Here is a 57,671-nt window from a genome sequence, read left to right on the forward strand (position 1 = left end):
TAGCATGTGAGAACTACAGGATTACTAACTCGTATTAATATGTATATTATTACTGCCGCATAACGATTGCAAAATTACACAAAAAAAATATATCTAACAAAAGTGGGAGGATTTTTTAACTTTTTTTACCATAGACATTTTATTAGGGAAGCGTAGGTTCAACTGGTAAGTACAAATAAGTAGAAATGTTTGAACAACAACGTTTTAGGAAGTTGAAAAAAATCAAGTTTCTCTCTCGGTATAACGTTTATTTTGGCCAATATCTTCTTTAGTTTGGCATTTGAGTATTTCCCATTCGTGTTCTATTTAGCTCCTTATTATGAGTATGTAGCAAGTTGCTTATCAAATTCAGCCTCTTTGAGGGTCAAATATGGTTTTGCAAATGGTGACTGACAAGACATAAACAAGGTCAGCAGGATTTTTTACATAAATGGACATGAATGTATATAACCTAAAATAAGAATAAATTTTAATAAGGGCTGCCCAAAAAGAAAAAAAATGCAGTTGCCATCCTACAGATACTTGCAGAAAGGATAAAATTTACTTTTAGACCTTTTGGGATAGCCCTTATTAATACTTCAGATAAAATTCCTAAGGTTATATTTTCAATCCTTTGGACCGGGTTTCCTCCTTGGCATACAGCCCCGGATGCCCAGTTATGGTGTGATTGGCGATAATACTTTCCGATGGATTGCGTATTTGCGGTGATGTATCTTCGGGATATTGCCTGATACCGTTTCGCACACCTTTCGCTTCCGGTTTGACCTGTTGCCCTTCATGCTCCTTTTCGGTGATTTCGGGTGTAGGCGGCGCAAGTTCCAGCTGTATCTTGCGGTCAAGGGCGGCAAGTTCGGACTTCAACTGTTTCAGTTCTTCCTCCTTCTTCCACACCTTGCCTGCTATCTCCTGCAACTGCGGTATCTCACGTTCCAAGACCTCATTCTTCGCTTTATACTGGTCGATGATGGAGGGGATTCTCTCAATCGCGTTGAGGAAGTTGCGGGCGGCGGCCAACGGGTCAGCCAGCGCCAGATGCCCGTTGTTGTAGGTGTACTTGTAGTTCCCCTCGACCACGAAGCGGTTGTCGGTAAACTCCAATCCCTCTTTGAGTATCCTTTCGCTGACCACCTTTATCGGGAAACCGTAAAACTCTCCAACCTGCGTGTACAACCCTCCGGTCGTGGCATTCTTGGCTATCTCCTGCAAACGCTTTCCGATGACTTTCTCATCGGCGGAATCCACTCCGTCCACCTTTATTATATTAAGGTGATTGCCCTCCTTGTCGGTCTGCACCACAGAGAGGAAGCGGTTCCAGTCCTCCGTCATGGCATCTATGAAAGCTGTGTTGTTGCCCAGCTCGCGGGTCTTCGATTCCAGCTTGAACTCCGAATCACGCTTGCCCTTGTTGAACGACTTGCGTTCCCCTTCGAGCGAGGCGATACGTTTTTCCAGTTTCGCCTTGTCCAGCAGGTCGGTGTTGCCGGATAGCAACGCCATATATTCCGAGAAGTTCATGCCCGATTTCTCGTCCATTGCCCCCTCGTCGATGGTACGCGCTTCCATAGCACCGCTTTTAAGCTGGCTGATGAAAGTCTGCTTGCAGTGCAGGAGGTTGAACTTGTAACTGTCCAGTGATTTTTCCACCGCGTAGATTATTACGTCCACGTTGTTCCCGGCGAAATGCTTGGCTATCTCGTTGCCTGCTCTAACTCCCCGTCCGTCACGCTGTTGCAGGTCGGACGGTCGCCACGGCGTATCAAGATGATGAATTGCCACACACCGTTTCTGTGCGTTCACACCCGTTCCGAGCATGGAGGTGGAGCCGAACAGCACACGCACCGTCCCGGCGTTCATGGCGTCTATCACCGCCTTCCGCGCCTTGTCGGTCTTGCACTCCTGAATGAAGCGCACCTCGCTTGGCGGTATGCCGTAGTCCTCCGTCAGTTTGCGCTTGATTTCCGAATAGACGTTCCACCCATCGCCCGGCTGGTAAGTCCCCAAGTCAGAGAAAACGAACTGCGTGCCTTTCTGCGCGTCGTATTTTTGATAATACTCCGCGATTATTTTGGCACAGTGGCTCGCCTTGTTGTCGGGGTGGTCTTCGTAATGCGGGTCTATCATGCGCATGTCGAGTGCCATCTTCCGGGCATAGTCCGTGGCGATGAGCATCTTCGCCTTTTCTTCCGTTTCCGAAAGCGGCAGCCTGCCCAACAAGGTGGCATCGCCCGTCTTGGCGAACTGCATCAGTTTCTGTATGAAGTCCTCCTGTTCTGGCGTGGGCGGTATATGGTGCAGTATCTCGTTCTTGGCAGGACGGTCAACGCCCACATCCTCCGCCGTGCGGTAGTCCGTGATTTCATTATAGAAGGCGGCAAGCTCCGGCACTTTGATGAAGTAGCGGAAACGCTCCTTCTGGACCACATTGTTCGTCACGTTAAATTCAAAATCCGTCGTCTTCTTGGCAAATATCGCCGCCCAAGCGTCGAAACACCTTATGTCCTGCCGTTCCAGCTCCTTCGGGCGCAGGTACTTGAACAGCAGGTACAATTCAGTCAGTGAGTTGCTGATAGTCGTGCCGGAGAGGAAGGTCGCACCCAAGTCTTTTCCTGTGCGCTCCTGTATGGTGCGTATGGCAAAGAGCATGTTAAGTGCCTTCTGGCTTCCCTCGCTGTTTCCCAATCCCGCCACACGGTCGTGGCGCGTGTTGAAAGTCAGATTCTTGAACTGGTGGCTCTCATCTATGAAGATGTGGTCGATGCCCATCTGCTTGAAATCCACCACGTCGTCCGTGCGTGACTTTATGGCGTGTTCCACCTTCTCCAGCTTCGCTTCAAGGTTGTGCTTGCGCTTCTCCAATCCTTTCAGCATCGCCCGCGACACGTTCTTTCCCTGCTGCCGTAGCACTTCGAGGTTTTCCTCCACCGTGTCAAGCTCTGCTTGCAGGATGCGCTGCTGCAATTCCGGCGACTGCGGTATCTTGCCGAACTGGTCGTGCGACATGATGACGCAATCGTAGTCGTTGTTCTTTATATTATTGAAGAAGCGCACACGGTTGGCGGTCGAAAAGTCCTTCTCCGAAGCGTACAGAATACGTGCGTTGGGATATGCCGCCTGATAGGTGGCTGCAATCTCCGCAACGTTGGCTTTCAGCCCGATAATCATCGGCTTGTGTGCCAAATTCAGACGCTTCATCTCATGCGCGGCGATGCACATTATCAGCGTCTTACCGGTTCCCACCTCGTGGTCGCAAATTCCGCCGCCGTTCTGTTTCAACATCCAGACGCAATCCATCTGTGAGGGATAGACGCTCTTGATACCCCGGCTTGCCAGCCCTTTCAGGTTGAGGTCGGGAAAGGTCTGATGGGAGCCGTCGTAGCGCGGGCGCACGAAACAGTTGAACTTGCGGTTATACATCGTCGTCAGCCGCTCCTTGAACTGTGGCGACTGCTCTTCGAGCCATTCGGAGAAGCCGTTTCGTATCTCGTCAATCTTGGCGTTGGCGAGCTGTATTCCCTCGCTGTCGCGCACCTTGATGTCGTTGCCATGCTCGTCCCTGCCGATGGACTTCATCATGTCGGGACAGGTGTTGTGCAGGGCGTGTTTCAGAAGGTGCATGCCGTCATAGTTACGGTAATACCCCTTCACCAGAAACTCGTCCGTGATTTTCATGGTGCGGTAGCCGCACGCCACCGAAAACTCGTCCATGCTTGCAGAGTAGGCGATTTTCACCTCCGTGTCGAACAGCCGGCTCATGTAGGCGGCATAGACACCCGTCGGAATCCAGCGTTCCCCGAAATTGAAATCAAGGTCTTCAAAAGCGATGCGCGGCGGTTCGGCATCTTTCAGAGCCTCCAACGCCTGCTTCACCTCCGGCATACGTTCACTTTCGGGGTTTTCGCCCATCCAAGCCTCTATGCGTTCCGCTTTCTCTATCACGTTTCCGGCAATAAAGCGGTCCTTAATCTCGTAACCGGTTACGAGCGGATTGTAATAGATGCGCCCTTGCAGGGCTGTGAGCAAATCCTCCGCCGTACTGTCGGTTATCTCCCGCATATAGTCGAGATCGACAGTGCCGAACTTGTTGAGCGACGCGGACAGTGCTTCTTCGGGTGAGCCGACGTTGGCATGGCTCTCCACGGAGAAGGAAACGGGACGCTCGAAGATGTCCGCCTTGACAAACTTCCCGTTCTCCGCCCGTTCCAGCGAAAGGATGTCACGCCCGCCCGCGTCCATCATCACTAACTTCACGTTCTGCTTGGCGTTGAGGTTGCCGTAGCGCATGACAAACTCATCGTAACAGGTGTTTAGATGCTCTCGCCACGGGACATTTGCTTCATGCAGGTTCGATTCATAGCGGTACAGCCGCTCGTAGGCGTCACGGAGTAAAACATACTGTAACGCCTTCTCCTTCTGGTAGCCTTTCAGGTCGAGCGGCTGGAATGTCGCCCCGTATGGCGTGATGTCCTTCAGGTAGCCGATGTTATGACGCCCCCTGTCAGCCACCAGCGACCCTTCGCGCAGGTGCATCTCCGGCGTGCGGTGGTAGGCACGCGGCGAAAGGTCCACGACTTCTTCCTTCGGCTTCTCCGCTTCGATGTCGGGGAAAAGGGAGGTCGCCACCGCTTCCGGTGGGGTATCTGTAACGGCAGGTGCGGTGACTGCTTCCGGCTGTGTTTCCTCCTGCCGTGGTTGCTCACGGGGAGTGTCCGGCACGGCTTTCACTTCCATCTTTTCCGCCGCCGCTTGTTTCTCGTTATGCTGCCTTGCCAGTTCCCGAAGTTCCTTCCTGCGTTCCGGCGTCAAATCCATCATCATCTCGTAGAAGCCGTTGATGGGAGGATTGGTATCCCAGTCCAACGTGGCATAGATGTCGTCTGGGTCGGCAGGCTTGGCGGTGTTCTCCGTTTTAGCCTCCTTGTTCTCTGTTACAGTCTTAGGGGTGGTAGCCGTCGGCACAGCCGTAACATTTTGTGTGACATGCACCTGTGGCTTGGGTAGAACGCGCCTTGCCGAGCTTTCCTTTTTCGCCTCCTTTTTCTTTTTGGCGGTTTTTGGTTGTTGGCTGACTTCTTCCGTCATCCCCCAGAGATCGAGCAAGGATAGCTGCACACCGTCAGAATATTTCGGACGTGGCTCTATCTCCGGCTTTTCCTCTGTGGGTTGCGGTTTCTCCGTCGGAGTTTCCACCGCCTGCATCGAAGATGTTGTTTCCATCTTTATGGCAGTACGCTCCACCTCCTTTTGAACGGTAACTTTTTCTTCCGTTCCCGACTGCCGGATTGAACCCGAATACAGACGCATGGCGAGCCTGTAATGGAAATCCTCGTCGAGCATACGGTGCAAATCCCCGGCGATGCCTGCTGCCTTGCCCTCGTGCAGATAGACCATAGCGGGCTTCCCGTATGGGTCGGTGTCAAGTTTCGCCGTCGTATGCACGATGCGTTCCGGGTGGTGGATGAAATAGGCGTTGTCGGTCAGGTCGGTTTTCGTGTCCGTCTGTATTACGGTCATCAGCCGCTCGTCCTGCGACATTTCCTTCTTGCTGAGGTTCTTTTGCAGGACAATCAGGTCACTGCCCACTTCTGTCCCCGCGTTGTCCGTGAACAGGTTGTTGGGCAGGCGTATCGCGGATACCAGATCAGCCTTACTGAACAGCTCGTTACGCACGGAGGTCTTGGTGCTGTTCAATACCCCTTGCGAGGTGATGAACGCCACGATACCGCCGTCACGCACGGCATCCAGTCCTTTGAGAAAGAAATAGTTGTGGATGGCTTTCTGGGCGGAGCGTCTGCCGAATGAGTCGCTCCGCTGAAACTCAGGGTCGAACACGGCTATGTCTCCGAACGGAATGTTGGACACCGCCAAGTCGAAATAATTGTTGAACGGTCTTTCGATTTTCTCAAAACCGCAGGTGCGCGTTTTCTTGCCGGGATAGAGATGCCTCAGGATTGTACCCGTGAGCAGATCCTTCTCGAAAGCCATCACATCCGCATTGGGGTTGTGCCGCAGCATGGAATCCACGAACACGCCAACCCCCGCCGACGGTTCGAGCATACGGGCGGGGCGGACGCTGTAATCTGCCAGCACGTCCGCGATGGTGTCGGTTATCTCTTTGGGGGTGTAGAAAGCGGTCAGCACGGACGCTTTCAGCGAATCCACAAACCGCTTGTACTCTGTTTCGTCCTTGCTGTTCTCACGGATAAGCCTGTGCAACTCCACTGTCGGGGCGAACAGTTCGAGGTCGGATTTCGCCCACCGGACGGCATCCGTCAGTTCCTTTGCAGGGTTGAGGATACATTTCAGACCGCCGAAACCGCAGTACCTTTGAAGTATGGCACGCTCTTCGGTTGTCGCTGTCCTGTTTTCCCTGTCAAGGATGAATGCCGTCCGTATCGCCTCGATGTTGTCCCGCAGTTTCTGTTTGCGGTTAAACGCCATATTCCCCGATGTAAAGGACGGTTGCCCCCGTCAGCTCCGTGTAGAGCAGGTCGTAATCGGAAGACAGGGCGAAGTTGTCGTCCGAAAGGTCATAGACGGAGAACACGTTGCCGACAAGCGGCATAAGTTTCAGAATAAAGGCTTCTTGTTTCTCTTCCGGCACTTCGTCGAAAAACTCGCTCTCCACGACTTCACGGAGAATGGCGTACCGGGAATAGCGCAGCCCGCGCAGCAGCGTGTCCATCGCCTGCTCTTGCGCGCCATCGGCGGGATAGCCTTCGAGCCGCGCCTTTTCATACGTTTCGGCGGCACGGTCGGCCCGTTCCCGTATGAAAGCGGTGTCAGTCGCCTGTTCAAACTTGTTCGTGCGGAGGTAGTCCAGCAGGTACAGACCGTAATAGGAAAAGTCGGTCTGACCCTCGTTTTTCTTCTTGTTGTTCATTACTTTGGAGTTTAGTGGATTGATATTTAACGGGATAATTGATTGGAAAAAGGAAGAAAAAGGCACTCGGTATCCCTCCGAGTGCCACCACTAAATCCAAAGTATGAGTGTAATCCGGTATCGAAGAACAATTCATTACTCTGAACAAGTGGCAAAGTTAGTGCAAATCGAAGACAATACGAAAAAAACTTGTTTGTTTCTATTGTTGAGATGCAGCCTAACTTATCAAAAGTTAGTGATTATTTCCTTTTTTTCGGATAGGAAGACTTGCATTTCTTTTCCGGGAACACGAACGTCGTGTTATATTCCCCGTCAAAGGCGACTATGGCATCGAAGTTCTTGCCCTGCTTGCTCTTGAAGCCTTTGAGCGGCTTGGTGTGCCCGTCGGTGAGCAGGTCTTTGATTTCGTCGTCGGACAGGGTGCGTCCCGCTTTCTGCCGGAACACGGGCAGTCCGCACTCCGTGTTGTCGCAACGTACCACCTTGCCGTAGAACCGCATCCTGCCCGTGCCGCACTTGGGACACGCGCAGCCGGAATCACGGCTGCCGAAGAGCTTGTCGCACGAGAGCAGTTCGGAGGTGATTTCCCGTGTGTACGCCTCTATCTCCTTGCGGAAAGTGTCGGCGGGCAGTTCCCCGCGCTCGATACGTGCCAGTTCCTTTTCCCATTCGCCCGTCATGGCTACATCGGCGATGCGCATCGTCTTCACCACGGAATTGAGGGCGAGTCCCTTTTCGGTGGGAACAAGCGACTTCTTGCAGCGTTCCATGTAACCGCGCTTGAAAAGCGTTTCGATGATGGACGCTCGTGTGGCGGGAGTGCCGATGCCGCAGTCCTTCATCGCCTGCCGCAGCGCGTCGTCCTCAATTTCCTTGCCCGCTGTTTCCATTGCCGAGAGCAGGGTGGCTTCGGTATGCAGCGGCTTGGGTTTGGTCTTTCCTTCGGTGATGGAGGTGGCTTTCAGCGTGAGCGTGTCGCCATCCTGCCAGCCGGGGATGGTAGTTTCCTCCTTTTCCTCGCCATAGACGGCACGCCATCCGGCTTGCTTCACGACACTGCCTTTCACGGTGAACTCCACTCCGGCACATTCTGCCGTGACAGCAGTCACGTCCTTGACGCATTTTTCGGAGAATGCCTCTATCATTCGTCCGGCAATCATCTGATAAATGGTGCTGTCCTCTTTGGAGAGGAAGAGCGGTTTCTCTCCCGTGACGAGCAGGGCATGGTGGTCTGTTACCTTGCCGTCATCCACGCTACGGCGTGTCGGGATGGCTTTTGCCCGCACCTTGTCTTTCCATTCGGGCTGCGTGCCGATAAAGGCGAGTAGCTTGGGGATTTCAGCGAACACGTCTTCGGGGATGTAGCGGCTTCCCGTTCTCGGATAGGTTATCAACTTCTTCTCGTAGAGCTTCTGCGCGATTTCAAGCGTCTGTTCCGCCGTGAAGCCGTGCTTGGCGTTGGCTTCTTTTTGGAGCGTGGTCAGGTCGTACAGCAAGGGAGTTTCCTCCGTCTTCTCCTTACGCTCTGCTTTCGTTACCGTTGCGCTGCCTGCCGCCTTTACCTTATTATATAGCTCCGTTGCCGGTTCTTTCGACTTCCATTTCTCGGAGGATGAGAGTTTCACGACCTCGCCGTCGCAACCGTCTGTTGCGATATGGAGCTGCCAGAATGCTTCGGACGTAAAACGGCGGTTCTCCCAATAGCGTTCACACACCATCGCCAGCGTGGGTGTCTGCACACGCCCCACCGAATACGTGCCATGTCCGGCGGCTATGGATAACGCCTGAGTGCCGTTGATGCCCACGAGCCAGTCGGATTCGCTCCGCGCTTTGGCGGCGAGGTATAGGTTGTCGTACCTGCTGCCGTCTTCGAGGTTGCGCAGTCCCTCACGGATAGCCTTGTCGGTGAGCGAGCTGATCCACAGACGCACGAAAGGAGTGGTGCAACCCGTATAGTGGTAGAGGTAGCGGAAGATAAGCTCTCCCTCGCGTCCGGCATCGGTCGCCACGATGATTTGTTCGCTTGTGTCGAACAGTCTTTTGATGACTTTTATCTGCGACACCACGCCGCTGTCGGGCTTGTAACCTTTCTCCGTCCTGACCTGACGGGGGACGAGCGTGAATGTGTCGGGAATAATCGGGAGGTTGTCACGGACAAATCCGCGCACGCCGTAGCCGTCGGGCATGGCAAGCTGAACGAGGTGTCCGAATGCCCATGTCACGGCATAGCCGCCTCCTTCGAAATATCCTTCCTCTCTCTTTGTCGCGCCCACGATGCGGGCGATTTCACGTGCCACGGAGGGCTTTTCTGCAATGATTGTCTTCATGTTTTCTTGCTTTTTTGTTGATACTTTGGATTTTATTTTGGATTCAGTGGCGGACACGGGATTACATTTTCATGCCTTTGTTGTTCTTCTTTTTCGGCTTCTCCTGCTGCTGTTGCTGGCGGTCGTCCTTTGGGGCGGTCTGACCTTTCTGCAAAGGCTCTTTCAGGTTCTTTGTCGCCTCGTTGGTTTTGCCCTCGTTGTTCACCGCCACCTGTGTGCGGCTCTCGTTGGACGGGGCGACCTGCTGGGCGTTGTCGGGGTTCGTTTCGTAGCGGTACGGGCGGCCCTTCTCCGGGTTGAACTTGATATACATCGTGGCATGGAAGCCCTGCTTGTCGGTCACGTTCTCCAGTTTCACGGCTTTACCCGCCACGTAGTCGGCTTTCTGCTTGTCGGTGAAGTTCACGCCGCTCCATTTGCTGATGGGGCGGATGCTGCCGTCCTCGTTCATCCACGTGTTGCGGCGTTGCTCCTTCTTGGTCTGTGCGGCATTTTCCCCGCCTTGCGCCTGACTTTTCGAGGTGTCACCTTTGGCTTCCTGCGTCTGTGCGGTACGGGGCGACCTTCCGGTTCCCGGCACGAACTCCACGCCGCGCTGCTCCACGTTCACTTGAAGGGTGGTGACGAACTTCCTGCCGTCGTTGCGCTCGATGAGCTTGTCGCGCACGGGCAGTCCGGCGCGGAGCATGTCCTGCTCCTGTTTGGTGATTTCCGTCTTGCCGATGCGCTCCGGGATGCGCACCTTGTTTGCCGGAATGTCCGTGATTTCATTCGTCTTGCGGTCGATGCTGATGTAGGAGGGGATGATTTCGCCCGTTTCCCTGTCCACAATGTCCACGACCCTGCCGAGGTTGCCCGTTTCGCGCAGGTTCTTCCGGTCATCGTCGGAGAATTTGTGTTCCTTGTACTCATCTAACTTCTGCTCCTTGCGGATGAAGTGCGGCACGAGGCTGACATTTCCCTCGCCGTCCTTCTTGAAGGAGAGGCGGGCGTCCAGCTCGAATGATTCGCCGCCGAAGGTGGGCTTGACCTTTACCAAGTCGGACTTGCCGTAGTGGAGCATCTTCGTAAGGTCTCCGGACTTTTCAAGGTCGTCACGCTTCACGCCCCATCTGTCCTCCAGCTCCTGCCAGTTGATTTTGCTCTCGTTGATGGGTTGGTAGCCCTGTCTGCCCTGCGTCTGTTGCGGGCTTTCCTGCTGTTCTTTCTGTTGTTCCATGTTTTCCTGTTTTTGAGGTTCTTGTTTCTCTGTCTTTTGTGCCGCCATCTCTTCCTGCACCTGCTGTTGATAAGGGAAGGTGTCGATTTTGTGCGGTGCAAGGATTTGTTTGTTCTGGTACGGATGCTGAAGCAGGTCTTTCATCACGCCAAGCATGGAATCCACTTGGTCTGCCGCGATGCGGTAGAAACCGAAGCGGCTGGGTTCCTTGCACTGCCGGAAGAAGTTCTTGAAGAAGTTGTCCAGCACGTCGCCGTGTCGGTCGAATTGCAGGAAACTCTGCGCGTTCTCAGCTTTCGCAGGGGTACGCTTGGGTGTGTCGTCTGCATTCAGCCCGGCTACCACGCTGATCTCGCCCGTCTTCTCGTCACGGACTACCAGCACGTCCTTTTCGTCTTTTTTCTTTGCCATTTGAAAAATGTTTTAATGGGTTATTTATGAAAGAAATTATGGATACGAGCCTTGTAGAAGGCTATATCTTCTTTTTTGAAGTCCTTGATATGGTTGGAAAGGAATGTCAGCACATCCTCCTCGCTGTAATAGGTTTTCTTGCCCAGTGTCTTGTAGGGCAATGCGCCGACACTGCGGTAGCGTTGCAGTGTGCGCTTGCTTATCTGGAGCAGCATGCACAAATCCTGATTGTCGAAAAGGCGGATGCTTTCCGTGATAGTAGGCTGTTTCCCCTCAGCCTTCATCGCCAGCAGCAGTTCGTCCTGACGGTCGAGCCGTTCCATCAGCTTCTGCATCCAGCCCTCGAAGTTGTTTCGTGTGAGCAGTTCCATGACCTATGTCCTCCTTCCTTTTGGTTTGCCGCCAGTGCGCAGCGTGTGGTTGCGTTTCAATTCCTGCGGTGTCGCCGCGTCCTCGTTGACGGCACACGCTTCAAGCAGGCGGTCTATTTCCGACTGCCGGTAGCGGCATTTACCGCGAAGCACGACATAACCGATGCGTTGCTCGCTGCGCATACGCTGGAGGGTGCGGGTACTCACGTTAAGCAGGTGCGCCGCCTCGCGTGTGGTGAGCAACCTGTCGGGCGATGCCGCTTTCTTGTCGCCGGAGGCGGCACGGACGTGTGCCGCAATCTCCGCTATCTGTTCCGTCAATGACCGGAAGGCAGAACTTTCCATCGTTATCACTTTCATATTCAGTCCTTTATTTTTGTTTATTTTCATGAACATAGGCTGCGCCTCGGCATACCGTTCAAGCAAGTTTGACGCTCTACACTCGGCTTGCTCTATGTTTCTGCGACAAAATTCGGCAATAAACAAAAGGGGCTTTAACAACTCACTACGTGACTCACGTAAGATTTTTACGGAAGATGGCTCCGTAACCCGGTCAAACGGTGCAACAGGCAGCCTTTCAGCGGAAAACGGTACGTGTTAAGGGCTGCATCGTTACCTTTGCGGGCAAACCGATAATTGCATGAATATGGAAATAGTATCTATCGAGAAAAAGACTTTCGAGATGATGGTGGCGGCATTCGGCGCACTCTCGGAGAAGGTCGCCGCCCTAAGGCGCAAAAGCGACACGGGGCGCATGGAAAGATGGCTCACGGGCGAGGAGGTCTGCGGGCAGTTGAGAATAAGCCCGCGCACGTTGCAGACGCTGCGCGACAGGCGGCTTATCGGCTACTCGCAGATAAACCGCAGGTTCTATTACAAGCCGGAGGAGGTTAAGAGGTTGATACCGCTTATCGGCACGCTCTATTCGCACGGCAGATGATTTGATTTATTCACCCACTGAATCCGAAGTTATGATGAACGAGACCAACGATGTTTTTACGATGGAAGACGAGCCGATAGCCTCTGTGATGCAGGATATGCGCAAAGGCTCGAAATGGCTGTCTGTATTTCTGGAAAGTTACCGCCCTCCGCTGGACGGGGAACGTTACCTGACTGACGGTGAGGTGGCGGAACTGCTCCGTGTCAGCCGACGCACCTTGCAGGAATACCGCAACAACCGCGTGTTGTCCTTCATACTTTTGGGAGGGAAGGTGCTTTACCCGGAAACGGGGCTGCGCGAGGTGCTGGAAGCGAACTACCGCAAGCCGCTGGAGTGAGGCGGCCAACATGAAAAAGGAAACGGGCGACATTTTGTGGTGCTGCCCGTTTACTTTTTATATACTTGGGTGTTTTAATGACCTTAAAACCAGTTTTTTGATTGATCCAACCAATTTCTATCGTTAGAAATTCATATAGTTAATAAAAAGTTGTAACTTTGCATTTAACGCAATCTAAAAATTAATTGTAATGGCAATTTTAAACAACATTAAAAATGTACTATCAGAAAAAGGAGTTATGAGCAAATGGTTGGCAAAACAATTACAGAAAGATCCTGCAACAGTATCTAAATGGTGTAATAATCATTCTCAACCTGATTTGTACACATTTGTTCGTATTGCAAATTTGCTTGATGTTGATGTTCATGAACTTATTTGTCATACAAAAAAATAGTATCTAAAGGAATATAGATGTTTCACCATTTTTAAGCATGTAAATAAAGTGTATGAGCAATAAAATTTGGAATTTTGATATATTAGTTGATGATTGTTTTGTTAATTTTAATACAAAAAAGCAAGAAATAAATCCAGATCATAATGACAGGTTATTATCAGTTGCTAATGGCTTTGAAGATGGCAGTTGGAGATATCGTCAATTCAAAGAATTTGTTTTCAGTAATATTGCAGAAACAGCTTTGTCTGCACAAGAACGAGAGAAATTAATAGATAATGATTACGGTAGGCTTATTGAGGCTGCCAAACATTTACGACTTGTTGACAAAGAGCAGAATGGAAAGGGAAGTGAAATAGCGGAAATTATTCTATATGGCATAATGAAGAACCATTATAAAGCCTTATCTGCAATACCTAAAATTTTTTATAAACAGAATGATAATGATAATGCAAAGGGCTCTGATTCTGTACACATTGTAATTGACCCAAATGGAGGCTTTCAACTTTGGTTAGGAGAAGCTAAATTTTATAATTCTCTTGAGGATGCGCGATTATACGAACCAATAAATTCTGTTGAACAAATGTTGCGCAAACCTATTATGAAAAAGGAATGCGGAATAATGACCAATCTCAATGAACTTGATAAACAAATTGAAAACCAAACATTACTTAAAAAGATAAAAGAATGTTTCGATGAGAATACTTCCATTGACGAAATAAAACCCAAACTACATATACCTATTCTTTTATTACATGAATGCCAGATAACAGCAAGTACTACTGAAATGAGTGATGAGTATAAAAATAGTATTATTTCTTTTCATAGAGATCGTGCTCATTCGTTTTTTAAGAAGCAGATCAACAAGCTTAGTTCTGTTCATAAGTATTCGGAAATAAACTTTCATTTGATTCTTTTTCCTGTTCCTGATAAAACAAAAATAGTAAACTGGTTTATTTCACAAGCAAAAAATCTCAAAAATGATGCAGACGAATGATATATATAATACATGTTTAGATATAAGTAATGTTCTAAATGCTGGTGATATAAGTAATGCAAGATCCAAAGTAATTACATTACTTCATGAGATTAATGGTACTAACAATAATTCATATATGGAATTAGTCAACCATCTTATTCGTGAAGTGGGGCTTTTACCGTATATTGATACATATACTGCATCTTGGGAAGATCGGTTTGTATGTGAAGTTTTTAAAGTTAATATTGGAGAAAGAAAACCTTGTGTCTTACATACTGCTCAATCACAGGTATTAAAGAAGTTATTAGAAGGGAAAAGCGTTGCGGTGAGTGCTCCTACAAGTTTTGGTAAAAGTTTTGTTATTGATGCATTTATTGCGATTAAACAACCAATTAATGTTGTAATATTAGTACCTACGGTTGCTCTTGCAGATGAAACAAGAAGACGAATTTGCCGAAAATTCTCTCATCAATATAAAATAATTACAACAACAGATGTAGAACTTGCGGAGAAAAACATATTGGTATTTCCGCAAGAAAGAGCTTTTGCCTATATAGATAAACTTCCTTCAATTGATATTCTAATCGTTGATGAGTTTTATAAGGCAAGTACAAATTTTGATCTTGAAAGAAGCTCCACTTTACTCAGTTCAATGGTAGAACTCGGAAAGAAAGCTAAACAAAGATATTATCTTGCCCCAAATATCCATGAAATAGAAGAAAATGTATTCACTGAAGGGATGACATTTCTGCGTATGGATTTTAAGACCGTTGTAACGCATGCATGGCGGTTATATAAAAGCAGACCAAAGAATGAAGATAAACAGAGTTTTAAGACACGTAAACTTATTGAATTAATAAATACAGGTATAGGTAAAGCTTTGATATATACCGGCACATATAAGGGAATTGAAGAAGTAACAACAATTCTTAACAGAAATTTATATAATAAAGACTCTGAACTGCTTGCTAATTTTTCTGATTGGCTGGAATGCAATTATGGAGAAAAGTATATTCTTAAAGATTTAGTCAAACATGGTATTGGTATTCATAATGGTCAGCTACATCGTTCTCTTAGTCAAATTCAAATAAAACTATTTGAAGAACAGAATGGGTTAGATTATTTGGTATCGACCTCGTCTATAATTGAAGGAGTAAATACTCAAGCGTGAATTCAACAAGCAAGTGCAAATTTACTTAATTAGTTCGTAAAAGCACTCATATGGTGTTCTAAATTCTAATTTCTTTCTTGGTCTCATGTTAATTTTCTTTGAATACTTTGTTATTTGTTGATGACTGACATGTTCAAACGTTTCTTTTTTTGGCACGTATTGTCTAATCAGTCCGTTAGCATTTTCTATAGCCCCTTTCTGCCATGAAGCGTATGGGTCAGCAAAATAGACGGTGACACCAAGGCTTTTGCTTATCATTTCATGGCAAGCGAATTCTGTGCCGTTGTCCGTTGTAATAGACTTGACATACTCTTTGAATGGAGATAGCAAATGTATTACAGTGCGTGCTAACTCCTTGGCATTCTTTCCCTTTTTAAGTTTTCTCATAAATAGCATATTTGTACTGCGTTCTATCAGTGTCACAATAGCACCATGATTTCCTCTTCCAACAATTGTATCCATCTCGAAGTCCCCAAAGCGTTTTCCGTCAACTTCAGTAGGTCTCTCGCTGATACTTGTTCTATTGGGTATGGATATACGTCTGCTACCAACAGGCTTGGCACGATGCTTTAGCTTGTGACGACAGTGTTTATATAGTGTTCCACCTTTTGCCTTGTCCTTACGTATCGTACGATATATGGTTTCATGGCTAATACGTTTACCTTCCTTAGCCAACACGCCAGATATTTGTTCAGGAGACCATTGTTCTGTAATAAGAAGACGTATCGCTTCATCCATAACATCCTTTTTGATTGAATGATTGCCTGGCTTTTTTCGCTTTGTGAGAGCTGCATTTGCTTGGGCAGTTTCCCAATTATACTGTCCTTTGGTCCCACTATTACGTTTTATTTCACGAGATACTGTACTTGGACATACTTTTATCGCTTTCGCAATATCTTTTAATTTAATTCCATTTTGGAGTAGCACAGAAATTGTGTACCTTTGCTCCGAGGTTAATTGTTTGTACATAACAATGCAAAATTAATTAATCTTTGGGAGACAGAGGTCTCCCTTTTTTATTTTTTAAGCATTGCTTGTTGATTTTCCACTCATGGGGGCTGCTCGCCCCCAAACCCCTCGGTGTTTTCTGGTATAGATTATTAAGCTAAACCTACACCTGAAATTGCAGTTCTATGTTGAACTTGTGAAGCAGAGAGTGTCGTTTTATGGTCAAATAAGAACGGGGCTCATAAGATTGATTATTTTACCTTTCGCAACATCATTGGACGCGCAGGCAGAATGTTTCGTTATTTTGTAGGTCGTGTCTATATGCTTGAAGAGCCACCAAGTCAAGAAAATACTAAATTGAGATTAGAGTTTCCTGATGATGTAGTAAAAAAACTTGATGGAAATGACCCCGGTATAAAATTGAATAATGAACAATATGTAAAAATTCAACGATATCAAGATGAAATGATAGAACTTCTTGGAACGGATATTTGGCATAGAATTGAAAGAATACCACAAATCAGAAGTTGTAAACCATCAATGTTAAAGATAATTGCGGAAAAATTGAAAACTGATTCCAATTGGCCAACAAATTGCGATGCTTTACAAAACAATAATACATGGGAATGGAGGGATGCTTTAGGAGATATCATAGAAATTTTGGAATATCATCGAAAAGGACATTTACGGTATTATGCATGTGCATGTAGTAATGGATGGAAAATGACTATAAAAGAGCTATATAACACAGTAAAAGATTATGGTATTACATATGAGGATATATTTACATTTGAAAGATATGTATCCTTTAATCTCTCATCTATTATTGCGGTAATTAATATTATACGTCAAGAACTTTATCCTAATTCCTCAAATATCGCCAATTTTGTATATAAAGCATCAAATGCCTTTTTACCTAAAATTGTATTTCAACTTGAAGAATACGGATTACCGAGGATGATTAGTAAAAAGATACAAAATGCAGGTCTTATAAATCTTGAAGACGATTCTAAAGAGATTACAATCGTTATACAGGAATTTAACACGATAGGAATTGAATACCTTGAACAAAAAATACCTAATCTCCATTCATTTGACAAATATATATTAAAACATTTTATGAACGGAATTCGTTGCATAACGACAAATCAAAAGAATTAAATAATAGCCATATTATTACCTCTATATTTTTTGAGATATGATATGGCTATTTAGATAAGGATCCATATAGAAATTCTTTCGTATAATTTTCATTTGATATCTTCAACAGTACGCAGTTTTTCCGTTCTGTATAAACATCACGTATGTTTGCCGCTTCTCTTGTGAGAGAACCTTTCCTACCAGCCACATGCGGAACAGGTAGGTGTTGTAGGTGTTCAGCCGAAAAGCAATCAGAATAATGATTTCAGGCGCGTACACGTCCGCGTACAGCCCGTTTTCAAGCTGCATGTAGCGGCACACCTTGTAGTCGTTCAGCACGTCAGACTTGCGGACGGCTTTGATGACGGCGTTCACTGCCGGGACGGTCGTATGGAACAGTCCGGCTATTTCGGTGGCGGTCATCCACACATCGTTACCGGTTACGCTGACCGCCTTGTCCTCTATGATGATTATGTCACGTTTCATGGCTCCTCTTTTTTAGATGGTGCAACCTGCAAATTCCTCGACGTTGTTTAACCTTGCGGCAAGGTTTTCCATATCCTGATTGAGTTTTTCTTTGGTTATCTTCGCGTAAATCTGCGTCGTCTTTATGCTCTTGTGTCCAAGCATGGAGCTGACCGTTTCGATGGGTACGCCGTTGGAAAGGAAAACTGTCGTGGCTGCCGTGTGGCGGCTTTGATGCCACGTGATATGCTTGGTGATGCCGCAACGCTTGGCGACGGCACGGATACCGGCAAGGCACGTGTTATAATGCGGAACGGGGAATATCCTGCCGTTCTCGCATAGCCCACGGTATTTGCCGATTATGCGGTTGGCGATGTCAAGCAGGCGGATGTTGGACACCACGCCCGTTTTCTTGCGGTTGATGTTTATCCACTCGTGTTCGTCGAAATAGGTACGGATATTCTCTTCCGTGAGGTTGCGCATATCCGCGAACGACAATCCGGTGAACGCACAGAACAGGTAGAGGTCGCGGTACAGTTCCTGTTTGGCGTTTTTCAGTTTCCCCTCCATCAGCAGGCGTATTTCGTCTTTGGTCAGGAAACTGCGTGTCGTTTCCTCCTTCTTGATTTCATACTCGCGGAACGGGTCGCGTGTCAGCCACTCGTTGTTGATGGCTATGAACACCATTGTCCGTAGCGGGCAGACGTACAGCCACACGGTATTGGTGCAGCAGTGCTTGTCCGTGCGCAGGAACATCTCGAAGTCGGAGATGAAAGCGGGAGTAAGCTCTTTTAGGGCGATGTCCTTCACATGGTAGCGGATGTCGAGGAACTCTTGCAGGTGCTTGTAAACGACACGGTACTTTTCCAGTGTACCTTTTGCTTTCATGCCTGCTTCCACCTGTTTCTCATAGTTCTCGTTGTGCCGACGGAACACCTGCATCAGCGTGTGGTAGCGGTGTTCCAGTCCGAGAAAGGCGTTCTTTACCTTCTCCGCCGTGACGAAGTTGTCACGCTCCATGATTTCCTGATAGTGTCTGTTGATGCGCACCCGCATCTTGTCAAGCATACGGTTCGTTTCGAGTGCCGCCGCGCTTCTGCCCGTGACACGTCCCCCTTTGGTGTCCCACAGCTTCGGATCGACACTCAACTTGCAACTGAACTGCGTCTGGCTGCCGTCCACCGTGATGCGTCCCATGACGGGAACCGTCCCGTCCTTTTTCACTACCTGACGCTTGAGGTAGTAGATTACTGAAAATGTACTCTTCATCGTTCTTAATTTTTGGATTTCAAAATTAGTTGGTGAAGAGTCCGGTGTCGGTACGCAAAACGGGGAGGAACGGCGCAATCTTTTTTCCGTAACCGTATTTGTTACGTGAGTTGTGGGTAACTCACTATAACATAGTGTCTTGTTTCGCCATTCGTACCCGTTTGTCGCATTTTCGGACATGGTTACGAACAAGTAACGTTGCGGCGTCAAGATTTGGCTTCGGCAAGGATTGTAATGGCTTCACGAATTATCGCCACTTTAACTAAAACCCTTGTAACTCAATTCTATCACTATATCTTTCCGCATTTCACTTTTTTGTAGTAACTTTGCACCAAAAGAAACAACTATCCACGAGTGATGGTCAGACGCTGACCAGTTGTGATTTGCTCGAAAAATCGTATCTTTGCAATATAAGAAACAACTTCTTCGAGCGTGCAACTTTGCGCTATCAAGTTGTGATTTGCTCGAAAAATCGTATCTTTGCAATATAAGAAACAACACACGCTACAAACATTCAACAAACAAGGCGTTGTGATTTGCTCGAAAAATCGTATCTTTGCAATATAAGAAACAACATAATATGCTTTTATACCTTCAATATTCCGTTGTGATTTGCTCGAAAAATCGTATCTTTGCAATATAAGAAACAACCAGAACTTACGTTCGCACCCATCTTATATGTTGTGATTTGCTCGAAAAATCGTATCTTTGCAATATAAGAAACAACCAACGTGCTATAAAGGATTGCAAACGTTGAGTTGTGATTTGCTCGAAAAATCGTATCTTTGCAATATAAGAAACAACCGCCCAATACCAAAATAGAAGTGGAACGTAGTTGTGATTTGCTCGAAAAATCGTATCTTTGCAATATAAGAAACAACGACACCGCATCGCAGTTCTATCTGAGCGCAGTTGTGATTTGCTCGAAAAATCGTATCTTTGCAATATAAGAAACAACATAGACGCAGACGGCAACGGCACATGGCTCGTTGTGATTTGCTCGAAAAATCGTATCTTTGCAATATAAGAAACAACCATACGTCAGGCAGGTAAACGGACATAAAGGTTGTGATTTGCTCGAAAAATCGTATCTTTGCAATATAAGAAACAACAAACTACTTTTTATTTGAAGATGAGAGGGGGTTGTGATTTGCTCGAAAAATCGTATCTTTGCAATATAAGAAACAACTCTCTTTCGGTGTTAAGTCTTTTGCTTTCAGTTGTGATTTGCTCGAAAAATCGTATCTTTGCAATATAAGAAACAACACAATTACATTCTGTCAGTTTTTGTAATAGTTGTGATTTGCTCGAAAAATCGTATCTTTGCAATATAAGAAACAACCCTAATTATGAAACTATAATTAATATTCTTGTTGTGATTTGCTCGAAAAATCGTATCTTTGCAATATAAGAAACAACAGTAAAAGCAAGAGGTCAGGTAACTATTGGTTGTGATTTGCTCGAAAAATCGTATCTTTGCAATATAAGAAACAACTGGACGATTTCGACACCGACGAAGACTGCCGTTGTGATTTGCTCGAAAAATCGTATCTTTGCAATATAAGAAACAACCCACGGCGACGCTTAGCGACGACACGCTCGGTTGTGATTTGCTCGAAAAATCGTATCTTTGCAATATAAGAAACAACAATTTTTCTTCGGCAAATTCCGTTAGGTCAGTTGTGATTTGCTCGAAAAATCGTATCTTTGCAATATAAGAAACAACTGGCCTTTTGGATATGGGGCTTATAAATAGTTGTGATTTGCTCGAAAAATCGTATCTTTGCAATATAAGAAACAACAAATTTAGTATCAATTCCATCTCCATCTTGGTTGTGATTTGCTCGAAAAATCGTATCTTTGCAATATAAGAAACAACCAAGAATTAGAAACTAATCATTCATATTAGTTGTGATTTGCTCGAAAAATCGTATCTTTGCAATATAAGAAACAACATGTGTATCTTTGCAGCCAACGAATTGCGCGTTGTGATTTGCTCGAAAAATCGTATCTTTGCAATATAAGAAACAACCGCATTGCACGCAAATATCTTTCTATGGGTGTTGTGATTTGCTCGAAAAATCGTATCTTTGCAATATAAGAAACAACTAGATATATCTTCCGCCTTACGTTCTGTTGGTTGTGATTTGCTCGAAAAATCGTATCTTTGCAATATAAGAAACAACGAACAAGACCTACACCCTATCCATGTATTGTTGTGATTTGCTCGAAAAATCGTATCTTTGCAATATAAGAAACAACCTCGAACTTCTGATTAAGATTCAGAATTTTGTTGTGATTTGCTCGAAAAATCGTATCTTTGCAATATAAGAAACAACTTGATTAGAATAAAACACTATATATCAAGCAATTGCAAATATTTCTTGCAAAGAAAAAATGCAAAGAAAAGAAAAGTACTACCTCAAAAGGGTGGTACTTTTTATTTTGTAATGACAGAAAAAAGCGCAGCAACTCAAAAAGTTACTGCGCTTATATTTGCTGATTATAAAGTTACATCAGAACGGATATTACATTCCTAATGCCTTCTTTGCACTGTCATTATTAGGGTTCACTGTCAGAACTTTTTGGAAATATTCTTTAGCAAGTTCAGCATTACCCTTCTTTGAATGATAATAACCTAAGCCATAGTAAACTTGTTCAAGATAGAGTTTAGCATCACCATCAAGGGTTGGTTTAGCTTCTTCAAATGCTGCAACCTTCTTATAGATTTCTGCTACCTTATCAGGATCATTCTTCATTTGTGCAACACTAGCCTGGTTGAGCCAAATCCAATCTGAGATTGATGGGAATTTGGTTATCATAGTGTCATAAATAGCCATTGCCTTATCGAGAGCAGCATTTCTATCAGCTGTTTCGGTAAGCTTTCCGGCCTTATCTATATAAGTTTGTGCAAGCTTTGACCAGTCATTTGAATTTGCTTTCTTGCTACGTGCAAGATAATCCATTTGGATTTCCAAAGATTTATCTTCGTTGCCCTGCGCTGCATAAACATCTGCAATACTTTTCAAAGGCTCAAGGTTGTCCTTGTCCATTTCGATAGCTTTGTTAAGGTTTTGCAAAGCCTCGTCATACTGTTGATTGCCACACAAAGCCTTACCATACATAGCGTAGTCGTTAGCAACTTTCTTTCCACTACCAGCAAACATATTCTTTGCATACTGAAGTGCTTCGCCATACAATCCCTTCTCTGTAGCTGCCATCAATCCAACACGAGAAATATATTCGCTACCAGGGAACTTGTTAAGGCCCGCCTTAACAACTTCTAATACCTTATCATATTTCTGGAGAATATATGCAGTATAGCTATATTTGTAGAAGTTGTCTTCAGAGAGATTAGCAAAGTTTGATTTGCTATACCAACTCAACGCCTCCTCATACTTACCATCATTAAGCATAATTTCAGCTGCTGTTGCTTCAACAGGATAATTAGGCTCAACCTTACGCAATTCTTCAAGTTTTTCAACAGCAACAATTGAATTTACTTGACGATAAACTTTTGCAAAACGTTCGTAAGCTGCTACGTTATGAGGGTCAAGATTAATAGCAGTTTGATACTGTTGAGCAGCAGCACCTGCATTACCTACGCTATCTTCCAAAGCAGCGATGTCACCAAGAAGGAGGTAGCCAAAAGTACCATTCATCTTCTTATTATTAATAATGAGGTCAGCAATTCTCTTAGCTTCACCATAGTTTCTTTGTGCAAGGTAAACATTACCAAGTGCAGCCACAGCTTGCTCATCCTTCTTGTAAAGCTTCATATATTCTTTAATCAAGTCTTTACCAGCCTTAGAATCATTTGGTGCAGCTTCTAAAGCAGAAATGATAGGGTTAAGAGCAGCCTTATAGCCATCATTTTGAGCCATTGCAGGAGTTGACAAACTTAGTATCAAAGCTCCAGCTAATAAATATTTCTTTGTCTTCATAATCGTTATTTATTTAGTTAAACTTATGTGGATTACTTTCTTAGACGTATGATAATACTCTTTGTTTAAAAAGTTGTACTCTACAAGACACATATTTCAAAGATTTTAATCTGTCTTTACTTTAACTTCTCGAATATTTATCTCGCCACGATAAGGTAGCAATCCAGTTTTAAGTATAATCTTTTGTCCAATAGGACCAGCTATAAAATTAGCAAAAGCCCAAGGTAACGCTTTGTGTGGGTCGGCTACGACAGCATAAATCGTTCTAACAAATGGATAGCGCCCATCAAGGAAGTATGCTTGATAAGGTTGCCAGCTGTTATAATCTTCAGCCTTACTTGTTTTTGATATAGCCATTACACGTATATCGTTTCTAAATGTGGTGTTTGTAGAGTCTCTTCGATCATTCAACCAATTTGAACCTATCACACCTATTGCGTTAGGAGTTTTCTTAACGTACTCTATTACAGCCTTACTATTTTTAGCTGCAACTACGTTTTCGCTCTTAATATTCTTTCCTTCCAAAATAGAATCAACAACAAAATGAAGTGTCGCTGATGCTTTGTTGTCGAAAACAACTTCTATTGCCCCCTTAGTAGACTGAGGATAGAGTTGATTCCAATTTTTAACTTCGCCTTTAAGAAGTCGTTTTACATCGCTTACAGTGATGCAAGAGTCTGTATTTTGTTTGTTTATGATAAAAGCTATACCATCATAACCCACAGGGAATACTGACGGAATAGGTCCTTTACCTTGTAATATTGCATCTTCACCCTTGGTAAGTCCGTGCGAGGTAAAGAAAAGATTGACTTTGAGGTCAAGCAACATCTTCATACCTGTGTTATCGTCAGTATAAATAGGTAAGAGATGAGTTTGAGGATAACGATATTGATAAACTTGCAATTCTTCCTCAATAAAAGGACTAAAACTTTCGTCAGAGGCGAACTTAATCGTCCCTGACGTTGGTGTATCTGTTCTACCATCCTTTGCCTTTTTCTCTCCACAAGAAGAGAAAAGGCTAAGTGATAGTATCAATCCTACAAAAATGTAGAACGTGGATCTTTTCATATAATCTGCTTTTTTATTGCTAAAAATTAGTTGAGCTTAAATGTAACAGGGAGTGTAAACCAAACGTTTGCAGGCTGTCCGTTGTTCATACCTGGGGTCCATTTTGGCATACTATTTACAACACGGAGAGCTTCTCGGTCGAGAGATGGGTCTACGCCACGTGCAATCTGTGCTTGACTTACGCTACCGTCACGTCCTACAACGAACTTAACAATAACGCGTCCCTGAATGCCATTTTCCTGAGCAACAGCAGGATACTGCAAGTGTGATGACAACCACTGGTTAACATTACCCTTGAAAGCAGGCATCTGCTCAGCTGAAGTAAAGATTTTCTTTTCAATATCTTCTGCTGGTGCTTCTACCTTTGGTGCTTCTGCTACAGGCTTCTCAATCTTTGGAACAATCTGCTCTGGAGTAGCAACTGTACTTCTGTCTGCAACAACGGCACGGTCTTCAACACCTTCCTTTGTTTCAGTACCTACAGCCTTTGTTTCCTTGTTCATCTTAATCATAGGAGGCATTTCTTCTTTTACATCTTTATCATCTTTGATGACAGGAGCTGTAAATTTCACAGTAGCACGAGTTTCAGGAACAACCTTTTCAGGTTCAATCTTCTTAGGTTCGTCCTTCTTCTGCTGCTCTTTGCGCTTCTGTTGTTCCTTCTTAGCTTGTTCAAGAGCCATCAACTCCATTTTAGCTGCATACGCTTCTTGAGCTGCGAGGTCATCGTTGTGCTTTTTAATTTGGTAAGCCAAATATCCACCACCGAGGAATGCAGCAACAAGCAGAATAGCTAATGCTTTGATATTACGCTGTGAAACAGACTTACGAAGTTGGTATGCTCCGTATTCCTTATTTTTATCAGCGAATACCATATCGACCCATTTAGGATCGTATAGATCTATTTTTGACATGTTCTTTTTCTTTAATTGTTAATACATCAATGAATTTAAGCATTAATACCCTTCTTCAAAAGCAATGCTTTTTCTTCTGGGCTAAGCTTATCAATGACATAAGTTGCAATGTATGAAATCTGCATTTCATCGAGAATATCTACAAGATGGCTATAAGCTGCTTTGTCAGTTGGTTTGATGATTACCGTTAGCGTTGGTATCTTCCTTCCACTGACGTTACCCAACTTAATTTGAGTAAGCTCAGCTTGATAGATGCTGTCTGGATAAGACTTAGGGTTAGCATTCTTCTTCTTGTTCAACTCTTGTACGGCAATGCGCATATCGTTGAAAGGAACACTTGCACCATTGTCTACTTCCTTGTGTTGAAGAACGTAGCGAATACCTGTTTTGCCTGCACTCCAATCGGCTGGTTTCAACCAATTAGGGTTATCCAATTCAGGTTTTCCTTCTCCATAAAACATCTTATCATCCTCGCCGATGAAGATTGTAATAGAGTGAGACTCTTTAGCCTCATTTTTCTTTGCATCAGGTTGGTTTTTGTCATTACTTGGCATGGTCAACTCCATAGTTGAAGGCTTGCTAAGTGATGTACAAAGCATAAAGAAAGTAATCAGCAACATAAGCATATCCACCATAGGCGTAAAGTCTACGCGTACGGTCATTTTCTTCTGCTTGCCGCCTCCTTTTCCTGTATCCATCATATCCATAGTTTATTCCTCCTTAGCAGATGCAGCTTCTGCACCCTTTTTAGCGTCCAACTGTGTGATCATATAGTAATGGCTTTCGTCCATATCTTGGAGTTCACTCATCACTTTCTTAACTGTTCCATAAGGAGTTTTAGCATCAGACTTCAAGGCAATTCTAACTTTAGGATTTACCTGACGGGCTGCATTAACCCATTGCTGAAATTCTGTCATCTCCTGTCCCTGGATACTATCGAGAGGTATTCCCATCTTTGGGAGTTGCTCACTACGAACCTTTGCTGGCTTTGCAAGATAACCTGCAAGCTCTTCAAGAGGTGCTCCAAATGTAGATTCAGCTAAGAATGTTTTCTTTTGCTCTGGTGACAATGATGTTACCATATCCACGATCTGAGCCAATTCATTCGTGTTGTCGTAGCTCATAAATACCTGGCCATTGCCAGTTGGTTGTCCATTAGCACCTTTTTCAGGGCTAATGAGTACTGTCAAGACACCATTTTCAGGCACTTTCATATCGGAAACCGAACCTGGGGTGTTTACTTTCACAGGCTCATTCTTCACGAATGTAGAAGTGAGCATAAAGAAAGTAAGCAGCAAGGTCATAACGTCCGACATCGGCGTCATATCGATCCAAGTGTCTTTTTTCTCAATTTTTACTTTACCCATAGCGATAAAATTTTAAAGGGTTAGCAAAAATTAAGCTTCGTCTGTGTGGTTTACTTCGTATGTCTGAGCGATAGAATAACCAACTTCGTCGAGAGCGTATGTCAACTTATCAACCTTGTTTGAGAAGTAGTTGTAAGAAACTACTGCACACCAAGAAGTTGCGATACCGAATGCAGTATTGATCAACGCCTCAGAGATACCTGCAGAAAGTGCAGCTGAGTCAGCACCACCACCTGAAGCCAAAGCTGAGAACGACTTGATCATACCAGTTACAGTACCGAGAAGACCTGTAAGTGTACCGAGTGTAACGAGTGTAGCGATGATTGGGAGGTTCATTGTAAGAGTTGGCATCTCAAGCTGAGTTGCTTCTTCGTGAGCCTGCTGAATCTTAGCTACCTTCTGACCCTTTTTCAAGTTTGCATTAGCGCCTGTTTCCATGTCCTTATAAGCGTTCAAAGAGGCCTTAACAACGTTAGCTACAGAACCTTTCTGTTGGTCGCAAAGCTGATTAGCCTTAGCCAAATCGTTAGCGTTCAAAGCTTTCTTGATGTTTGTAACGAACTTAGGAAGAGCACCCTTGCCGAAAGCAGTCTTCAAAGCCAACCAACGCTCGATAGACATAGCGAGCACTGTGAGCAACAAAGTGTGGATAACAGGCACAACGATACCACCTTTGTAGATAGTACCCCAAACGTCTGCTGGATGTTCGTTTGTACCTGGATCTTGGAAGTGCATATCGTTTGCGAACCAAGTAAAGAACAGTGTAAATGCTACAACTGCGCATACTGCGATTACCCAAAATGCACCTCTAACTCCTGTGAAGCCCTCTGATTTTTTCTGTGGGGCTGCTTTTTGTTGTGTAGTTGCCATAATTTTGATAAAATTTTAATTTTTAGTTATAAATGAATTGAATTATTAATATCTTATTGATTTTTAAGAGTTTGGATATTTAGGCTAACCTTTTAAGGCTTCCTTTTCTCCACATTCTTGGCAAAGATAACAATTAATGAAGAATTAAATCTATGATTAATATCTTTTAACAGTTAATTTTTCTATTGCTTTATCTCTCTTTTTCTCCTTTATTTTTTGCGTTTTAAGGCAATCTTGTATAAAAAGTTTACCTTTCAACAATTATCTTTTTATTTTCGTTTATGAACTTAATCGTTTGCTAATTGAATGTTTATATTTGTTTACAAGTTATATTATATATAGCTTTTTTTAATATTAAGAGCAGACAAAAGAGAAACCGAAGTCAACTTTACTAAGTTGTTCTATTTTTCCTTAATCAGTCTATATTGCTTAAAACATCTATCTAAAGAATATGAAACATATATGTTTGACATAGCCAAAGTTAAACTTTGAGAAGCTCACATACAAGTATCTATCACCAAATAGTTGCAAGTTTGATTATTAGAATTTAATCTCTAAACTTGATTGTTCTATTTTTCTAATGCTATTTTATGAAATAAGACATTTTATATCAATGCCTATTCATCTCTGCAAGCAAATGTTTTTTAAGGCTGGTTCTATAAAGCCATATCTATGATTTGATATACAAAGATACTACTTTTTTTACAATATAACGCAAAAAGAATGGCATTATTTCATTCTAAGAGAAAGAAATAATGCCATTTTATTAAATTTTGAAGTATTTTACATCATTTAGCCCTATTGCTTACAGATGCAGATTGTGCCCCATTCGTTCCTTCTTTGTTTTAAGATAGCGATAATCATATTGGTTTGGACTAACCTCAATTGCAACGTTTTCAGTAATTTCCAAGCCATACGCTTCCAATCCTACACGCTTTGTAGGATTATTGGTCAACAAGCGCATCTTATGCACGCCAAGATGGCGAAGCATCTGTGCTCCACACCCATAGTCGCGTTCATCAGGCTTAAAACCTAAGTGAACATTAGCGTCTACAGTATCCAATCCTTGCTCATCTTGTAACTTATAAGCTGCTATTTTATTCATCAGTCCAATACCACGACCTTCTTGCTGCATATAAATTAATACACCTTTCCCTTCTTTTTCTATCATCTGTATTGCTTTATGCAACTGTTCACCACAATCACAGCGTTGACTACCAAGTATATCTCCAGTAGCGCAAGATGAATGTACACGTACCAATATTGGCTCATCTTCTTTCCATTCACCTTTTATGAGAGCCATGTGTTCTACTCCGTTATTTTTCTGTCGGAAAGGTATCATACGAAAATCACCATATACTGTTGGGAGATTTATCTCGTTACCTATTTCTATTATAGACTCTTTGGCAAGACGATAGGCAATAATGTCTTTAATAGTGATAATTTTCATTCCCCATTCTTTCGCTTTCACGATAAGATCGGGCATACGCGACATTGAACCGTCCTCATTCATTATCTCCATTAATACACCTGCTGGATAGCAACCTGCTAAACGACAAAGGTCAATAGCTGCTTCTGTATGACCCGAACGGCGAAGCACACCATTTTCTTGTGCATACAGCGGATTGATGTGTCCTGGACGCCCAAAGGTTTCAGGCTTTGAATTTGGGTCTGCCAATGCTTTAATGGTTTCTGCACGGTCGTGTGTAGATACGCCGGTAGTACAACCTTCTAATTTATCAACCGTTACCGTGAAAGGTGTACTAAGCATTGAAGTATTATCAGAAACCTGATGTGGGAGTTCTAATTCTTCTGCTCGTGAAATTGTTATCGGTACGCAAAGAACACCACGTGCATTCTTCAACATAAAGTTTACTTTCTCTGGGGTAATCATTTCAGCAGCCATAATAAGATCGCCTTCGTTCTCGCGGTCCTCATCGTCCACCACAATAACAAACTTACCTTCCTTAAAGTCTTTTAGTGCATCTTCTATGCTACTGAGTTCAAAGTTTTCCATAAAATTTTATTCTCATTTTAAAGCAGCTTTTGTGTTTGGAAGTCTGCTTTATCTATTATTACATTTTATCTCTTTTCACTATCCCTTTGGGGCAGTTATTTTATTTATTTCAGATATAATATTTTCATTCACCGTCTTGATGGTTTTAAGGTCTCCATACAGCCTCAACCTAAATCGCCACATTCTGATATAGCAGAACAAGCCAACGGGGACAAAGATAGCCGCAAGGATATTCATCCATTTATGGTCAAATGGGCGTGTGTGCGCCTTTGTTACAAGGAATGGATATTTGTTCAACTCGGATATAATGAGTCTATTTCGTGTATTACCCAAATCTTCTATCACCGTTTCCATTTCTTCGCTAATGCGTTCTATCTCGTGATCGGGCTGATATTTAAAGAAGGTTCGTATCACATTCGGAGGCGATTTCAAGTGTACCTTCTCTGCGTATGCTACTATTTCTTTATTCAGTTTGCTAAGCGTTTCAGCGTCTTCTATATAGTGAGGTGTATTTATAATTACCTCTTTCGAGCTTATACTTCGTTTCACACGCAAGCCCAACATACGCATTAGCAAGTTGCGATACAAATCCATATTAAATACAGCCGAGTCGTTGTTGGCTTTATAGGTAATAAATATTGCTGTCGGAATAAGAATAGTAGGCGACATACCTTTACCAAACCATATTGCCCACGTGCCTTGGCGCGCCATACGATAACCTGTATTGTCCAACGTGTAATAAATGATGTACACTAATACGCTTATAATAATTGGCAAGCCCAATCCACCTTTCTTAATAATAGCACCCAAGGGCGCACCAATAAAGAAGAATATCAAGCACGTTAGAGCCAATGTGTATTTATTGATTTCTTCTATCGTGTGTTGCCGTATTACCTTATCAGCATCAGAGGTCACCATGGCCTTAAAGTCGAGGTCTGATACGGCTTGCTGACTCACACTCAATGCGTTATCAATAGTGCGGCGACGTTCTTCAGGCGACATCTTTTCGTAAAGCGAATCAACGTTCATCGGTTTGGTAGACAATATTTGCCTTACCAACTTTCGGTCTTGCTTTTTTAGTTTGACAGGTGCGTAGTACATTGTCTTTGCATCAGCAAAATAAGCCTTGCCCACACTATCGTAAACAGTGATAAGCGAGTCTCTATCCTGACGAATTTTGCTTATTCCCTTTGTACGGGCATCGCTCGACAAGCCTGAAGCATCTGAAAGGTTAAAGTCAGCATCAAAGTCGATTAGTATCTTCTTGTGCGCAAAGGTTTCACGGCGATAAGGCACATTGGCACTATTGCCCAACTCTTGCGACCGCATATTCTCAAACCATTCTCCGTTCCATAGGTTCAGTACCAAATGCTTCTTCTCTGCTGTAGATTGCAACATACCCGAATCGGCAAGAATAATAGCTTGGTCTTCATAGCTATCTGTCATTCGGTATATCATTATATTATAAAGGTGTCCCGTCTCTAAGTTTTTCTTCTCTACATAAAGATTGGTCTGCGGAATACCATCGTAAAACACTCCTTCGGGGATTTCTAATTCTGGACTTTTCTGTTGCATAGAGATAAGCAATTGTGTGAGCTTTCTATGCGCATCAGGACTAATATTATTCTGAATATAAAACGAGCCTACTGCTATCAACGACACAATAACAATAAGTCCACGAAATGCTTTTATAAGCGGAACACCTGCCGACTTTATAGCTGTAAATTCAGAGCTTTCGCCCAAATTACCAAACGTGATAAGCGATGAAAGCAATATAGCAATAGGCAAAGCTTGTGGAACAGCCATCAAAGCCATGTGCCAAAAAAACTCTGCAAGCACATCTACCGACAATCCTTTGCCCACCAATTTTTCAGCATACTTCCACACCATTTGCATCATCAATACAAATATACTGATGAAAAACGCACCTGTGAAAAGCATACCAAACTGCTTTGCGATGAATATGTCTAACTTTTTGATACGAAACATAGTTCGATAGCGAATGTACTATTGCACAAATCATTTGCAAAATTACACAAAATAATCTGAGAAACCACGCTTTTATATATTTTTATTATCGTGGCATTTCACTACAAACTAAATTCCAGAGATTGTTCTAAACCGCTCCATATTCTCGTTCCATATCTCTATCAAGTCGCCTACTTCGTCTTTTTCAGCAAAGTCGGTCACTTTTAAGTGATAGTAATCGTCCAATTCGTTCTTCACCAACTTCATTTCCCAATACGTTTCCTCTTCATCATCATTCCAATGGAAACGAATAAGACCATTCACCCGATGTTCTAAAATTGTAGCTGTATGCGACTGATGCTCCTTCATTGGGTTGCCCCAAGTAAAGACAATTTCGTTCTCAATCGTCTTCACATCGTTAGCCAACCATTTTTTCCATCCGCTATCCGTCCCTATAAGTTGCCAAATCAGCTTTGCCGATTTCGACTTTAATTCATATTCTAACTCTATTTTTTGTTTCATCATTGCGATTTTTATAGGTTCATTTGCAAATATAGTCCATTTTTTCGATTTTCCTAAATAATTTTCGAAATAAATTTGTTGGATTAAAAAAAAGTCTATACCTTTGCACTCGCTTTTGAGAACGAAAGCTGAAAATGATGGCGGGATAGCTCAGTTGGTTAGAGCGTCGGATTCATAATCCGGAGGTCCGGGGATCGTAGCCCCGTCCCGCTACAAAGAAAAAGGAGTTGCAACAATGTTGTAGCTCCTTTTTTGTTACTTATATGACAACTTATTAAAAAGCAAACTCCCAACTTCATAACTGCGTGAAGTTGGGAGTTTTTGTATATAAGAGAGTTTTTATGGGGCAGCGAAAAGTGTCTTCTTAAACTCAAATCGGTCGTTAGACTTCTTCGAGATTTGCGAGCTTATTTTGAGGATAGTTCTATAAATTACCACCGCATATAGTCATTAATTTTTTTATGAAATACGTTTTGTTATCTTTTGGCTTCTTTTTATATAAAACAGGCTGCGCCTCAACAATTCAAATAAGTTTGATTGCATTCGGCTTGCTCCGTTTTTGGTTCAAAATGTAAGTTTATTCAGTCGTGTAGCTCGCTACACTCCTTCACGCTCTTGCATTTTGACCTCAAAAATAAGCTCAAAATCTAACAAAGCTAATTTATAGAACCAGCCTTGAGCTATTTTCGTTTGTTTTTGAAGACGTTTAGCGAGCTAAACAACTGAAAAAACAAACGAAAAGAGCCAAAATAAGGTGCAAAGACGAAGAAAAGCATAACAGCTAAACGCTTTAAAAAGCCTTTGCGGGCTAATGACCGATTGGGGTTAAAGTTTAATACCAACACCTATACCAAGAGGGTGGCAATTGATACCTTTTCTAAAGAAAGAAGTGAGGGCGTAATGTGCATAGATATTGAATCTTGAGAAGCCTATATACGCCTCGAGATTTACACCCAAAGGATTCACATTCAGGTTTCGGCTTACCGTGTGACGCGTTTTGCCAATGCGATACTTACTTCTAAAGCCACTGCGCAGCTCGGCAGAAAGACCTGCAGCTATAAAGGCTGTTTTGTGTCCAAACTTCTTTTTCCATTCCAACATTACAGGCACCTTAAAGTAAGTGTACTTCATAAAACTTGTACGCACCCCCATTTCTTTGTTCTCTACCAATGTTGCCGCATCGTTTACATTATCAAGTACATATTTAGTATCGAAATGATTGTGCACAAATCCTATTTGAAAGGCTGTAACCAACCCAAAGTTATTACTCTTGTCGAATGCTAAACCCATATCAAAGAATGTCATTCCCCACTCTAAAGAACGTGAATCGCGACTATGCGCCTCCGTTCCACCATTGAGAAGATTAGTTCCAATATAGAAATCAGGCAAATTAGCATAGAACGTACGTCCACGCTTTGCTCTTACGGGCACAAAGGGAGAAGAAATAAAAACACGTTCCACCTCTTGCCCGTCTACAAAGGTTGTTTCTTTACTCTTTACATATTCATTTCCATCCTTATCCAACAGCACAATCTTAGTTTCCACGCTATCGGTCTTCACCACAATCTGCTTGTTACGATACTGAATGGTTGTGTCGTTCTCCTCAACAGCCATTGCTGGAACAACTGCCATAAATGCCAAAGCTAATAATAGAGTTTTCATATTCTTTAGTTTTATATTTCTTTTTAAATGTGTTAACGTTTTGAATAACAGAGTTTTAATACATCGTCAGGACCGAGCGCACCTTCTATATATATCAATGCGCCTCGCCCGTACCCTCCATCCGTAAACAGAATGTATCGATTGATACCCGTAGAAAGTGGAGGCAGCATATAATATCCGCTTGATACCTTCCCATTTTCTACTATTTCACGAATTTTCTTTGCCTTTTTGCGGTCAGCTTGCAAATAAGGTTTTATGCGATTACCTATATATTTATAAGTTAACGCTTTGTAAACCTGTAATTTGTAGCCTCTCAAAACAGTGTTGTTCAGCACCACCATTTTACAGCCTTTCTCTCGTTCAAACCGCTCAAAAGCTGCTCCCACTTGCAAGTCGTTTTGTGCCGATACCGACAAGAAGCCTGCCAAGAGCCACGAAATGCAAATAATTCTCATCATTTTATTTTTCATTTTCATTATCTCCCATCATTAAAAGTGCGCTAAAGTCTTCGCTGCCATCTGTCGAAACCATCTCCAAAGCCGCTTCCGCCTCATACTGCACCACTTCTTTGTTAGTAGTTCGTACACCATTCACCATTGCATAATTCTTGTTGGCAAAGAAAAAATGTTGCCCAAGCACTACCAGAATTGCAACAATTGCAGCCGTAGACAATGCCCTTGTAACCCATAGCGGAACTTTGCGTGCAGATTTTCCCATCTTATCTTGCCTTTGTTTCGTCTTTTCTCCACGTTGATGTTGTTCCCACGCAAACAAGGCTTGCAAAGGTTGCCATTCTTTAGGCAAAATAAGACTGCGTTGTGAAAAGAAATCACGCAACAACTGTTCTTCCGCCACTGTTGTAGCGCCGTCCATATATTTGTCTATCAATTGTTGTACATCTTCTTTTTTCATTTCTTATTCCTTTCCATTGTTAGTTTTACAAACTCTCGTTGAATACGTCTTCGTGCTCGCGAAAGATTTTGTCGGAGAGCTTCAGCCGTGCAACCACATATTTGTATTATCTCTTCATTCTCGTACCCCGATATGTCTTTCAGTCGGAATATCTGTTGTTGTAGCGGTGGCAAGTGGTTTACAATAAGTTTTATCAGCTCCATATCGTTTTTTGCCTCTATGCTTTCAGCCTCTACAATCATCTCTTTATGATAGTCGGCTTCAGCACATTCCAACTTTCGATGTCGCCAATGGTCTATCGCTATTCCTTTCAGGGTTTTCGTTGCCAAGGCTTCTATATTGGGGTGATTGTCCAATCGCTCGTGTATAGCCCATAGTCGGAGAAACGTTTCTTGCACGAAATCTTCGGCCTCTGCGTCTCCACCTTCTAATGTTCTTGCTTGTCTGAGCAACTGCCCCTGCAAGCTCACCACTTGTTTGTTAAACTCTTCTATTTCCATCGCTGTTCAATAGGTAAACGAACGAAACGTTATTTTGTGACATCGCTACATCATTTTTTTTCAAAAAAACTTTTTTTTATTGCTTCAAACACCGCTTTTGCGTCTTCATATCTTCTATGTTGCTTTCCAAATAATTGGAAAATATTTGTAATTTATTAACTGTTCATTATCAATCACTTAGCGTGAAGTTTATTAGTACGATGACTTTAGAAGAAGCAACAGCCACCAGCCCGGCATGGGAACACCGGGTATGGAAAGGCTACGAACAACAGACCTATCAGACAAACTTCTATGAGTTGACACGGACGTATCCGCCCAACAATTTACTTCTTCAGAATATAGGTAAAACGCAACAATCTTATCGGAGATGACACCCGAAGGTCCATCAATTATGAAAAGGAGTCGTTTTATGAAGTTGTCCGAAAGTCTGTATGTTATTCTTTATCCCATCTGTATGGCTCATATTTCCTACTGTTCTTGAGTACCGAGAAAATGATGTTGGACATCTTTCTGGCTATTTTGACTATGGCCTCCTGCGGTTTCATGGACTGCTTGTATCTGGCATAGGCCATTCCCAGTCCGTAATCTCTGTAGATGGCTATCCATGCAGCCTCTATGATCATCGGTCCGAGATGCTTGTTGCCACGGAAAGTCTTCTCTCCGCTTGCGGTTTTCTCTCCACTGCTATGACAGGTCGGTATCAGGCCGAGATAACTGGCGAACTGGTTCTCGTTACGGAATCTCTTCACATCGTAGATTTCTGTCAGTATGCACATGGCTACACTTACACCTATGCCGGGTATCGATATCAGAAGCTCGTAATTGTTCCTGTACCTGTCGGTCTGCGCAAGCTTTCGTATGGATTTTGTCGCGTCCAAGAGTGTCTGGCGTATCGTCTCCACCTGCTTGACGAGCAAGTCCAACGACAATCTTGAGGAGGAAAGCAGCACGACATCCTCCTTGAGCCATTTGATGAAAGCCTTTGACCAGTGCGTCCCCGGTCTTGCGAACCGCTCGGGTATCTCCACGCCATTGCAGTGCAGCAGGTGTTTCACCCTTGCCTTGTAGCCAGAGAGTTGTTTCTGTATGGTCTTCCTTATGCGGATGACTGACCTGTCATCGATATTCTCTTTCTCACGGATGTATATGGGACGGATGTCACCGGCGCGCAAGGAGCGCGCAAGTTTGGCTGCATCTACCTTATCGGTCTTCATCACCTCCTCGTACTGGGTGGTCGGAACATCCGCGGCATGGGTCACGACACAGTTGATGCCGTACTCCTTGAGAGCGTAGTATGTGGAAAAACCACTGAAGCCTGACTCATACACGGCATGGTACTCGCCATCAGGGAAATGCTTCTTCAAAAAGTCAAAGAGCGTCTTTGCGGAGGCTTGCTGCGGGTGCCTCTCTTTGTAACCCGACTCGGTCAGCACACAGATCTCCCAAGTTTTTGCATGCACATCAATTCCGATGTAAATCTTTTGTCCTTTGAAGGAAATTTTGTTTCTTTGCATATCGGTACGGTTCTAATTGTTTGTCATTTGTCGTTTGCACTACAAATATACAATCCAATTATTATCGTACCAACTTTTTCCTTGCAGACTATGAAAAACACCGCGGTGGTTTGCCATGCGGCCGGAGGCGCGAAGCCTCCGAAGAGCGGCATCCGACTTGTCTTAGTGTGTTAGCCTTTGCAAACATAGTAACTTAATATTATTGGGATTTCCCTAAGCCGAAAAAGGTATTTCCCGATCTATTTTTAGATATCTCCGTTGCCGAAATTGTATGATATTTTATCATTTTGCAACATACGAAATATAAACTCACTTAAACTTAACACTTATGAAGAGATTATTCATTTTTATGCTGACTGTAATGATGGTATTTACATCAGCAAGCGCAATTGGAGACCGAGAAGCAAGACGAGAAGCACGCTATCTTACCGATAAGATGGCATACGAATTGGGACTTTCGTCGCGCAAGTATGATAGAGTTTACCAAATCAATCTGCGTACAAGCAGAGATCTCTATGCAGCCCCCTTGGAACATTCGCAATGAGGCATTAAGAGCTATCTTCGGACTTCCCGTTTGGCAACGCTTTGTGCGCACCATCGATTTTTATCGTCCTGTGTATTGGGAAGACGGACATAAGATAAAAACGTTTTATAATTCCGTCTTCTTTCTTATCCAAAACTATCTCCACAGCAGATTTAATTTAACACTTAAAATTGCGAAATAGGAATGTTCTAAAATTCTGATATAATGTTCTCTATTTTCAAACGTCAAGATTATAAAAGCCATAGTTCAACTTTGACAAGGTAAAACATATATGTTTGAGGTCGCCAAAGTTGAACTTTGAGCGGCTAAGCATTGATGTTTTGCTCGCTAAAAAGTGAAGAAAAGCGCAAAATCTATCCGTTTTTAGCATTTCATAGTTCTATATTCGTGTTTTAGACGATGTGTTTTTCTGCACAGATCGTTCAATAAATCTATTATATGCTATATATCAAGCATTTACAAATGCACACTCATATTTCGCATATTTACGTACAAAGATAGTTTTGAAGCCAAATACGAGAAATATGAGGTATGCTTTTAACATATTACACACGTATATTAGAAAAACAAGAGGATATATTGGAGAAATTGAACAACACATATTTAGCTTGAAATAGTGTGTGCTTGTTTCTAAGAACAGATAAGCGTGAGAAGCCAAACACCCTGTTTTATTTCTTAATAATAGAAAGAATAGACTAAAAAATATGTAAAGAAAATGTATTGAAAAAGATTATCCTTACTTTTGCAAATATGAATACCGAACTAAACAAAACGTATCATGCAAAGGCTGAACAGTTGGCAGAAACAACTGCGAAGCTAAAGTCTAAAAGTCGTGGTTTTATATTGGGCGAAATCTTATCTTTTGCTCTCGCCATAGGATTTATAGTATTGTTTACCCTCATTGCCGATGCTTACTGGGCATTGGGCGTAGCAATGTGTGTGTTGCTCGTCTATTTCTACATCCGAAACTTAGATGCTAAAAACGACCGCAACATAGCTTATCACGAAGCATTGCGCAAGGTTTACGAACGAGAGATAAGTTATCAAGAAGGCAATTATGCCGTGTTTGATGCTGGCGAACGTTATCTTAACCCTACACACGCATTCACTTACGACCTTGACATATTTGGCAATGGGTCGCTATTTCAGCGCATCAACCGCACCATATCTACAGGCGGAAGCGACTACCTGTCAGCGTGTTTGGCTGGCAATTGGGAGGAAACGCCTCGACAGGAGCTACTCGCAACTATCCAAAAGCGTAGCCAAGCCATAGAGGAATTGAGCCGTGATATAGAGTTTGTATCGCAATTTAAGGCACAAGGTGTGTCGCAACCCATTGACACCCAAAAGGTAAAAGACGCTTTCAAGGGTATTCACGCCATAAAGATTTCGTCATTCTTTGCCAACAAGGTGTTCCGACTACTGACTTACACCAACCTTGTGGGCTTCTATCTTAGCATCTTTCTTTCTATTTTTGGACTTGTTCCTGCCCTTTTACCGCTGTGGTGGGGAATGTTCAACTTCTTTTTGGCAACCTTTTGTGCCAATAAGTACATCAAGATTATCAATGAGGTGATTTCAAAACTTCAAAATCAAGTGCGTGGATATGTAAACTTAGCAACGTTGATTGACCAACAGGCGTTTAGTTCCGCTGAACTCACAGCACTGAAAGCACAGATGGAGGGCGCAAAAAACTCGCTTGGCAGTTTGGAACGTATCCTTCAGAAGATTGACAACCGTAGCAACGAAATAGGTATCGTACTCTTCAATTGTTTTGGGCTAATAGATATTACCATTGTGCGACACTTCCTTCGTTGGCAACGCACTTACACCGAAACCACCCATAAATGGATCGAGGCCGCAAGCGTAATGGACGCTTTGGTGTCGATGGCTACATTTACGATGAACGAAGACAAGGCTAAGGCAGCAAAGGTGGTAGACGATAGCAAGAATGTACGTTATTCGGCTGTCAATCTTTATCACCCCTTCTTGGGCGAAAAGGCTGTGAAGAACGATTTTGATATTCGCAACCTTGAATACTATATCATTACGGGAGCGAATATGGCTGGTAAGAGTACGTTTCTTCGCACATTGGGTGTGAACTATATTTTGGCAATGAACGGACTGCCTGTGTTTGCCGACAAGATGGAAATTTCGTTTTTCCGCCTCTTCACCAATATGCGTACAACAGACGACCTTACGCACGGCATTTCTTATTTTAATGCCGAATTGCTCCGACTGAAACAACTTATAGGGTCGCTGCAACCTGAAGTGCCAAGTCTGATTATCCTTGACGAAATTCTAAAGGGTACAAACTCGTTAGACAAACTGAATGGTTCGCGCCTTTTCTTAAAGTATATTGCAGAGAAAAACGTAACGGGTGTGATTGCTACGCACGACCTTGAACTGTCAAAACTTGAGGAAGAAACGCCTGCACGCTTCCACAACTATTGTTTTGAAATTCAGTTGGGCGAACACGTTACCTATTCTTATAAGATAACAAAGGGTGTGGCACGCAATCAAAACGCAACCTTCTTATTGAAAGGAATACTACAATAAGTCGCCTTGCGATAAGGAAACGTATAAAAACAATTCAGCCGCAAAAAGTGATTAAACCGAGGTTTGCACTTTTTGCGGCTGAATTGTAGGTTGAAAAAAGATGGTTCTTATTTTAAAATAATACCATTATAGATGCGTCCTGAGTTGATACCCAAACGGCGGGCAGAGAAGTATTCTGTTGCCGAAGCATAGGTGCAAATGCCTTCATCTATAATGTTTTGAGAGTCAACACCCATTTGTTCCAAATCCATACGATTGGAAAGTTTTAGGTCGATGTGCCATTTCATCGGTGGTTCGCCTTCCTTAGGTGTGCTTACAGGATAAAGTTTTGCCAAACGTTCCATATCGAAGTTGGCATTGGCAAACTGTTCGTAAACCTCCTGTCCTACTTCAAAATGGGCTAAAGATATACCCGGACCTATCACAGCTTTAAGTTTTGTAGGGTCGGAATGGAAGTTGATTGCCATTTCCTTCACGGTTTTCATCACGATATGTCCCAATGTGCCTCGCCAACCTGCGTGAACGGCAGCTGCAGCGTGATGTTCGGCATCGTAAATAAGGACGGGAATACAGTCGGCAGTGGACACTCCTATGCAAACATTGGGTTCGTTGGTCATCACAGCATCAACTCCTTCGAGTATTCGATTGCGTATGTCTTCGGGAAGATTGAAAAATTCGGCTGCAATCATTCGTGATTCGATGCCGTGTACTTGGTGAGGAACGATGAGATGATTAACCTCTAAACCTAAATAAGTAGCCAAAGCGTTGCGGTTGGCTTGTATATTTGCAGGCTCATCACCGCAATAAAGATTGATATTAAAAGCCTCGTAATTGCCTTTGCTTACACCGCCACGGCGAGTGGAAGAAAAGGCAATCACGTCTTTTGCTATATCGTAATAATGTAATTCGGGCTTAATCATCTGTGTACTCAAAGTCGTCGAGCTCCTCAATATCTTCTATTTCGTCCTCGTCAATCCATTCAACGTCTTCCACATCAGCACCCTCATCGTGCATTTCAGCCTCAAATCGGCTCATATCCTTATCACGATGCACAAGGGTGTCTTCGGCTGTGATAATCTGCAACTTATTGCTTTCAGAGTTGAGTTCTCGCCAAAGAATATCTTTCAGTTCGTTCAATCCCATTCCTGCAACTGCCGAAATAAATACCACAGGGAGGTCGTCAGGGAGGGTTTCTTTGAGCATTTCTATAAGTTCATCGTCTAAGAGGTCGCTCTTGGTTACTGCCAATACACGATGCTTGTCCAACATCTCGGGGTTAAACTGGCGCAACTCGTTCAACAGCACTTCATACTCTTTCTTTATATCATCCGTATCGCCAGGCACCATAAACAACAACAGCGAGTTACGCTCTATATGGCGGAGGAAACGAAGACCCAATCCTTTGCCTTCGCTTGCACCTTCTATGATACCTGGAATGTCTGCCATCACAAAACTTTGATGGTCGTGATAGCTCACAATACCCAACGAAGGCTCCATTGTGGTGAAAGGATAGTTGGCAATCTTTGGTTTTGCACTCGATAAAGCTGAAAGTAATGTAGACTTACCTGCATTAGGAAAGCCTACCAAACCGACATCAGCCAAAAGTTTTAACTCAAGGATAACGGTTTGTTCCTGCATTGGTTCACCTGGTTGGGCATAACGTGGAGCTTGATTGGTTGCAGTGCGGAACTGGAAATTACCCAATCCTCCACGGCCACCCTTTAGCAGTACCACTTCTTGACCATCGTAAGCCACATCGCAAATGTACTTACCTGTTTCGGCATCATAGACCACTGTACCACAAGGAACATCAATATAAATGTCCTTGCCGTCCTTGCCGTGGCACTTGTCACGTCCACCATTGCCTCCGTGTTCAGCATAGATGTGGCGTTGGAAACGAAGGTGGAGAAGTGTCCAATAGTTGTGGTTGCCTCTTAAAATGATACTTCCACCTTTTCCACCATCACCTCCGTCAGGTCCTCCGTTAGGATTATACTTCACGTGGCGTAGGTGCATTGAACCTCGTCCGCCCTTTCCAGAGCGACAATATATCTTTACATAGTCTACAAAATTTGATTCTGCCATAAGGGATAGGGGGATATAAATGATAGGGAGTTTAGGAGTTAGAGAGAGTTAAGCTAATACTGCAATTTGCCAACGCTAAATATCTTTGCGACTTGTATTTGTTCTTTCAACACTTTTTGTTCAGTTTTCAAACCCTTTTCAGTAGGTCTGTAAAACTTTTTAGCTTCGTCGGACAAGTCGGACGATTCGGACAAGTCTGACTTAACAATCGTTCTTACAAAAATAATCTATTGGCTTAACTCTACCAACTCCTGAACTCCCTTTACTCTTTAAATATATTTTAAATTATAATGCGTCGATCACTTCCACAATGCGACCGAAAATCTCGTCAACTGTGCCAAGACCTTCTACGTGGTGATGAATGCCTTCGCCTTCATACCAGTCGATAAGTGGAGAAGTTTGAGTGTTATATACATTCAAACGTTTCTTAATGGTTTCTTCGTTATCGTCCGAACGTCCGCTTTGCTGACCACGAAGAATAAGACGCTTCATTAGTTCTTCTTCTGGCACAAAGAGCTCAATCATAGCTGCTACCTTGTGTCCACGCTCAGAAAGCATTTGCTTCAAAGCCTCAGCTTGTGGAATGGTACGTGGGAAACCATCAAAGATCACGCCTTTGTGTTCCTTGCCAAAACTGTCGTAAACGCTTGCCAAGATGTCAATCATCAAAGCATCAGGAATGAGCTGACCATTGTCTATGTAGCTCTTAGCGGTCTTACCGAGTTCAGTACCATTCTTTATTTCTGCACGAAGTACATCACCTGTTGAGATATGACCAAAGCCATACTTCTCAATCATTTTGTCGCTCTGTGTGCCTTTACCAGCACCAGGAGCACCGAAGATTACAATATTTTTCATTATTCTTGTACTAAAGTATAAATATCTCGTAAGTTACGTCCTTGCTGGTCGTAATCTAAGCCATAGCCTACAATAAAGTCGTTGGGGATTTCCATTGCTGCATACTCAATATCCAATGGAACTTGAAGCTTCCCTGGTTTGAGCAAGAGCGTAGAAATATGAAGTCCTGCAGGGTTCTTTTTGCGTAGCATTTCAAGCATACGCTTCATCGTATTGCCTGTGTCTACAATATCCTCAACGATAACAACCTCGCGTCCTTCAATGTCTTCATTCAACCCTAACAACTCTGCAACCTTACCCGAAGACTCTGTTCCATCGTATGAAGCTACTCTTACGAACGATATTTCGCAAGGAATGGTTACAAACTTCATCAAATCGGAAGCATACATAAACGACCCATTGAGCACCGCAAGGAAGAGCGGGTTCTTACCCTCCATATCCTTATTTAGCTTTGCTGCAACTCGTTCCACCTTCTCTAAGATTTCAGCCTCTGTGATTGATGTCTCGAATGTTTTATCTTTGATTTTTATGCGACTCATTGTTTATAAATCTATTATTTTGCGCAAATTTACGAAAATTATAGCAAACATTCCTATATGATTAGCATTTATTTTGTAATTTTGGGGCTGTTATGAAGATATTTACAAGTGCTCAACTACATGAGCTTGACCAATATACGATTGAACACGAGCCTATTAAGTCGATTGACTTGATGGAAAGAGCGGCAAAAGCCATTACTCACGCCATAATGGAGGAATGGACAAATGCCACACCCATTGTGGTATTTGCTGGCTCAGGCAATAATGGTGGCGATGCCTTGGCAGTGGCACGATTGCTCATTGCAGAGAATTACAACGTTAAGGTGGTGTTATTCAACATTTCGAATAAACTATCAGACGATTGCGCTACCAACAAGAAACGCTTACTTGAAAACAAACATTTTAAAGACTTCACCGAAGTAACCGTTTCGTTCGATCCTCCTGAACTCACAGCTGATACTTTGGTAATAGACGGATTGTTTGGCACGGGACTAAACAAGTCGCTTGCGGGCGGATTTGCCTCACTCGTGAAGTACATCAATCAAAGTCCATCACAGGTGGTGAGTATTGATGTGCCATCAGGGTTGCTTGCTGAAGACAACACAAGTAATGTGCGTGCTAACATTATTCAAGCCAATCTTACACTCACCCTACATCAAAAGAAGCTCTCGTTTCTATTAGAAGAGGCTCAACAATTTATTGGTAGACTAAAGGTGTTGGACATTCGCCTACACGAAGACTACATTGCCAAAAGCAAAGCACAATACAACATCTTAGAGGAGAGCGAAGTACGCAATATGATGCTCACACGTAGCGACTTTGCACACAAAGGAATGATGGGCAACGCACTCATCATAGCAGGTAGCTATGGTATGGCAGGGGCTGCCGTACTTGCATCAAAGGCTTGTTTGCGCGCAGGAGTAGGAAAGGTAACTGTGCACACACCAAAGAGAAACTATGATGTGATGCAAATATCTGTTCCCGAAGCGGTGATGCAAATAGACCACGAAGAAACTTATTTCTCTGAAGCCGTAGACACAGAAGATTTTGATGCTTTAGGCATAGGACCTGGGTTAGGACAATTGGAGAACACAGCCATTGCAATGATTTCTCAAATACGCCGTGCCCAATGCCCTGTTGTAGCTGATGCTGACGCCATCAATATGTTGGCTTCGCATAGAGCGTGGATGCAGCAATTGCCTAAGAATATCATAATGACGCCTCACGCTGCAGAGTTCGATCGTTTGGTCAACATTCCCTCAACAAGCGACTACGAACGATTGGAACACGCACGCCAAATGGCGCAAAATCTACACGCTTACATTATCATAAAGGGACATTACAGTGCATTGTGTACGCCTACGGGCAACGTTATCTTCAATTCTACGGGCAATAGCGGTATGGCTACTGCAGGCAGTGGTGATGTGCTTACAGGTATCATAACAGGCTTGTTGGCTCGTGGTTACGAACACGAAGCGGCGTGTTGTGTAGGAATGTATCTTCACGGATTGGCAGGCAACATCGCTGCAAAGACTTTAGGCAAAGAAAGTCTCATTGCAAGCGACCTTATCAATCACCTTCCTGAAGCCTTCCAACGACTAAAGGATTAAGTCTAAAAAGTTTTTATAAGGGCTAAGTTCTAAAAGTGGGTTACGGAAGAACAGAACAATGCCGCATTAAGCTGCATCTTAAAAAATCATCTTTATAACCTATTGATTACAAGATGATTACAAATGCGTTCTAAAACATATATGTTTCACCACCCAATACATATATGTTTTACCCTATCAAAGTTGAACTTTGGGAACGCCAAACATATATGTTTTGGAAACGAAAGATTGATGTCTTATTATACATCGATCAATTATGGAAGAATAGAACAATATTTCTAAGCATACATCACTTGATTATTCTTAAACAAAAAACAAACGTGGCTTCTATCAAATTAGTTTTTACTAAAGCTGATAGAAGCCACATTTTATTTATTTACGTCTATTCGCTCTTTTTTGGCGATACATTGCTTTCTGCTTTGCGCTACCCGAACCGTGCGCACCAGTGATATATTTTTTCTTCTTGGCTTTGGTCTTCACCTTGCCATCGTCCACTTTGGGTTTCGATGCACCTCGGAATACCATTCCGCCTTCAATGATTTCGTCTATTTCGTTGCTCATTATTTTTCGTTAAGAATATGAATAAATGTGTCGGACAAATAGGCTTTATCAGACTTGTCCGACCCGTCAGACCCGTCAGACCTGTCAGACAAGTCCGACAAGTCCAATAAAAGAGATTAATGGTGGAACAAGCGTACGCCTGTAAATGCCATTGCAATACCATACTTATCGCAGGTTTCGATAACATGGTCGTCACGAATACTTCCTCCAGCTTGAGCAATATATTCTACACCGCTCTTATGCGCACGCTCAATGTTGTCGCCAAATGGGAAGAAAGCATCAGAACCAAGGGCAACCTTTGTATTCTGTGCTACCCAAGCCTTACGCTCTTCGAGGGTCAAAGGTTCAGGCTTCTCGGTAAAGAACAATTGCCACGTACCTTCTTGGAGCAAGTCCTCGTATTCGTCAGAGATATAAATATTAATGGAATTGTCACGGTCGGCACGGCGAACACCTTTCTTAAAAGGTAGGTTCATCACCTTTGGACACTGACGCAACCACCATTCGTCAGCCTTGCTACCTGCCAAACGAGTGCAGTGAATACGACTTTGCTGTCCTGCACCTATACCAATAGCTTGTCCGTCCTTCACATAACAAACCGAATTGCTCTGTGTGTATTTCAATGTAATGAGTGCTATCATCAAATCACGCTTGGCCTCTTCAGTGAAAGACTTGTTCTTTGTAGGTATATTCTCAAGAAGCTGAGGATCGTCAAGTTTGATTTCGTTGCGACCTTGCTCAAATGTTATGCCAAATACCTGTTTGCGTTCTATGGCTTCTGGGGTGTAGTTAGGGTCTATTTTGATAACGTTATAATTGCCCTTACGCTTCTTTCTGAATATCTCAAGTGCCTCTGGAGTATAGTCGGGAGCTATCACACCGTCGCTTACCTCACGATTGATAAGGCGTGCAGTAGCCTCATCGCAAGTATCACTCAATGCGCAGAAATCGCCATACGAGCACATACGGTCGGCACCTCTTGCACGTGCGTATGCCGAAGCTAAAGGAGTAAGCTCGAAATCTACATCGTCTACAAAGTAAATCTTCTTCAATGTGTCGCTCAAAGGCAATCCCACAGCTGCACCAGCAGGACTAACGTGCTTGAACGAAGCAGCAGCAGGAAGTCCAGTAGCTGCCTTTAGTTCCTTGACAAGTTGCCAACTGTTAAGCGCATCTAAAAAGTTGATGTACCCAGGACGACCATTGAGTACCTCAATAGGCAATTCGCCCTCCTTCATAAATATTCTTGAAGGCTTCTGGTTGGGATTACAACCATATTTAAGTTCTAATTCTTTCATATCTTATTTTGGTGTAATAGAGTTTCTACGATTGCGGAAAGATGTGCAGCAATGGCAATTTTAATTTGTGAACAAATTATAGAATATGAAGTGAAACTCAATACCTGCAATGAGCTTGTGAATAAATCGAACTTCCACATTCTGCCTATGCCATTTTTCGGTGCAAAGTTAATTAAAAGATAGGAGAATATCATTGCTTTGAAAGCATTTTTATGAGCAGATAAATATTTAATCGAAAAATAACCTTAATTTTGTTTCATTTTCCAATCTTTTCGTAATTTTGCAGACGAAAGTTGTTGATTTATAAAGAAATGGGAAAACCTTTAAAAAGATTTATTACAGAGTTTGAGCATAAGATACCTCAATATGCTCATCTCTCTGCCGATTACGAAAAAATATCGGCTAAACTAAAGCAACATCACATCCACTTGGAAGCAAAGTCGCTACGCAAACTTTGGACTTACGTGCATACAGCCGAGAAGCCTTCAAAGAAAACTTTAGACCGCTTAGCTCTCTTCGCTGGTTTCCAAAATTGGAAGGATTTGCAAACTGCAATTCACGGTGATAGTGATGGACAGATAAACTTTGAGGACACAGAAACTGAGGAAGAACATCAGAAATGATGCTTCCTAAAAACAAAAAAGGTTCGGAGCAATGCTCTGAACCTTTTATTTTTTTTGGATTCTCGAAGGGAGAATTACTTTGCTGCCTTAGCAACTGGAGTTCTTCTTTCCTTAATACGAGCAGCCTTACCTGTAAGATTGCGCAAGTAGTAAAGCTTAGCACGACGTACTTTACCACGCTTGTTCACCTCGATAGACTCGATGTTTGGTGACTCAAGTGGGAAGATACGCTCAACACCGATGGTGCCTGACATCTTACGAACTGTGAAACGCTTCTTTTCACCTTCACCGTTGATTTTGATTACAACACCACGGTAGAGCTGAACACGCTGCTTGTTACCTTCGACGATTTTGTAAGCGACAGTTACAGTATCACCAGCTCTGAACTCTGGGTGCTTCTTGTCGGTTGCAAATGCTTCTTCAGCAATTTTAATTAAATCCATTTCTTTTTGATAATTAAATATTGTTTGTCGTTCCAATACAACGTAGCACGCGACTCTTCCACGACCAGCGGTTATACCGAAAAGCGGTGCAAAGTTACTATAAATTATTGGTTAAACGACAGAAAAATCATTTTTCGCACCGCTGCTTTAACTAATTTTCAGATTTCAAACCAACAAATGAATTGCATTAAGCCCACTGACTGATAAGTTTTTGCTACCTTTGCAACAAAATGAAACATCATTCAGAACTTTGAGCAAAGGTTATTGCAACAAATAAAATAAAGATATATGAGTACAAATAAAGTATTAATAGGTGGCTTAGGGATAACGCTTCTATGCACATCGTGCGCATCTCACTACCAATTAGCCAATGTGGAAAGAAGCAGAATACTAATAGACAACCACTACGACAACAATGCAGATGCGCATGCAACAGCGTTTCTGGCTCCTTACAAGCACAAGGTAGACAGCATAATGAGTCCCATCGTGGCACATTCCGACCATTATATGAAGGCTCACCGACCCGAAAGCGACCTCTCAAACCTCGTTGCCGACATCTTGGTATGGGGTGGAAAGGCGTACAACGAGCGTGTCGACTTCGCTGTTTACAATATGGGTGGTATCCGTGCAGCCCTTCCTGAAGGAAACATAACTGTAGGCGATGTAAACGATATAGCACCTTTTGAGAACAAAATATGCTTCCTTACGCTCACAGGCGATAAGGTTATGGAGCTTTTCAGACAGATGGCTCATACAGGAGGCGAAGGTGTTAGCCACGGTGTGCGTTTAGTTTTCAATGCTGACGGCACGCTCGCATCGGCTCGTTTGCACGATAAAGAGATAGTTCTAACTGCAAAATATCGCATCGCAACCATAGACTATTTGGCACAAGGCAACGATAAATTAGATGCTTTTAAAGCCAAGACAGACTTCGTTTCACCCCAAGAAACAGCTAACAACTCACGATATATTATTCTTAACTATTTTAAAGAAAAGACTGCTAAAGGGCAGATTATCAACAGCAAAGTGGAAGGTCGCATAACATACGTGGGCAATAAAACCAACCCAAACATTAGCGACGACGAATAAACAATAACCCATAAAGACACAAAACAATGAAAAAGAATATATTATTAGTAGCGTTGTGTATGCTCACCACGGTGGCTTTTGGACAAAAGAAACAGCTCACCATACTCCATACCAATGATACACACAGCCAAATAATGCCTTTCAACGTAACCTTAGCCGACACGATGCGTGCAGGCAGGGCAGGTTTTATCCGCAGAATAGAAATGTTGAAGCAGGAACGTGCGAAAGACTCCGACTTATTACTCTTTGATAGTGGCGACTTCTGCCAAGGTTCGCCTTACTTCACAATGTACAAAGGCGATGTGGAAGTGGGACTAATGAACGAGATGCACTATGATGCAGGTACAATAGGTAATCACGAGTTTGATTTCGGATTGGACAATATGATAAAAATGTTCAAGAATTTGAACTTCCCTATCGTATGTGCCAATTATGATTTTGCCGATACAGAGTTGGCAAAGGTCGTAAAACCTTATGTCATCTTAAAACGTAAAGGACTGAAAATAGGAGTATTTGGAGTTTCGCCCGTACTCGAAGGCTTAGTGTTAACAGCCAATTATGGCCCATTAAAATACAAGGACCCTATTGCGTGTGCGCAAAAATGTGCTGACGAACTCAAAGCTAAAGGCTGCGACTTGGTTATTTGTCTATCTCACTTGGGATTAAATATAGAAGGGATTAGTGATGAAGAGCTCGTGGCAGGTACACGCGGCATCGACTTGATATTGGGTGGACACTCGCACACCTTCCTCGAACAGCTTGTTTATGTCAATAATCTTGATGGCAAGGCAGTAGGCATAGACCAAAATGGTAAGTCTGCCATCTTTGTTGGAAAGATGGTTCTCAACTTAAAGAAGAAATAATCAGAAGTTAGACTTGTCGGACGGGGGCAGACTCGTCCGTCAAGTCTGACAAATAACTCAACACTATCCTTATTCAAAATAGAACGTAAGCGCAATCATCTTCGAATGTGCTTCGCTCACCGAATTAGTGTACATCAGCATTTGCTTATTTTTCAGCTCCTTAGCGTGCGTTTTATCAAGGCAATCGCCCAAACCATACATAAATTTAAGTTCGGGACGGAGCTTAAAATAAGGTAGATAAAAGTCGCAACCAACACCAAATTCCAAGAACACATCACCACCTTTTAGTTTTATAAAGTCGTCCGATTTCCCCGAAAGGTTCAACATAGGATTGACACCCATCATCAGGTAAGGGCGATGATTGTTGAAACGCGGTGCAGCGGCTATAAGGTCGAATGCACACGAGACATAAGCTGTCTTTAGGTCTTGTCGTTCTTCGGTAGGCTGACCATTAGCATTAAGGTCGGTAAGATTGCGGAATGTAAGGTGACGTGTACCAAAATACATTGCTGGAGCAACACGAAATTGGAAAGTTTGGTTCAAACGCAATTCGCCCAACACACCCACCGTAAAACCAGCATCCCAACGATCTTGGTCGGCAGACACCAATTTCTCTTGTACCCCATTCCCATCTTCAAAATCTATAGTTTGAAGTCCTACATTGAGCAACTCTAAGTCTTGAAGATGTGCGCCCACCATCACACCAAAATGGAATGGACGCAAGTCGGTATAAGGACGATTTTGTACAGTTCGTTCCTGCGCATAAAGCAGAACCGAACAACACGATAATAATATAGTATAAATAAGTTTTCTCATAAGTACGTTGTGGCTGACCATAGCACGCCACCTTATTATATAACGCAATATCTTTATACTTATTGTGTAAACATAAAATTTGGGAAAAGCAAAAGTTAAAATTATTTTTAACTCGTCTAAATATAGAAAGTTTCAATCACTATTTGTAGGTATTACAAAAAAACTTTTTACCTTTGCAGTATACAAAAATAGGTATTGCTTCGGTGGTCCTATACAAAAACATTAACAAATAATTAAAATTTTAAAGATTATGGCTTACGTAATTGGAAATGATTGTATCGCTTGCGGTACATGTATCGATGAATGCCCAGTAGGTGCAATCTCTGAAGGCGACATCTACAAGATTGACGCTGACGCTTGCACAGAATGTGGCACATGCGCAGATGTTTGTCCAAGTGAGGCTATCAGCCTTCCATAAGGAAAAGCATATTGTTACTGATTAGATTTTTTTAACGGGCTCTTCGGAGTCCGTTTTTTATGCCCAATAATGAAGAATAGCAAGAATAAGGCAGACCGTTTTTCTTTTTCCCACTATCCTACTCCATAGCAGCCAAACATATAGAGCTATTCTTCGCTAAATATTTTCTTTTTGTCCTTCTTATCCAACAGAAGTGTTAAATCCATACACCATATTTCTTATATTCACACGCAATAAGACCATTCTACACAAATATGGGCTCTATTCGTGTGCAATGATAAACTACTGATATACAATAAAAAACAAGAAAACTAAAGAAAGTGTGCAAAGACAGCAGCCTTAAACAACGTAAAGATAAAACTATTAAATGGAATATATGAACAAAAAAGACGCTGAGAATTGATATTTTGGAGGGGCAAAGTTGAACTTTGAGGGTATCAAAGTTGAACTTTGAGGCGGCAAAACATATATGTATGGGATATTCAAAGTTGAACTTTAGCAAGCTACACTTTATAGTTTGGAGTTTTATAACAAAAAAGGTGAAATAAGGAACATTCCTATTTCACCTTTTCAAGTGTTAATTCGCAGGTTTCGCTCGTAACTTTTGGCACACTATTTGCTTACACCAAGCAAAGCAATTGCACAACGCCCTTAAACCCAAATCGGCCATTAGACCAGTTTAGGTGCTTACTTTATTATTTTTGAAACTTATGAGATGTCTTTTGGATTATTTTGGCTTTATTTTACCTATATCTGCAGTCACATAGCCCGCTATGCTCCTTTGATATATGCAAAATAAATCTCAAAATAATCGCAAAATACATTCTCATTCTAATGACTGATTTGGGTTAAACCCATAGGCTCAACAATGCCAACACAGCCATTGTGCTTTGTTTCAGAAAGATGCGCCACCCCGCACTATCTAAGGCTACCAACGTTGAAAGAATAGTTGTTAAAATAGATAACTTAATTGTTGATTGTAAACAACTGTTCGCCCTCGGTGGTGTAGAATATCATTGTAATAACCCCTTGTGGAAAGGCATTAAGGTTGATTTCAAACTTAGCCGATGGTTCTTCTATATTAAATTCTTTGAGCAATTTACCTTCGCTATCGTTCACCACAACTCGTTTTATAGGTTGATCGCCCGTAGCATATAACATTCCTTTGTCGCTTATTTGCACTTTAACATCAGCAACTGGCACAGTAACACGCTTTGTAACAACGGGTTCAGACTTACGTACTTCAGGAAGTTCAAATCCCATACCTTGCAATGTTTTGATAGCAAACTTGCGCCCTAAAGTAGCATAACCTTCATAGCTGAAATGATGTTTGTCGGCAGATAGAGGACAATTGGCTGCTGGAACCACAAAGGCGTATTGCAACTTGCTGTGTATCTTATTGATGGTTTCATTGGCTTTGGCATACTTACCTTCATATTCTGTACGCCCAACTTCACCTACTATCAACGGAACTTTAGTTGAATCCAACTTTAAGTCGGTTACGAGGTCGTAATATATCTTTCTCACCTTGCCAAGCCATTGTACTGAATTAGCATCAGTTTCGCCCTGTTGCAACAAAATACCTTTTATAACACCTTGTTTTTGTGCCACTTTTCCCATATCTACAAGGCGTTGATAAGGGTTGTTGCCATATTGTTGGATCTGCGTTTTCACATTTTCATCTTTTACGCTCTCCACATACGCCTTGTATTCAGTCTTATCGAAAGCCGTAATGGGACAGCCATCAATAGCCACACTTACTATGCCTATGCGCTTCCCCTTGGTATTTTCCATTAAAGTTTTACCAAAGCTGTCGAGCAACCCTATGCCCGCATTGGCACGAACAATAGGAGGCAATGCCTTGCGCCATTGTCCTATGCGTCGTCCATCAGTATCGTTAAGCGTTGACAGATAGAGGAAATTGTCGGAAACCACAGAGTCTCGCTGCGTAATCAGTGCTTTGCCTACCATATTTTCTTGACCTATCGCCAAGTAAACCCAAAAGTTTGCGTCTTGTGCTTGCACGCCCATCACGTTTAGAAGCAGCGCAAGCAAAAGGAAAATCTTCTTCATTAAGTCTTATTTATTGAGTTATAATTACAAAAGCATTAAAGAAAAAACGGTGACTTTAAGATTTAAAGCCACCGCTTGTTATTATTGTTTAGCTTCAATCTCGATTAATCGAGGTTAGCCAATTTGTTGTCAGAACCGAGAACTTCCTTAATCTTTTCAGCATAGAGGTCGGTCATATATTCACGAGCCTTACCGCAGTACTGACGTGGGTCGAAGTACTCTGGGTGTTCCTTCAATGTTTCGCGTACACCAGCTGTAAATGCAAGACGAGAGTCTGAGTCGATATTAATCTTACATACTGCGCTCTTAGTAGCCTTACGGAGCTGTTCTTCAGGAATACCAATAGCATTTGGCATAGCACCGCCATTGCTGTTAATTATTTCAACATACTTTTCAGGTACAGAAGATGAACCGTGGAGTACGATTGGGAAACCTGGGAGTTCCTTTTCTACTGCTTCCAATACATCGAATGCCAATGGAGGAGGAACAAGCTTACCTGTCTTAGGATCGCGTGTACACTGTTCTGGCTTGAACTTGTATGCACCGTGTGAAGTACCGATAGAGATTGCCAATGAGTCAACACCTGTACGCTTAGCAAAGTCTACTACTTCTTCTGGACGTGTGTAGTGAGATTCTTCGGCTACAACATCGTCTTCAACACCTGCCAATACACCCAACTCGCCTTCTACAGTTACATCGAATTGGTGAGCATAGTCAACTACCTTCTTGGTCAAGGCTACGTTTTCTTCGTAAGGAAGCGCAGAACCATCAATCATAACAGATGAGAAACCAAAGTCTACACAGCTCTTACAAGTTTCGAAACTATCACCATGGTCAAGGTGAAGTACAATTTCAGGATGTTTGCAACCCAATTCCTTTGCAAACTCAACAGCTCCTTCAGCCATATAACGGAGAAGAGTTTGGTTAGCATACTTGCGTGCGCCTTTAGAAACCTGTAATATAACAGGCGACTTTGTTTGAGAAGCTGCGGTAATGATAGCTTGGAGTTGCTCCAAGTTGTTGAAGTTGAAAGCTGGTACAGCCCAACCACCATCAATTGCTCTCTTGAACATCTCACGGCTGTTCACGAGTCCTAAGTCCTTATAATTTACTGCCATAATTTAATGATATATATTAAAAATGTGAATACTATTTGTTTATTACATTTGCAAATATAACCATTATTTTTTGTATAACCAAGCTAAAAAACGTCTTAAAAGTGTATATTTGTTAAAAAATACGATTTATTGAGATAAATCATATTGGTTTTAAAAAGCTAATCAACCAAGCTTTTGCATTGGGTGGGCACACAGCTTACATACCGAAATATGGAACAATGAAAAACAAAAGGTCAATAGACCAAGAATAAAAGATAATCATTTGATTTACAATAATTTACAATCAAATACAAGAAAGTAAAACAAGCAAGGAGTAAAAAATGAAGATGAATAACCTCAGAAATGAGTTTTTAACGCTTAATTGTTAAGGCTGGTTCTATAAATTAGCTTTGTTAGATTTTGAGCTTACTTTTGAGGTCAAAATGCAAGAGAGTGAAGGAGTGTAGCGAGCTACACGACTGAACGAACTTACATTTTGAACCAAAAAGAAGCCAAAAGATAACAAAACGTATTTCATAAAAATTTAATGACTATATGCGGTGGTAATTTATAGAACCAGCCTTAATCTTAAATTAATGGTTGGTACATAAAACGAAATAGAGGAATAGGCTTTTTGCGGTTTCAACATTTTTTTTTACCTTTGTATATATAGAACTTAGAATGAGTGGAAATATACAGAAAAGCCCCTCTTATATGGAATTTAGAACCCAAATAAATATAGAGTAAGCCCCTCTTATATGGAATTTAGAACCAAAGTAAATATACAGAAAGCCCCTTTTGCGATACTTCCCTGCGAGCGTGTGTTGTTCGTTGGGTCGTGTTTTGCCAATAATATAGGGCAAAAGTTTGCAGATGAGAAGTTTCGGACTGTGATCAATCCTTTTGGAACGATGTACAACCCAGCTTCCATATTGCACACCATAGAGCGTATGGACGAAACTTTTGATACGGCAGTTATCACCTTAGGCACCAATCACGTTTATATTGAGAAGACTTCGGGCGAAATTGTAGACAATTGCAAGAAGCGTCCACAGCGTTTGTTCATCGAGAAAGAACTTACGATAGACGAATGTGTAGCCTACCTAAAGTCAGCTATCAATTTGCTTTTGCAGCGCAATGAGCATACAAAGTTTATACTTACAGTAAGTCCGATACGCTATGCAAAGTATGGATTTCACAAAAGTCAGCTATCCAAAGCTACATTGCTCTTAGCCGTAAACGAGGTTGTAAAGGCGTATCCGACACACGCTGCATACTTCCCCGCTTATGAGATTGTAAACGATGAGTTGCGCGATTACCGCTTTTACAAGGCAGATATGCTTCACCCCAACGAACAGGCGGTGGACTATATATGGGAATGCTTGGTGGAAGAGTGGTTCTCTGACGAGGCAAAGAAGTTTCTTTCGGCGTGGAAACCCATAAAGGAGGCATTGTCTCACCGCCCATTTGATGCCAATTCAGAGGAATACAAAGCCTTTAGAAATAGAACTTTGGCGCAAGCAAAGGCACTTTCTGAAGTGTATAAAGGTCTAATCATAAGTGAAGAATGAATACAGAAGCGATAATAGAATATCTACTCCATCACGGCATAAAACCTACTGCCAACCGCATAGTGATTGTGGAAACGCTCTCAAGGGTTGACTATCCGATGTCTATGAAAGAGATAGAAAGCAAGATACAGACCATTGATAAATCGAACATATCTCGAACGCTCAATCTCTTTCGCAAGCATCATTTGGTTCACCAGTTGGAAGATGGGAGCGATATGGTGCGATACGAACTTTGCCGAAGCAACAATCATGAGGAGGACAACGACATGCACGTGCACTTCTATTGCGAACGTTGCCACCATACGTATTGCCTTTCAGACACGCCTATCCCCAAGGCAGAGCTACCCAAAGGCTTTAAATTAAACAGCATCAATTATATGATGAAGGGCGTATGCCCAAAGTGTAAAGCGAAAGAATAAGGGTTAGCAGAGGCGAAAGTATTCGTTTTTTTGTAGTTTTGTCAGACTCGTCCGACCTGTCCGACCCGTCCGACCCGTCCTACAATTCCAATAAAGCCCCACCCTCTCACACGCTTAAAACAATAAAGGACGGATATGCTCCGCCCTTTATTTTATAGTATTACCTTCTAAGTCTTATCTTCTTCTTTTGGTTGTTGTGGTTTTCTTTCCACTGCTCTTTGTTGTTTTAGCCACAGGAGTAGCAACCGTAGTTCTTGGTTTATAGTATTTCAATGCTTCAGGCATCAATCTTTCTAAGTTCTGAATACGAGTAGCGTCCGATGGGTGGTCGCTAAACATCTCTATAGGTTTAGTGCCTGACGACTGTGCCATACGCTTCCAGAACGGAATAGCACTCTGTGGGTCATAGCCAGCCATAGCCGCAAAGATTAATCCCATATAGTCTGCCTCGTTCTCATTCGAGCGACTATACCTCAAATTGCGGAACGAGAAGTAAGTACTACCTATTTGTCCTGCTGCTTGCGCTGCTTCTTGTCCAACCGTTGCACCAAGAATGGCACCTGCAGCTTGCGTAAATATACCTTGATTTTGCTTCTTTGTCATCTGTTCAGCACTGTGTTTAGCCACAGCGTGTGCTATTTCGTGTCCCAGAACAATAGCCAAACTTGCCTCGTTCTGTGTATATGGCAGCAATCCTTCGTACACTACAATCTTTCCACCTGGCATACAGAAGGCATTAGCCTGCTTGTCTGCAACAAGATTAAATTCCCATTGGAAGTTCTGTATCTCGTTTGCAAAGCCGTTATTGCGCAAGTAAGTTTCCACGGCATTGGCAAGATTGCGACCTACACGATTTACCAATTGTACGTTTCGTGTATCGGTAGAGCGTTTTGCAGATTCCATAAACTTGCTGTATTCTTGATTGCTGAGCGACAGAATATATTCATCGCTCACCGAAATTTTGTGCTTACGGCCTGTCAAAGGTACAGTAGAGGTTGTGCCACAAGCGGCAAAAGTAGCCACAACCACAGTCATCATCAATAATTTTAAATGCTTCATAATGCAATTTTATTTGTTATCTTTTGTTCTTTTCCTCAAATATTTCACCCAAGCGTATGGTTTTCTTGTCTTCAAATAAGTAAGATTTCGCTCATTAGCGTATGCCTCTCGCTCGAATGAAAGATTCATATAAGCCCTCCCCGACATAGGCAAACGCACCAGCCATTCCACAACATACCATATATAAAAAGGTAAGACAAGCATCTCCAACATCTGCCTTGTGTGTATGCGCTCGTGATTGATGGTCTCCTCGCTTAGCAATACTCCAGGGTGAACAAACAACATTCCAAAAATATTGATTGCATCGTAATGCTTAGCAGGAATACGCTTTGTACGGAATATTATCATTGTCCTGTCTCTACATTCTCAACACGTGGCTTGGCTACAGTAGGGGTAATAGCATTCGCAGGCGCATCGTTGCTACCGCCTTCAGGACGTGAAGGCACTATTACGGGTGCTTCTTCGCTTTCCGAAGATTGAGAATTGTCCGACGAATGATTGCGATGGCGATTTTTACCACGTATGGTATTCATCACCTTTTCAGCCTCTTTCTGTTCTTCCAATGCCATTGAGTCTTTCGCAAGCACATCTACAGAAGCTGTATCAAACCTTACAACATTCTTTTCGGCTAAGTTCGAATCGGGTTCGATGGCAGTTTGCGTGTACTCAGGGTCGTTTTTATGGTTTTGATAATACAATAAACCGTATGCAACAAGAAAAATCGTACCAATTATAATAAAGATTACCAAGCCACGACTTATTGTAGGCTCGTCATCATCGTCGTGATGCAAAGGTGCTCCACAATTGTGACAGTTCACTTCATTCTCGTCTACCTCTATGTTGCAATTAGGACATCTCATATCTTTTTCCCTTATGTTTATTTGGTGACAAAGGTACACTAAATCGGAGATTAATCAAAATATTTCACTCTATATTTGAACTCATCGAAGGTTGAAAAGCCCATTTCCTCCAACATCAGCTTACTTTCTTGGCGCATTTTCTCATCATTAAATTCGAGAATAAGCGGAAGTCGTATTATT

52 protein-coding genes, 1 tRNA gene and 1 CRISPR repeat array (1 of these 54 running past the window's edge) are annotated in these 57,671 nt (G+C 42.9%); of the genes, 16 read left to right on the forward strand and 37 right to left on the reverse strand.

The genetic code is table 11. The annotated features are described in order from the left end of the window. Positions 1-597 precede the first annotated feature (597 nt). The 6 genes from CZ367_RS02705 to CZ367_RS02730 all read right to left on the reverse strand — a co-directional run bounded on the left by CZ367_RS02705 (position 598) and on the right by CZ367_RS02730 (position 11,568). On the reverse strand, positions 598-6,438 hold the full coding sequence (locus CZ367_RS02705; RefSeq protein WP_077195546.1) for an N-6 DNA methylase: 5,841 nt from the start codon (positions 6,436-6,438) through the stop codon (positions 598-600). Continuing rightward, complete coding sequence (locus CZ367_RS02710) at positions 6,428-6,880, reverse strand: DUF1896 domain-containing protein (protein WP_002561000.1); 453 nt, start codon at positions 6,878-6,880, stop codon at positions 6,428-6,430. The genes CZ367_RS02705 and CZ367_RS02710 overlap by 11 nt, the downstream gene beginning before the upstream one ends. Before the next feature lie 239 nt (positions 6,881-7,119). After that, positions 7,120-9,207: a type IA DNA topoisomerase gene (topB, locus tag CZ367_RS02715; protein ID WP_002561001.1), complete on the reverse strand. Its 2,088-nt coding sequence runs from the start codon at positions 9,205-9,207 to the stop codon at positions 7,120-7,122. A 61-nt stretch (positions 9,208-9,268) separates the two neighbouring features. After that, positions 9,269-10,837 (reverse strand): DUF3945 domain-containing protein, encoded by a 1,569-nt coding sequence (locus CZ367_RS02720; RefSeq protein ID WP_002561002.1) that lies wholly within the window; start codon positions 10,835-10,837, stop codon positions 9,269-9,271. Positions 10,838-10,857: 20 nt separating this feature from the next. Beyond that, on the reverse strand, positions 10,858-11,208 hold the full coding sequence (locus CZ367_RS02725; RefSeq protein WP_004291454.1) for a helix-turn-helix domain-containing protein: 351 nt from the start codon (positions 11,206-11,208) through the stop codon (positions 10,858-10,860). Positions 11,209-11,211: 3 nt separating this feature from the next. Continuing rightward, complete coding sequence (locus CZ367_RS02730) at positions 11,212-11,568, reverse strand: helix-turn-helix domain-containing protein (RefSeq protein ID WP_002561004.1); 357 nt, start codon at positions 11,566-11,568, stop codon at positions 11,212-11,214. A gap of 280 nt (positions 11,569-11,848) precedes the next feature. On the opposite strand from CZ367_RS02730, the gene CZ367_RS02740 reads away from it, so the two are divergent. The 5 genes from CZ367_RS02740 (at position 11,849) to CZ367_RS02760 (ending at position 15,026) form a co-directional block, all read left to right on the forward strand. Next, positions 11,849-12,148, forward strand: a complete 300-nt coding sequence (locus CZ367_RS02740) for a helix-turn-helix domain-containing protein (protein ID WP_019131010.1) — start codon at positions 11,849-11,851, stop codon at positions 12,146-12,148. Positions 12,149-12,179: 31 nt separating this feature from the next. Continuing rightward, positions 12,180-12,485 carry a helix-turn-helix domain-containing protein gene (locus tag CZ367_RS02745; protein WP_002561005.1) on the forward strand — a complete coding sequence of 102 codons (306 nt, stop codon included), beginning with the start codon at positions 12,180-12,182 and terminating at the stop codon, positions 12,483-12,485. 190 nt (positions 12,486-12,675) lie between these two features. Further along, positions 12,676-12,879 carry a helix-turn-helix transcriptional regulator gene (locus tag CZ367_RS02750; RefSeq protein ID WP_002561006.1) on the forward strand — a complete coding sequence of 68 codons (204 nt, stop codon included), beginning with the start codon at positions 12,676-12,678 and terminating at the stop codon, positions 12,877-12,879. A 52-nt stretch (positions 12,880-12,931) separates the two neighbouring features. Then, positions 12,932-13,873 (forward strand): HamA C-terminal domain-containing protein, encoded by a 942-nt coding sequence (locus CZ367_RS02755; protein WP_002561007.1) that lies wholly within the window; start codon positions 12,932-12,934, stop codon positions 13,871-13,873. Next, positions 13,857-15,026, forward strand: coding sequence for a DEAD/DEAH box helicase (locus CZ367_RS02760; protein ID WP_237581493.1), 1,170 nt, complete (start codon positions 13,857-13,859; stop codon positions 15,024-15,026). The genes CZ367_RS02755 and CZ367_RS02760 overlap by 17 nt, the downstream gene beginning before the upstream one ends. 21 nt (positions 15,027-15,047) lie before the next feature. Here CZ367_RS02760 and CZ367_RS02765 read toward each other — a convergent pair whose 3' ends face one another. Next, positions 15,048-15,995, reverse strand: a complete 948-nt coding sequence (locus CZ367_RS02765) for an IS30 family transposase (RefSeq protein WP_077195399.1) — start codon at positions 15,993-15,995, stop codon at positions 15,048-15,050. A gap of 270 nt (positions 15,996-16,265) precedes the next feature. Between CZ367_RS02765 and CZ367_RS02770 the strand changes: the two genes are divergently transcribed. Continuing rightward, a complete protein-coding gene (locus CZ367_RS02770) occupies positions 16,266-17,135 on the forward strand; it encodes a hypothetical protein (protein WP_237581495.1) in 870 nt (289 codons plus the stop codon). 102 nt (positions 17,136-17,237) lie between these two features. Here the strand turns inward: CZ367_RS02770 and CZ367_RS02775 are convergent, their stop codons facing one another. The 11 genes from CZ367_RS02775 to CZ367_RS02825 form a co-directional block, all read right to left on the reverse strand. Continuing rightward, positions 17,238-17,600, reverse strand: a complete 363-nt coding sequence (locus CZ367_RS02775) for a hypothetical protein (protein ID WP_002561010.1) — start codon at positions 17,598-17,600, stop codon at positions 17,238-17,240. A 12-nt stretch (positions 17,601-17,612) separates the two neighbouring features. Continuing rightward, complete coding sequence (locus tag CZ367_RS02780) at positions 17,613-18,848, reverse strand: site-specific integrase (protein WP_002561011.1); 1,236 nt, start codon at positions 18,846-18,848, stop codon at positions 17,613-17,615. A 375-nt stretch (positions 18,849-19,223) separates the two neighbouring features. Beyond that, positions 19,224-21,187: a CRISPR direct-repeat array (repeat unit 47 nt; unit sequence GTTGTGATTTGCTCGAAAAATCGTATCTTTGCAATATAAGAAACAAC). A gap of 189 nt (positions 21,188-21,376) precedes the next feature. Beyond that, positions 21,377-22,792, reverse strand: coding sequence for a tetratricopeptide repeat protein (locus CZ367_RS02785; RefSeq protein WP_077195548.1), 1,416 nt, complete (start codon positions 22,790-22,792; stop codon positions 21,377-21,379). Between the two features lie 105 nt (positions 22,793-22,897). Further along, complete coding sequence (locus CZ367_RS02790; protein ID WP_077195549.1) at positions 22,898-23,860, reverse strand: PstS family phosphate ABC transporter substrate-binding protein; 963 nt, start codon at positions 23,858-23,860, stop codon at positions 22,898-22,900. Positions 23,861-23,886: 26 nt separating this feature from the next. Continuing rightward, entirely contained in the window at positions 23,887-24,774 is an 888-nt protein-coding gene (locus tag CZ367_RS02795; protein WP_077195550.1) for an energy transducer TonB, read from the reverse strand. A 35-nt stretch (positions 24,775-24,809) separates the two neighbouring features. Beyond that, positions 24,810-25,481, reverse strand: coding sequence for an ExbD/TolR family protein (locus CZ367_RS02800; RefSeq protein ID WP_144005930.1), 672 nt, complete (start codon positions 25,479-25,481; stop codon positions 24,810-24,812). Positions 25,482-25,484: 3 nt separating this feature from the next. Beyond that, positions 25,485-26,141, reverse strand: coding sequence for an ExbD/TolR family protein (locus tag CZ367_RS02805; RefSeq protein ID WP_077195551.1), 657 nt, complete (start codon positions 26,139-26,141; stop codon positions 25,485-25,487). 30 nt (positions 26,142-26,171) lie between these two features. Further along, positions 26,172-27,011, reverse strand: coding sequence for a MotA/TolQ/ExbB proton channel family protein (locus CZ367_RS02810; RefSeq protein WP_077195552.1), 840 nt, complete (start codon positions 27,009-27,011; stop codon positions 26,172-26,174). Positions 27,012-27,816: 805 nt separating this feature from the next. Further along, positions 27,817-29,028 carry a bifunctional 3,4-dihydroxy-2-butanone-4-phosphate synthase/GTP cyclohydrolase II gene (locus tag CZ367_RS02815; RefSeq protein WP_077195553.1) on the reverse strand — a complete coding sequence of 404 codons (1,212 nt, stop codon included), beginning with the start codon at positions 29,026-29,028 and terminating at the stop codon, positions 27,817-27,819. A gap of 78 nt (positions 29,029-29,106) precedes the next feature. Then, positions 29,107-31,017 carry an LptF/LptG family permease gene (locus CZ367_RS02820; protein WP_077195554.1) on the reverse strand — a complete coding sequence of 637 codons (1,911 nt, stop codon included), beginning with the start codon at positions 31,015-31,017 and terminating at the stop codon, positions 29,107-29,109. A 108-nt stretch (positions 31,018-31,125) separates the two neighbouring features. Then, a complete protein-coding gene (locus CZ367_RS02825) occupies positions 31,126-31,521 on the reverse strand; it encodes an START-like domain-containing protein (protein ID WP_077195555.1) in 396 nt (131 codons plus the stop codon). Between the two features lie 136 nt (positions 31,522-31,657). Between CZ367_RS02825 and CZ367_RS02830 the strand changes: the two genes are divergently transcribed. Continuing rightward, positions 31,658-31,731: transfer RNA gene (locus CZ367_RS02830), tRNA-Met, on the forward strand. A 612-nt stretch (positions 31,732-32,343) separates the two neighbouring features. On the opposite strand, the gene CZ367_RS02835 is transcribed toward CZ367_RS02830, so the two are convergent. The 5 genes from CZ367_RS02835 to CZ367_RS02855 form a co-directional block, all read right to left on the reverse strand. Next, positions 32,344-33,180 (reverse strand): hypothetical protein, encoded by an 837-nt coding sequence (locus CZ367_RS02835; protein ID WP_077195556.1) that lies wholly within the window; start codon positions 33,178-33,180, stop codon positions 32,344-32,346. 32 nt (positions 33,181-33,212) lie between these two features. Beyond that, positions 33,213-33,638 carry a DUF6108 family protein gene (locus CZ367_RS02840; RefSeq protein ID WP_237581497.1) on the reverse strand — a complete coding sequence of 142 codons (426 nt, stop codon included), beginning with the start codon at positions 33,636-33,638 and terminating at the stop codon, positions 33,213-33,215. 1 nt (position 33,639) lies between these two features. After that, the gene (locus CZ367_RS02845) at positions 33,640-34,092 is read right to left on the reverse strand and encodes a hypothetical protein (RefSeq protein WP_077195557.1); all 453 of its coding nucleotides are present in this window, start codon (positions 34,090-34,092) and stop codon (positions 33,640-33,642) included. After that, positions 34,089-34,592, reverse strand: coding sequence for an RNA polymerase sigma factor (locus CZ367_RS02850; protein ID WP_077195558.1), 504 nt, complete (start codon positions 34,590-34,592; stop codon positions 34,089-34,091). The genes CZ367_RS02845 and CZ367_RS02850 overlap by 4 nt, the downstream gene beginning before the upstream one ends. Positions 34,593-35,026: 434 nt before the next feature. Next, entirely contained in the window at positions 35,027-36,106 is a 1,080-nt protein-coding gene (locus CZ367_RS02855) for an IS110 family RNA-guided transposase (protein WP_077195559.1), read from the reverse strand. Positions 36,107-36,434: 328 nt separating this feature from the next. Here CZ367_RS02855 and CZ367_RS02860 point away from each other — a divergent pair, with 328 nt between their 5' ends. Next, positions 36,435-36,650, forward strand: a complete 216-nt coding sequence (locus tag CZ367_RS02860) for a hypothetical protein (protein ID WP_144005931.1) — start codon at positions 36,435-36,437, stop codon at positions 36,648-36,650. A 750-nt stretch (positions 36,651-37,400) separates the two neighbouring features. After that, a complete protein-coding gene (locus CZ367_RS02865) occupies positions 37,401-39,209 on the forward strand; it encodes a MutS-related protein (protein ID WP_077195561.1) in 1,809 nt (602 codons plus the stop codon). Between the two features lie 107 nt (positions 39,210-39,316). On the opposite strand, the gene pgeF is transcribed toward CZ367_RS02865, so the two are convergent. From pgeF to hpt, 4 genes are all read right to left on the reverse strand, one after another. Next, complete coding sequence (gene pgeF / locus CZ367_RS02870) at positions 39,317-40,129, reverse strand: peptidoglycan editing factor PgeF (RefSeq protein ID WP_077195562.1); 813 nt, start codon at positions 40,127-40,129, stop codon at positions 39,317-39,319. Beyond that, on the reverse strand, positions 40,122-41,294 hold the full coding sequence (gene obgE / locus CZ367_RS02875) for a GTPase ObgE (RefSeq protein ID WP_077195563.1): 1,173 nt from the start codon (positions 41,292-41,294) through the stop codon (positions 40,122-40,124). The genes pgeF and obgE overlap by 8 nt, the downstream gene beginning before the upstream one ends. Before the next feature lie 285 nt (positions 41,295-41,579). Beyond that, entirely contained in the window at positions 41,580-42,152 is a 573-nt protein-coding gene (locus tag CZ367_RS02880) for an adenylate kinase (protein WP_077195564.1), read from the reverse strand. Next, positions 42,152-42,691, reverse strand: a complete 540-nt coding sequence (gene hpt, locus CZ367_RS02885; protein WP_077195565.1) for a hypoxanthine phosphoribosyltransferase — start codon at positions 42,689-42,691, stop codon at positions 42,152-42,154. The genes CZ367_RS02880 and hpt overlap by 1 nt, the downstream gene beginning before the upstream one ends. Positions 42,692-42,783: 92 nt before the next feature. On the opposite strand from hpt, the gene CZ367_RS02890 reads away from it, so the two are divergent. Further along, positions 42,784-44,301: a bifunctional ADP-dependent NAD(P)H-hydrate dehydratase/NAD(P)H-hydrate epimerase gene (locus tag CZ367_RS02890; protein ID WP_077195566.1), complete on the forward strand. Its 1,518-nt coding sequence runs from the start codon at positions 42,784-42,786 to the stop codon at positions 44,299-44,301. Positions 44,302-44,673: 372 nt separating this feature from the next. Here the strand turns inward: CZ367_RS02890 and CZ367_RS02895 are convergent, their stop codons facing one another. Together CZ367_RS02895 and CZ367_RS02900 are read right to left on the reverse strand one after the other, a co-directional pair. Continuing rightward, a complete protein-coding gene (locus tag CZ367_RS02895) occupies positions 44,674-44,862 on the reverse strand; it encodes a hypothetical protein (RefSeq protein ID WP_077195567.1) in 189 nt (62 codons plus the stop codon). Between the two features lie 116 nt (positions 44,863-44,978). Then, positions 44,979-46,160: a phosphoribosylaminoimidazolecarboxamide formyltransferase gene (locus CZ367_RS02900; RefSeq protein ID WP_077195568.1), complete on the reverse strand. Its 1,182-nt coding sequence runs from the start codon at positions 46,158-46,160 to the stop codon at positions 44,979-44,981. Between the two features lie 311 nt (positions 46,161-46,471). Here CZ367_RS02900 and CZ367_RS02905 point away from each other — a divergent pair, with 311 nt between their 5' ends. Next, positions 46,472-46,783, forward strand: a complete 312-nt coding sequence (locus CZ367_RS02905; RefSeq protein ID WP_077195569.1) for a hypothetical protein — start codon at positions 46,472-46,474, stop codon at positions 46,781-46,783. Positions 46,784-46,857: 74 nt separating this feature from the next. Here CZ367_RS02905 and rplS read toward each other — a convergent pair whose 3' ends face one another. Then, the gene (gene rplS, locus CZ367_RS02910) at positions 46,858-47,226 is read right to left on the reverse strand and encodes a 50S ribosomal protein L19 (protein ID WP_077195570.1); all 369 of its coding nucleotides are present in this window, start codon (positions 47,224-47,226) and stop codon (positions 46,858-46,860) included. 288 nt (positions 47,227-47,514) lie between these two features. Here rplS and CZ367_RS02915 point away from each other — a divergent pair, with 288 nt between their 5' ends. Continuing rightward, positions 47,515-48,315, forward strand: a complete 801-nt coding sequence (locus CZ367_RS02915; protein ID WP_077195571.1) for a 5'-nucleotidase C-terminal domain-containing protein — start codon at positions 47,515-47,517, stop codon at positions 48,313-48,315. Positions 48,316-48,341: 26 nt separating this feature from the next. Next, on the forward strand, positions 48,342-49,178 hold the full coding sequence (locus CZ367_RS02920) for a bifunctional metallophosphatase/5'-nucleotidase (protein WP_077195572.1): 837 nt from the start codon (positions 48,342-48,344) through the stop codon (positions 49,176-49,178). Between the two features lie 69 nt (positions 49,179-49,247). Here the strand turns inward: CZ367_RS02920 and porT are convergent, their stop codons facing one another. Then, entirely contained in the window at positions 49,248-49,994 is a 747-nt protein-coding gene (gene porT / locus CZ367_RS02925) for a type IX secretion/gliding motility protein PorT/SprT (RefSeq protein ID WP_077197340.1), read from the reverse strand. Positions 49,995-50,244: 250 nt separating this feature from the next. Between porT and CZ367_RS02930 the strand changes: the two genes are divergently transcribed. Continuing rightward, positions 50,245-50,412, forward strand: coding sequence for a DUF362 domain-containing protein (locus CZ367_RS02930; protein ID WP_077195573.1), 168 nt, complete (start codon positions 50,245-50,247; stop codon positions 50,410-50,412). Positions 50,413-51,378: 966 nt separating this feature from the next. On the opposite strand, the gene CZ367_RS02935 is transcribed toward CZ367_RS02930, so the two are convergent. Further along, positions 51,379-52,485, reverse strand: a complete 1,107-nt coding sequence (locus tag CZ367_RS02935) for a sialate O-acetylesterase (RefSeq protein ID WP_077195574.1) — start codon at positions 52,483-52,485, stop codon at positions 51,379-51,381. 104 nt (positions 52,486-52,589) lie between these two features. Then, entirely contained in the window at positions 52,590-53,603 is a 1,014-nt protein-coding gene (locus tag CZ367_RS02940; RefSeq protein ID WP_077195575.1) for a class II fructose-bisphosphate aldolase, read from the reverse strand. Between the two features lie 737 nt (positions 53,604-54,340). On the opposite strand from CZ367_RS02940, the gene CZ367_RS02945 reads away from it, so the two are divergent. After that, positions 54,341-55,153 carry a GSCFA domain-containing protein gene (locus tag CZ367_RS02945; protein WP_077195576.1) on the forward strand — a complete coding sequence of 271 codons (813 nt, stop codon included), beginning with the start codon at positions 54,341-54,343 and terminating at the stop codon, positions 55,151-55,153. Then, positions 55,150-55,572, forward strand: coding sequence for a Fur family transcriptional regulator (locus CZ367_RS02950; RefSeq protein ID WP_077195577.1), 423 nt, complete (start codon positions 55,150-55,152; stop codon positions 55,570-55,572). Before CZ367_RS02945 ends, CZ367_RS02950 begins: the two co-directional genes overlap by 4 nt. 174 nt (positions 55,573-55,746) lie before the next feature. Here CZ367_RS02950 and CZ367_RS02955 read toward each other — a convergent pair whose 3' ends face one another. The 4 genes in view from CZ367_RS02955 to CZ367_RS02970 are tightly spaced (at most 50 nt apart) and all read right to left on the reverse strand, a layout consistent with a single transcriptional unit that may run on beyond the window. Further along, entirely contained in the window at positions 55,747-56,631 is an 885-nt protein-coding gene (locus tag CZ367_RS02955; protein ID WP_077195578.1) for a M48 family metallopeptidase, read from the reverse strand. 9 nt (positions 56,632-56,640) lie between these two features. Beyond that, a complete protein-coding gene (locus tag CZ367_RS02960) occupies positions 56,641-56,979 on the reverse strand; it encodes a hypothetical protein (RefSeq protein WP_077195579.1) in 339 nt (112 codons plus the stop codon). Then, positions 56,976-57,491 carry a zinc ribbon domain-containing protein gene (locus tag CZ367_RS02965; protein ID WP_077195580.1) on the reverse strand — a complete coding sequence of 172 codons (516 nt, stop codon included), beginning with the start codon at positions 57,489-57,491 and terminating at the stop codon, positions 56,976-56,978. The genes CZ367_RS02960 and CZ367_RS02965 overlap by 4 nt, the downstream gene beginning before the upstream one ends. 50 nt (positions 57,492-57,541) lie before the next feature. Then, positions 57,542-57,671 carry the final stretch of a radical SAM protein gene (locus tag CZ367_RS02970; protein ID WP_394334154.1) on the reverse strand. 416 nt of this gene lie beyond the right edge of the window, so 130 of the gene's 546 nt are visible here — the last part of the coding sequence; its start codon lies beyond the right edge, outside the window; its stop codon occupies positions 57,542-57,544.

The organism is Prevotella ihumii (assembly GCF_900155655.1).
Taxonomy (GTDB): domain Bacteria; phylum Bacteroidota; class Bacteroidia; order Bacteroidales; family Bacteroidaceae; genus Prevotella; species Prevotella ihumii.

Bases quoted from the DNA above. Each gene is read 5' to 3' on its own strand.
- CZ367_RS02705 (WP_077195546.1), bottom strand. From the start codon at position 6,438: ATGGCGTTTAACCGCAAACAGAAACTGCGGGACAACATCGAGGCGATA.
- CZ367_RS02710 (WP_002561000.1), bottom strand. From the start codon at position 6,880: ATGAACAACAAGAAGAAAAACGAGGGTCAGACCGACTTTTCCTATTAC.
- topB (WP_002561001.1), bottom strand. From the start codon at position 9,207: ATGAAGACAATCATTGCAGAAAAGCCCTCCGTGGCACGTGAAATCGCC.
- CZ367_RS02720 (WP_002561002.1), bottom strand. From the start codon at position 10,837: ATGGCAAAGAAAAAAGACGAAAAGGACGTGCTGGTAGTCCGTGACGAG.
- CZ367_RS02725 (WP_004291454.1), bottom strand. From the start codon at position 11,208: ATGGAACTGCTCACACGAAACAACTTCGAGGGCTGGATGCAGAAGCTG.
- CZ367_RS02730 (WP_002561004.1), bottom strand. From the start codon at position 11,568: ATGAAAGTGATAACGATGGAAAGTTCTGCCTTCCGGTCATTGACGGAA.
- CZ367_RS02740 (WP_019131010.1), top strand. From the start codon at position 11,849: ATGAATATGGAAATAGTATCTATCGAGAAAAAGACTTTCGAGATGATG.
- CZ367_RS02745 (WP_002561005.1), top strand. From the start codon at position 12,180: ATGATGAACGAGACCAACGATGTTTTTACGATGGAAGACGAGCCGATA.
- CZ367_RS02750 (WP_002561006.1), top strand. From the start codon at position 12,676: ATGGCAATTTTAAACAACATTAAAAATGTACTATCAGAAAAAGGAGTT.
- CZ367_RS02755 (WP_002561007.1), top strand. From the start codon at position 12,932: ATGAGCAATAAAATTTGGAATTTTGATATATTAGTTGATGATTGTTTT.
- CZ367_RS02760 (WP_237581493.1), top strand. From the start codon at position 13,857: ATGATGCAGACGAATGATATATATAATACATGTTTAGATATAAGTAAT.
- CZ367_RS02765 (WP_077195399.1), bottom strand. From the start codon at position 15,995: ATGTACAAACAATTAACCTCGGAGCAAAGGTACACAATTTCTGTGCTA.
- CZ367_RS02770 (WP_237581495.1), top strand. From the start codon at position 16,266: ATGTTTCGTTATTTTGTAGGTCGTGTCTATATGCTTGAAGAGCCACCA.
- CZ367_RS02775 (WP_002561010.1), bottom strand. From the start codon at position 17,600: ATGAAACGTGACATAATCATCATAGAGGACAAGGCGGTCAGCGTAACC.
- CZ367_RS02780 (WP_002561011.1), bottom strand. From the start codon at position 18,848: ATGAAGAGTACATTTTCAGTAATCTACTACCTCAAGCGTCAGGTAGTG.
- CZ367_RS02785 (WP_077195548.1), bottom strand. From the start codon at position 22,792: ATGAAGACAAAGAAATATTTATTAGCTGGAGCTTTGATACTAAGTTTG.
- CZ367_RS02790 (WP_077195549.1), bottom strand. From the start codon at position 23,860: ATGAAAAGATCCACGTTCTACATTTTTGTAGGATTGATACTATCACTT.
- CZ367_RS02795 (WP_077195550.1), bottom strand. From the start codon at position 24,774: ATGTCAAAAATAGATCTATACGATCCTAAATGGGTCGATATGGTATTC.
- CZ367_RS02800 (WP_144005930.1), bottom strand. From the start codon at position 25,481: ATGGATATGATGGATACAGGAAAAGGAGGCGGCAAGCAGAAGAAAATG.
- CZ367_RS02805 (WP_077195551.1), bottom strand. From the start codon at position 26,141: ATGGGTAAAGTAAAAATTGAGAAAAAAGACACTTGGATCGATATGACG.
- CZ367_RS02810 (WP_077195552.1), bottom strand. From the start codon at position 27,011: ATGGCAACTACACAACAAAAAGCAGCCCCACAGAAAAAATCAGAGGGC.
- CZ367_RS02815 (WP_077195553.1), bottom strand. From the start codon at position 29,028: ATGGAAAACTTTGAACTCAGTAGCATAGAAGATGCACTAAAAGACTTT.
- CZ367_RS02820 (WP_077195554.1), bottom strand. From the start codon at position 31,017: ATGTTTCGTATCAAAAAGTTAGACATATTCATCGCAAAGCAGTTTGGT.
- CZ367_RS02825 (WP_077195555.1), bottom strand. From the start codon at position 31,521: ATGATGAAACAAAAAATAGAGTTAGAATATGAATTAAAGTCGAAATCG.
- CZ367_RS02835 (WP_077195556.1), bottom strand. From the start codon at position 33,180: ATGAAAACTCTATTATTAGCTTTGGCATTTATGGCAGTTGTTCCAGCA.
- CZ367_RS02840 (WP_237581497.1), bottom strand. From the start codon at position 33,638: ATGATGAGAATTATTTGCATTTCGTGGCTCTTGGCAGGCTTCTTGTCG.
- CZ367_RS02845 (WP_077195557.1), bottom strand. From the start codon at position 34,092: ATGAAAAAAGAAGATGTACAACAATTGATAGACAAATATATGGACGGC.
- CZ367_RS02850 (WP_077195558.1), bottom strand. From the start codon at position 34,592: ATGGAAATAGAAGAGTTTAACAAACAAGTGGTGAGCTTGCAGGGGCAG.
- CZ367_RS02855 (WP_077195559.1), bottom strand. From the start codon at position 36,106: ATGCAAAGAAACAAAATTTCCTTCAAAGGACAAAAGATTTACATCGGA.
- CZ367_RS02860 (WP_144005931.1), top strand. From the start codon at position 36,435: ATGAAGAGATTATTCATTTTTATGCTGACTGTAATGATGGTATTTACA.
- CZ367_RS02865 (WP_077195561.1), top strand. From the start codon at position 37,401: ATGAATACCGAACTAAACAAAACGTATCATGCAAAGGCTGAACAGTTG.
- pgeF (WP_077195562.1), bottom strand. From the start codon at position 40,129: ATGATTAAGCCCGAATTACATTATTACGATATAGCAAAAGACGTGATT.
- obgE (WP_077195563.1), bottom strand. From the start codon at position 41,294: ATGGCAGAATCAAATTTTGTAGACTATGTAAAGATATATTGTCGCTCT.
- CZ367_RS02880 (WP_077195564.1), bottom strand. From the start codon at position 42,152: ATGAAAAATATTGTAATCTTCGGTGCTCCTGGTGCTGGTAAAGGCACA.
- hpt (WP_077195565.1), bottom strand. From the start codon at position 42,691: ATGAGTCGCATAAAAATCAAAGATAAAACATTCGAGACATCAATCACA.
- CZ367_RS02890 (WP_077195566.1), top strand. From the start codon at position 42,784: ATGAAGATATTTACAAGTGCTCAACTACATGAGCTTGACCAATATACG.
- CZ367_RS02895 (WP_077195567.1), bottom strand. From the start codon at position 44,862: ATGAGCAACGAAATAGACGAAATCATTGAAGGCGGAATGGTATTCCGA.
- CZ367_RS02900 (WP_077195568.1), bottom strand. From the start codon at position 46,160: ATGAAAGAATTAGAACTTAAATATGGTTGTAATCCCAACCAGAAGCCT.
- CZ367_RS02905 (WP_077195569.1), top strand. From the start codon at position 46,472: ATGGGAAAACCTTTAAAAAGATTTATTACAGAGTTTGAGCATAAGATA.
- rplS (WP_077195570.1), bottom strand. From the start codon at position 47,226: ATGGATTTAATTAAAATTGCTGAAGAAGCATTTGCAACCGACAAGAAG.
- CZ367_RS02915 (WP_077195571.1), top strand. From the start codon at position 47,515: ATGAGTACAAATAAAGTATTAATAGGTGGCTTAGGGATAACGCTTCTA.
- CZ367_RS02920 (WP_077195572.1), top strand. From the start codon at position 48,342: ATGAAAAAGAATATATTATTAGTAGCGTTGTGTATGCTCACCACGGTG.
- porT (WP_077197340.1), bottom strand. From the start codon at position 49,994: ATGAGAAAACTTATTTATACTATATTATTATCGTGTTGTTCGGTTCTG.
- CZ367_RS02930 (WP_077195573.1), top strand. From the start codon at position 50,245: ATGGCTTACGTAATTGGAAATGATTGTATCGCTTGCGGTACATGTATC.
- CZ367_RS02935 (WP_077195574.1), bottom strand. From the start codon at position 52,485: ATGAAGAAGATTTTCCTTTTGCTTGCGCTGCTTCTAAACGTGATGGGC.
- CZ367_RS02940 (WP_077195575.1), bottom strand. From the start codon at position 53,603: ATGGCAGTAAATTATAAGGACTTAGGACTCGTGAACAGCCGTGAGATG.
- CZ367_RS02945 (WP_077195576.1), top strand. From the start codon at position 54,341: ATGGAATTTAGAACCAAAGTAAATATACAGAAAGCCCCTTTTGCGATA.
- CZ367_RS02950 (WP_077195577.1), top strand. From the start codon at position 55,150: ATGAATACAGAAGCGATAATAGAATATCTACTCCATCACGGCATAAAA.
- CZ367_RS02955 (WP_077195578.1), bottom strand. From the start codon at position 56,631: ATGAAGCATTTAAAATTATTGATGATGACTGTGGTTGTGGCTACTTTT.
- CZ367_RS02960 (WP_077195579.1), bottom strand. From the start codon at position 56,979: ATGATAATATTCCGTACAAAGCGTATTCCTGCTAAGCATTACGATGCA.
- CZ367_RS02965 (WP_077195580.1), bottom strand. From the start codon at position 57,491: ATGAGATGTCCTAATTGCAACATAGAGGTAGACGAGAATGAAGTGAAC.